Below are 56681 nucleotides of genomic sequence, written 5' to 3'. Positions count from 1 at the left end.
CTGGCCGCGCCCACGGGGCGAGGTCCGCCGGGCCCGGCTGGTGCGCCGCGGCCCGCTCGATGCCACCCCGGGCTGGCTGGTCCGGACGGCGACGGTCGCGACCGTGCTCGCCGTCGGCGTCCTCGGCATCGGCACCCTGCTGGCCGACGAGACCGGCCGGGGCATCACCCGCGTCTCGACGGCCGGCGGCGACCTGTCCTGGTCGGCGGCCGGCCCGTTCCCCGGCCCGTTCTACGGCCGGCCGGCAGCGATCGGCCTGGCCGTCCTCGCCGCGGTCACGATCACCGCGCTGTGGGTCGTCGCGAACCGGCCGGCGGTCGCGACCGACGACGACCGGATCGAGACCGCACTCCGCCGCGCGTCGGCGCACCGGGTGCTCCGGGCCGCCGTCGCGGCCACGCTGGAAGTGGCCGGCGGGTTGATGTCGGTCGGCGGGATGGCGATGGCGAACGTCGGCCTCGTCCCGGGGTCCGGCCTGGTCGGCGCCGTCCCGGGGCTGCTGACCATGCTCGCCGGCCTGGTCGTCCTGTGCGTACGGGCACCCGGCGTCCCGGCGGACCAGCCGGCGTCCGTCTGATCCGGTGGCCCTGGACATCGCGGTCGACGTCACCAGCCCGACGCCGCCGTTCGAGCAGATCCGCAGCCAGATCGCCCGGCACGTGGACAGCGGGCTGCTCACCGAGGGGGCCCGGCTGCCCACGATCCGGGCGCTGGCGGCCGACCTGGGCGTGGCCCCGGGCACCGTCGCCCGGGCCTACACCGAGCTGGAGGCCGCGGGACTGGTGGCCAGCCGCCGGCGCACCGGCACCGTGGTCACCGGCGGTCGCGCAGCGCGAGAGCCCGCGGAGACGAGGGTCCAGGAGGCCGCCGGGCACCTCGCCCGAGAGGCGCGGGAGGCCGGCATGGAGACCGAGACCGTCCTGGCCATCGTCCGGTCCGCGCTGGGCACTGTGCGCTGAGGGCAGGTCCCACCAGCGGAACGGGCCTCCGCCGCACAGTGCCCGGGGGACGACTCCTCGGGACGACTCATTGGGACGACGACGCCCCGAGTCATTGGGACGACGACGCCCCGAGACGACGACGGCCGCCGTCCCCGGTGGGGACGGCGGCCGGCGTGGCCCTGCTGGACGTCAGCTGGGGATGTAGTTGAACTCGTCGGGGTTCGGGCCGTTGCGGCCGTCCTCGCGGTCCAGGCCGTCGATCTCACGCATGTCGTCGTCGCTGAGCGCGAAGTCGAACAGGTCGAAGTTCTGCTCGACCCGGGCGCGGGTGACCGACTTCGGGAAGATGATGTCCCCGCGCTGGACAGCCCAGCGGAGCGCAGCCTGGGCCGGGCTCTTGCCGTGCCGCTCGCCGACCCGGATCAGAGTCGGGTCGTCCAGCACCTTGCCCTGCGCGATCGGCGCCCAGGCCTCGGTGAAGATCTCGTGGTCGGCGTTGAACGCCCGCAGGTCGTTCTGCGCGAAGTAGGGGTGCACCTCGATCTGGTTCACCACCGGGCGCACCTCCGTCTCGGCGAACAGCCGGCGCAGGTGGTGGGCGTTGAAGTTCGAGACACCGATGGCCTTGACCCGGCCGGAGCGGTAGATCTCCTCCATCGCCTTCCAGGTCTCGACGTAGTCGACGTCGATGCCCGGCAGCGGCCAGTGCACGAGGAAGAGGTCGAGGTAATCGAACTTCAGCGCGTCCATCGTGCCGTCGAAGGCGCGCAGGGCGTCCTCGCGGGCGTGGAAGCCGTTGTTCAGCTTGGAGGTCACGAAGACCTCCTCGCGCGGCACGCCGGACTGGCGCACGGCCTCGCCGACCTCGGCCTCGTTGCCGTACATCTCGGCGGTGTCGATGTGCCGGTAGCCGACCTCGAGGGCCGTGCGGGTGGCCTCGACGGTGTCCTCGGGCTTGATCTGGAAGACGCCGAAGCCCAGCTGCGGGATCTGCACGCCGTTGTTCAGGGTGATCGTGGGCACGGTGGCCATGGGGGTCCTCCAAGCGTCGGACGGTGTGGGTGGCGGCGCGCGACCTCATGGGGCGCGACCGGCCTCGTCCGTCCTTACCCGTGCTCACGGTCGCTACCCGCGACAGATCTCACCGATGAGCCGGGAATGCGGCTCACACCACGGTGCGGGCGGCCCACAGGTCGGGGAAGACCACCCGGGCGGCGCTGCGCTCCAGCCAGGCGAGCCCGGCCGAGCCGCCGCTGCCGGGCTTGGCGCCCATCGCGCGGCGGACGGCGGTGACGTGCCGCTGCCGCCACGTGGTGAACACCTCGGCGACGTCGGTGAGCGCCTCGCCCAGGGTGAACAGCTCGTTGCCCGGCCGCGGGTCGGTGTAGACCTCGGCCCACAGCGCCGTCACGGCCGGGTCGGGCTCGTGGGTCACCGTGCGGTCCCGCTCCAGGACGGCGGCCGGCACCGGCAGCCCGCGGCGGGCCAGGTACGCCAGGACGTCGTCCTCCAGGGACGGCGCGGCCAGCGCGCGCTGCAGGTCGGCGTGCACCACCGGCAGCCCGCGGTGCGGCCGGACGACGGACTCCGCCTTGAGCCCGAGCAGGAACTCCACGTGCCGGTACTCGTAGGACTGGAAGCCCGACGCCTCCCCCAGCTGGTCGCGGAACCGGTTGAACTCCGCCGGGGTGAGCCACAGCAGCGAGCCCCAGCTGGCGTCCAGCGAGCGCAGGTGGTGCACCGACCGGCGGATCGAGCCGATCGCGCCGTCCAGGTCGTCGGCGCGCAGCTGCCGCTGGGCCAGCTCCCACTCCCGGCGCAGCAGCGTGAACCACAGCTCCATCACCTGGGTGACCACGAGGAACGCGGGCTCGGCCGGGTGGTCGGTGACCGGGCGCACCAGCGCCTGCAGCTGCCGGACGCCGACGTACTGCTCGTACGGGGTCGCCTCGGCGAACTCCACGGTGGGCAGGCCGGCGTTGCCGGCGGCCCGGGCCGCGCGGGTCTCGGCGTCCAGCGGCGAGGGCGCGGCGGCCCGGGGATCGGCGGGGAGCCCGGCCCGGGCGGCCGGGAGGCGGCGGGTGGTCACCGCCGCATGCTGCCCCATCCCAGGGCCACAGCGGCCCGGACCCGCCCCGGGGCGGGTCCGGGCCGGGGGGATCAGCCGTTGTAGGGCGGCAACACGTCCAGCACCCAGGTCACGCCGAAGCGGTCGGTCACCATGCCGTACAGCGGCGCCCAGCCCGCCGGCGCGAGCTCCGCCCGCACCGTGCCGCCGACGACCAGCGCCTGCCAGCAGCGGGTGAGCTCCTCGGGATCGGTCCCGCGCACCGACACGTAGACCGCGTCGGTGCCGGCGTCGTGCGCCCGCGCCGGCGGCACGTCGAAGGCCATGACCGCGAAGCCGTTCGGCGCCTGCACGCCGCCCCACTTGAGCTGATCGGGCACCGCGCCGTCGGCGGTGTCCCGCTCGTCCCCACCCTGGGCGAAGGTGAAGGCCATGACCTCGCCGCCGAACACGGACGCGTAGAAGTCCAGGGCCTCCCGGGCCTGGCCGCGGAAGTTCAGGTGCGTGGTGGTCGTGATGCTCACGTCGTGCTCCTCGATGTGCTGCGCTGCCCGGACGGCGGCGACGCGGAGCACTCTCGCGGGCCGTGAGGACAGGTTCTGTCCTCTACTTCCGGCAGCGTGCTCACCGTGATCGAGAAGAACGGCACGTCGTCCCGGCTGCTGACCCTGCTGTCCCTGCTGCAGGCCCGGCGGGACTGGCCGGGCGCTGCCCTGGCCGACCGGCTGGGCGTCACGTCGCGGACCGTGCGCCGGGACGTCGACCGGCTCCGCGAGCTCGGCTACCCGGTGCGGGCGGTCAAGGGGCCCGACGGGGGCTACCGGCTCGACGCCGGTGCCCAGCTGCCTCCGCTGCTGTTCGACGACGACCAGGCCGTCGCCCTCGCCGTGGCCCTGCAGCTCGCGGCGGCCAGCGGCGTCGACGTCGGCGAGGCCGCGGCGCGGGCGCTGACCACCGTCCGCCAGGTGTTGCCCGCCCGGCTGCGGCACCGCGTCGACGCCGTCCGGGTGACCCCGGTCCGCACCGGGCCCACCACGGACGTCGACCCCGCCGTCCTCGTCGCGCTGACCGCGGCCATCCGGGCCCGGGAGGTCCTGCGCTTCGATCACACGCCGGCGTCCGGCGCCGCGCCCGAGCCGTTCGTCCCACCCCGGCGGGTCGAGCCGCACCACCTAGTCACCCGGGGTGGGCGGTGGTACCTGGTCGGCTGGGACCTCGACCGCGGCGACTGGCGCACGTTCCGCGCCGACCGGATCACCCCGCGCACCCCGACCGGGCCCCGCTTCACCCTGCGGGAGGTGCCGGGCGGCGACCCCGCCGCCTTCCTCTCCGCCACAGCCCGGGGCTCGACCGACGGCACGGGCCGCTGGCCGTGCACCGGAGTCGTCGAGCTGGGGCTGCCCGCCGCCCGGGTCGCCCCGTTCGCGCACGACGGGGTGGTGGAGGACCTCGGCCCGCAGCGCTGCCGGCTGACCCTCGGCTCGTGGTCCTGGGTCGGCATCGCCGCGGCCGTGGCCCGCTACGACACCGAGGTGCTCGCCGTCGGCCCGCCCGCCCTCGCCGAGGCGTTCGGCACGCTGGCCGGCCGGTTCGCCGCAGCCGCCCGGACCGCGCCCCCGACCTGACCGGACGAGGGGTCAGCTCAGCTGGGCGGCCACCATCGGCTCCAGCGTGAGCTCCGGGCTGCGCTGCTGCAGCGAGCGCAGGTCCCACTTGTCCATGAACAGCGCCAGCAGCTCGCCGTCCTCGCGCTCGAACACCTCGACACCGCGGGCGGCGGCCACAGCGGGGGCGGAGGCGGCGTCGGTGCGGACGGCGACCTGGTAGGGCAGGTGGTCCAGCTCGACCGGTGCGCCGAACTCCTGGGCCATCCGGTGCGCGGCCACCTCGAACTGCATGGGGCCGACGACGGCGAGCACGGGTGCCTGGTCGCCGCGGCGGTCCGAGCGCAGCACCTGGGCCACGCCCTCGGAGCCGAGCTGGCCGACGCCGCGGCGGAACTGCTTGAACTTGGCGGTGTCCTTGCCGCGCATCACCGCGAAGTGCTCGGGCGCGAAGGTGGTCAGCGGCGGGAAGGTGACCTTGGTGCCGGCGTAGAGGGTGTCGCCGACGTGCAGGGCGTTGGCGTTGACCAGGCCGACGACGTCGCCGGGGTACGCGGTGTCGACGCTCTCCCGTTCCCGGCCGAACACGTGCTGGGCGTACTTGGTGGCGAACGGCCGGCCGGTGGTCGCGTGGGTGACGACCATGCCGCGCTCGAACACCCCGGAGGCGATCCGGATGTAGGCCAGCCGGTCGCGGTGGGCGGCGTCCATGCCGGACTGCACCTTGAACACGAACGCGCTGAACGACGCCTCGACCGGCCGCAGGTCACCCTCGGCGTCCGGCCGCGGGGCGGGCGCCGGGGCCAGGTCGACCAGGACGTCCAGCAGCGCGCCGACGCCGAAGTTGGAGACCGCGGAGGCGAAGATGACCGGCGTCGTCTCGCCGTCCAGGAACCGCTGCTGGTCGTGGTCGGCCTCGGTGGCGTCCAGGAGCTCGTTCTCCTCGACCGCGCGGGTCCAGTCGATGCCCTCGCGGGCCTCGGCGGCCTCGGGGGTGAGTGTCTCCTCGGGGGCGATGGTGGCGCCGCCGGCGGTGCGGGTGAACCGGCGGTAGGTGCCGTCGCGGCGGTCCAGCACGCCGCGGAAGTCCCCGGAGATGCCCACCGGCCAGGTCAGCGGGGTGGGGGTCAGCCCGGTGCGCTCGGCGACCTCGTCCATCAGCTCCAGGGCGTCCTTGCCCGGCCGGTCCCACTTGTTGACCACGGTGATCACCGGGATGCCGCGGTGCCGGCAGACGGCGAACAGCTTCATCGTCTGGGCCTCCAGGCCCTTGGCGGCGTCGATGAGCATCACCGCGGCGTCCACGGCGGTGAGCACCCGGTAGGTGTCCTCGGAGAAGTCCGCGTGCCCGGGGGTGTCCAGCAGGTTGACCACCGCATCCCGGTACTCGAACTGCAGGGCCGCGGAGGTGATGGAGATGCCGCGGGCCTTCTCCATGTCCATCCAGTCCGACACCGTGCCCCGCCGCCCGGCCTTGCCGTGCACCGCACCGGCCTGCCCGATCACCCGCGCGTGCAGCGCCAGGGCCTCGGTCAACGTCGACTTCCCCGCGTCGGGGTGGCTGATCACCGCGAACGTCCGCCGCCGGGCGGCCTGGGCCAGCACCTCGGTGGTGCTGGCGTCGGGACGGAGCTCCGTGCTCGGGACGGTGCTCATCGTGGTGCCGGGTCTCCTCGGGTGGCGCGGACGGTCCCCCCAATGTACGGCCGCGGCCCGGGGCCGCGCCCCGGGCCGGTCAGTGCGCGGCGGGGGCGACCTCGGCGACCTGGCCGGTCGGCCGGCGGAGCACCGCCCAGGCGGCCACCCCGAGCAGTCCGGTGAGCGCCGCCCCCAGCGCCGGGACGGCGAAGGCCGATTCCGCGCCCCACCGGTCGACCGCCGTCCCGGCCAGCGCCGAGCCCGCGGTGACCCCGACGGTGAGGCCGGTCGACGTCCAGGTCAGGCTCTCGGTGAGCGAGGCTCGCGGCACCCGGGACTCCACCAGCGACATCCCGGCGACCAGCACCGGCGCGATCGTCAGGCCGGCCAGGAAGGCCAGCCCGATGAGCAGCCGCAGCGAGCTGACCAGGTAGAGCGTCTGCGCGGCGACGGCGAACAGCAGCGCGCAGCCGAGGAACCGGGTGACCAGCGTGCCGGGCAGCCGGACGACGCCGTAGGCGAGGCCGGCGACCAGGCTGCCCGCGGCGTAGGCCGACAGCGCCAGCCCGGCGACGGCCGGCCGGCCCTCCGCGTCGGCGAAGCCCACCACGACGACGTCCATCGCCCCGAAGACCAGGCCCATGGCCAGGTAGGTGACCGCGACGGCGACCAGCCCCGCGGTGAGCACCCGGATCCGCACGTGCGGCTGCCCGGCCACCCGGGGGGTGACCGGCGGCGCGGTCGTCTCCAGCCGGGACATCACCAGGCCGCCGACGACCCCGACCAGCAGCCCGGTCAGGAACCCGGCGGGCGGGGAGACCAGCGCGGCCAGGAAGGTCACCAGTGGCGGCGCGGTGACGAAGACGACCTCGTCGGCGACCGACTCGAAGGCGAAGGCGGTCTGCCGCTGGGCCGGGTCCTCCAGCGCGTGCGCCCAGCGGCTGCGGACCACCGAGCCGATGCTGGTGCCGCTCGCCCCGGACAGCACGGCCAGCGCGAACCACGTCCAGACCGGGGCACCGGACACCACCACCGCGACGAACGACAGCCCCAGCACGAGGTAGGCCAGCGCCGTCCAGCGCAGCACCGGGCTCTGCCCGTACCGGTCCATCACCCGGGCCCACTGCGGGCTGGCGACGGCGAAAGCGAGCGACAGGGTGCCGGCGATGGCCCCCGCGAGGGCGTAGCTGCCCGACTCGGCCTGGACGAGGAGCACCGACCCCAGGCCCACGGTGGCCATCGGGACCCGGGCGAACCAGCCGGCGAGGGAGAAGGCCCGGGCACCGGGGACGGTGAACAGCCGGGCGTAGGGGGTGAAGACGGCGTGGGCTGGCACAGCTTCTTCTCGCGCTTCCTGGCCACAGGCGAGTGCGGGGATGCCCGCCGGACCCTCGGGTGGCCCCGCGAACGTAGCAGCCGGCCACCCGGCCCGACGGCGTGCGCCGCGACCGCGCCCACCCGCCGATCCGGCACTACATTCGGGCCGTGACGTCTCCCAGCCCCCTCCCCGACCCGCGGGTGCGCCCGACGGTGACCCCGGGCAGCGGCGGGCTCGTCGACCGGCACGGGCGCACCGCGACCGACCTGCGGGTCTCGCTGACCGACCGGTGCAACCTGCGCTGCACCTACTGCATGCCGCCCGAGGGCCTCCAGTGGCTGCCCAAGGTCGAGCAGCTCACCGACGACGAGGTCGTCCGGCTGGTGCGGATCGGCGTCGAGCACCTGGGCATCCGGGAGGTGCGCTTCACCGGCGGCGAGCCGCTGCTGCGCCCCGGGCTGCCCGGCATCGTCGCGGCGACGACGGCGCTGCGCCCCCGCCCGGAGGTCAGCCTGACCACCAACGCGATCGGGCTGTCCCGGATGGCGCCGGCCCTGGCCGCCGCCGGCCTGGACCGGATCAACGTCAGCCTGGACACCCTGGACCGCGAGCGGTTCAAGCAGATCACCCACCGGGACCGGCTGCCCGACGTCCTCGCCGGCATGGCGGCGGCCCGGGACGCCGGCCTCACGCCGGTGAAGGTCAACGCCGTCCTGATGCGCGGCATCAACGAGGACGACGCCGTCCCGCTGCTTGAGTACTGCCTGGAGCACGGCTACGAGCTGCGCTTCATCGAGCAGATGCCGCTGGACGCCCACCACGCCTGGACCCGCGGGGAGATGGTGACCGCCGAGGACATCCTGGCCCGGCTCACCGCCACGCACACGCTGACGCCGGACGTCGAGGAGCGCGGCGCCGCCCCGGCCGAGCGCTGGCTGGTCGACGACACCGGGCTGACCGTCGGCGTCATCGCCTCGGTGACCCGGTCGTTCTGCGGCGCCTGCGACCGGACCCGGCTCACCGCCGACGGGCAGATCCGCAACTGCCTGTTCGCCCGCGAGGAGTCCGACCTCCGCACCGCGCTGCGCAGCGGCGCCGACGACGCCGAGCTCGCCGACCGCTGGCGGATCGCGACGCTGTCCAAGCTGCCCGGGCACGGCATCGACGACCCGAGCTTCCTGCAGCCGTCCCGCCCGATGTCCGCGATCGGGGGCTGACCGTGCCGGTCACCGTGCGCTACTTCGCCGGCGCCCGCGCCGTGGTCGGCGTGGACACCGAGACCCGGGAGGCCGGCACCCTCGCCGAGCTCGTCGGCCAGCTCGCCGACGACCACGGCGAGCGGCTGGAGCGGGTGCTGACCGCCTGTTCCTTCCTGGTCGACGGAACCACCACCCGGGATCGCGCGTTGGTGCTGGCGCCCGGCTCGGTGGTGGACGTGCTGCCCCCGTTCGCCGGAGGCTGACCCAGGCGTGTCAGCCGACCAGACAGCACGGCGGATGAGGAGGCCCTGATGAGCGTGTTCGACAAGGCCAAGGCGAAGGCCGAGGAGCTGCTGGGCCGCGCCGAGCAGGTCTACGGCGAGTCCCACGGCGACGCCGCGGCCACCATCGACGGTGAGGCCCGCCGGCTGGACGCCGAGGCCGAGGAGGAGCGGGCCGCGCGGGACGAGGCCCGGCGGCACGGCCGGGACGACGACGGACTGGCCGGCGCCGGCGCGCACTGACGCGACCGGCCGCCGGGCCCGGCGCTCAGCCGTGCAGGCGGATGGCGACCAGGGCGACGTCGTCCTCGGGCTGGCCGTGCACGAGCCGGTCGAGCAGCTCGTCGCAGAGCTCGTCCAGTGACCTGCCGGCCAGCTCCGCGGCGGCGCCCCGCAACCGGGCCATCCCCTGGTCCAGGTCGCCGCCGCGGCTCTCGATCAGCCCGTCGGTGAACAGCAGCACCGTCGTCCCGCCGTCGAGGGTGACCACCGACTCCCCGCGGGTGGTCTCGGCGTCCACGCCGAGCAGCAGCTCGCCCCGCCAGTCGGCCAGCGCGGCCAGGGTGCCGTCGGGGTTGATCACCAGCGGTGGCAGGTGCCCGGCGTTGCACCACCGCATGCGGGTCACGCCGCGGGCCATCTCGTCGGGGGTCTGCTCGAAGCGCGCCACCGCCGCCGTGGCGTAGGTGCCGACGTCCAGCTGGGCCATCGACGCGTCCAGGCCGCGCAGCACCTCACCCGGCCCGGCGTCGCTGTAGGTCGCGATGCCCCGCAGCAGCGAGCGCAGCTGCCCCATCGCCGCGGCGGCCGCGGTGTCGTGGCCGACGACGTCGCCGATGACCAGCATGGTGGCCCCGCAGGGCTGGCGGAAGGCGTCGTACCAGTCGCCACCGACCCGGGCCGCCTCGGCGGCCGGGGTGTACCGGACGACGACCTCGGCCCGGTCGTCGGTGAAGGCACCGGTGAGCAGGCTGCGCTGCAGCTCCTCGGCCAGCTGCCGCTGCTGGGAGAACAGCCGCACGTTGTCCAGCGCCAGGCCGGCCCGGTCGGCGACCTCCTGGGCGGTGGCCAGGTCGGAGTCCTCGACGGTGCGCTCGCCGTCGAAGTACAGCGTGAGGGCACCCAGCGTCCGCCCCCGCCCGCGCAGCGGCAGGGTCACCCCGGAGTGCGGCCCGAGCAGCCCCAGCAGGTCCCGGGCCTGACCCTCGGGCATCAGCTCGGCCACGTCGCCGGCGGCGGCGACCACGGTCTCGCCGAGCAGGGCGCGCACCACCGGCGAGGTGACCGGCATCGAGCTCAGCCGGACGGCGGTGTACCGCTCCACCAGGGGACGCCGGGCCGGGTCGACGTGCCACCAGCCGACGTCGCGCGGGCGTCCGTCGTCGTCCAGCACGGTCAGCACGCACCAGTCGCCCAGCACCGGGACGATCAGCCGCGGGATGCGGGTGGCCGCGGAGTCGACGTCCAGGGTGCCGGCCAGCTCCGCGCTCACCCGGGCGAGCATCGCCAGCCGCTCCCGGCTCGCCCGGCGGTCGGTGACGTCGGAGAAGTAGCACAGCAGGCCGCCGTCGGCCGGGATCGCCTGGACCTCGAACCAGCGGTTCAGCGGATGCGGGTAGAAGCTCTCCACGCTGACCGGTTCACCGGTGGCGACCGCCCGCCGGTACGCCCGGCCGAACTCGTTGTCCCGGTTGGCCGGGAAGGCCTCCCAGAAGTCCGCGCCGACCAGGTGCTCACGCGGCACGCCGACGATCGCCACCCCGGCCTGGTTCACGTAGGTGATCCGCCAGTCGGCGTCCAGGGCCATGAAGCCCGAGGGCATCGCCTCGACGACGATCTCGCCCGTCCGCCAGGGCACTCTGGGACCTCCCGGTCAGTCCGCCACCCGCGGTACACCGGAGGAGCACCCGCCCCGTGGTCTGGAGTCGAGTCGGTCAGTTATGCCATGCGCGCGGCCGGGCAGGCAAGGAGCATCGTCACAGGTTGCCCACCCGTCACGGGCAGGCGACCCACTCCTCGTCGCCGTCGGAGAAGACCTGCCGCTTCCAGATCGGCAGCCGGGCCTTCACCTCGTCGACGAGCTCCGCGCAGGCGGCGAACGCCTGACCGCGGTGCGCGGCGCTCACCGCGCAGGCCAGCGCGACGTCGCCGATGCCCAGCAGGCCGATCCGGTGGGAGACGGCGACGGCCTGCACCTCCGGGCGGGCGGCGAACTCGGCGGCGATCTCGGCGATCAGCTCGGGCGCGGTCGGGTGCCCGGTGTACTCGAGCTCGGTGACCGAGCGGCCGCCGTCGTGGTCGCGGACCACACCGACGAAGGAGACCACCGCACCCGCCCGCTTGTCAGCGACGGCCGCCTCGTGCTCGGCGACCGACAGCGGCTCCTCGGTCACCCGGGCCAGGATCGTCTCCACGGCGGCGAAGGTACTCGCGCTCACGCCGTCGGCGGGACGTCCAGGTCCGTGGGGTCGGCCAGGCCGGTGCAGTCCACCTCGACGACCTCGTGCGCGGCCAGGTAGGCGCGGGCGCCCTCGTCGCCGGTCGCCGTCGCGGCCACGCCGGCCCAGTGCTCGCGGCCCAGCAGCACCGGGTGGCCGCGGACGCCGTCGTAGCTCGCGACGGCCAGGGCGTCGGGGGCGGCGTGCTCGGCCAGCCGGGCCAGCGCCGCCGGCGTCATCCCCGGCATGTCCACGAGCTGCACCAGCACGGCGTCGACCCGGCCGGGCCAGCCGCGCAGCCCGTCGAGCCCGGTGCGCAGGCTGGAGGCCATCCCGCTCTCCCAGTCGCGGTTGGCCAGCACGGTGGCGCCGGTCAGGTCGGCGGTGCGCCAGACGTCGACCGCCTGGGCGCCGAGCACGACGAGCACCGGGTCGCAGACGGCGGCCGCCGTCCGGACCGCCCGTTCGACCAGCAGGCTGCCCTCGTACTCGACCAGGGCCTTCGGCATGCCGTACCGGCGGCCGCCGCCGGCGGCGAGCACCAGGCCGGCCACGGGTGCATCCGACGTCATGCCCTCACTCTCTCAGCGGGGGTAGACGGCGACCTCGGAGGCCTTGACCGAGGCCCAGACCTCGGCGCCGGGCGCCAGCCCCAGCTCGGCGAAGGAGGTGGCGGTGACGTCGGCGGTCAGCGCCACCTCCCCGACCAGGTCGCAGCGCACCACCGGGCCGTGCGGGGTCGCCGCGGCCAGGCGGAGCGGCCACACGTTGCGCGGGCTGCCCGCCGGGCGCTGCAGGTACAGCGCCACCGACTCCGGCCGGACGGCGGCGAACACCGGCCCGCGCGCCTCGGCGGCCACCGCGACCGTCCCGCCGCCGTCCAGCTCGACCGTCGTCCCGGCCCCGGTGCCGGCCAGCAGGACCAGCCCCACCAGCCGGGCGACGTAGTCGGTGCGGGGCCGGCGGGCGACCTCGGCCGGGGTGCCGGCCTGGACGACCCGGCCGTCCTCGATGACCACGATCCGGTCGGCCAGCGCCATCGCGTCGACCGGGTCGTGGGTCACCAGCACCGCGCTGCCGGCGTAGTCGCTGAGGTGCCGGTGCAGCTCGGCCCGGACGGCGAGCCGGGTCCGCGCGTCCAGCGCCGACAGCGGCTCGTCCAGCAGCAGGACCCGCGGGTCGCCGACCAGCGCCCGGGCGAGCGCGGCCCGCTGCGCCTGCCCGCCGGAGAGCTGCCCGGGACGCCGCGCCCCCAGGTCCGCCAGCCCCACCCGCTCCAGCCAGGCGGCGGCCGCGGCCCGGGCCGCCGCCTTGCCGACGCCCCGGGTGCGCAGGCCGAACGCCACGTTCTCGGTGACGCTCAGGTGCGGGAACAGCAGGTGGTCCTGGAACACCATGCCCAGCGGACGGCGGTGCGCGGGCAGGTGCACGTCGTCGCCGTCCCAGACGTCGTCGCCGACGCTCACCCGGCCACCGTCGGGGGCCAGCAGCCCGGCCAGCACCCGCAGCACGGTGGACTTCCCGGCGCCGTTGGGCCCGAGCACCGCCAGCACCTCGCCGTCGGCCACGGCCAGCTCGACGTCGACCAGCAACGGTCCCCGCCGGACGACGACGTGGGCGCGCAGGCTCACGAGACCCCCGCCCCGGACCGGCCCAGCCAGCGGTCCCGCAGCAGCAGGAGGGTGGCCAGGGAGACGAACAGCAGCACAAGCGAGAGCACGATCGCGCCCTCCGGGTCCGACTGCAGCGCCAGGTACACCGCCAGGGGCATGGTCTGCGTCGTCCCCGGGAAGTTGCCGGCGAAGGTGATCGTGGCGCCGAATTCGCCCAGCGCCCGGGCCCAGCAGAGCACCGCCCCGGCGGCCACCCCCGGCGCCACCAGCGGCAGGGTGACCCGGCGGAACGTCGTCCACCGGTCGGCCCCCAGCGTGGCCGCGGCGTCCTCGAAGCGGGCGTCGGCCGCCCGCAGCGCGCCCTCGACGCTGATCACCAGGAACGGCATGGCCACGAACGTCTCCGCGATGACGACCGCGGTGGTGGTGAACGGGATCGTGTAGTCGAACTGCTCGTAGAGGACGCGGCCGACGATGCCCTGCCGGCCGAGCACCAGGAACAGCGCGACGCCGCCCACCACCGGCGGCAGCACCAGCGGCACGGTGACCAGCGCCCGGAGCACCGAGCGGCCGGGGAGCGTCGAGCGGGCCAGCACCCACGCGATCGGCACGCCGAGCAACAGCGACACCAGCGTGGCCAGCGTCGCCGAGACCAGCGACAGCCGCAGCGCCTGGCCGACCTGGGGCTGGGTCAGCTGCGACCACAGGTCCGACCACGGCGCCCGGACCAGCAGCCCGACCAGCGGCAGCACCAGGAAGGCGACGCCGATCAGCGCCGGGACCAGCAGTGGTGCGGGCACGCCACCGTCGCGGGGTCGCCGGCGCCGCCTGGGCGGGCGGGGACCCACGTCCCGTGCGGGGGTCGCGGCGCTCAGGGGGAGGGGCTCCGGAACCCGGCGGCGGTGAGGGCCTGCCGGCCCTCGGCGGACCCGAGCAGGTCGAGGAAGGCCTGCGCCGCCGCCGGGTCGCCCGCCCCGGCGAGCTGCACGATCGGGTACTCGTTGACCGCTGCCTCGGCCTGCGGGACCTCGATGCCCTCGACCCCGTCCCCGGCCGCCCGGACGTCGGAGGCGTAGACCAGCGCGGCGTCGACCTCACCGAGCTCGACCTTGGTCAGCGCCGCGCGCACGTCCTCCTCCAGGGTGTCGGGCTGGGCGGTGACGCCGGCGGCCCGGAACACCTCCTCCGCGGCGGCGCCGCAGGGCACGTCGACCGCGCAGACGGCCAGGGTCAGCTCCGGGTCGCCGAAGTCCGACAGCCCGGTGACGCCGCCCGGGTTGCCCGGAGGCACGGCGATCTCCAGCACGTTCTCGGCGAACACGGTCGGGTCGCCGGCGCCCAGCCCGGCCTCGGTGACCACGGCCATCTGGTCCGGGTTGGCGCTGGCGAACACGTCGGCCGGCGCGCCCTGGGTGATCTGGGTGGCCAGCGCGGAGCTGCCGGCGAAGTTGAAGGTGACCGTCAGGCCGGGGTGGTCGGCCCTCAGCCGGTCGCCGAGGTCGGTGAAGACGTCGGTCAGCGAGGCGGCGGCGAAGACGGTGAGCGTGCCGGCCCCCTCGTCGTCCGCCCCGGTCGCCGCCGCGTCCGCGTCGGCCCCGCACCCGGCGAGGGCGACCGCAGCCAGGACTGCGACGACCGGGAAGCGTGCGCGATGGCCACTCACGGCACGTCCACGCTGACCTGGGTGGCCTTCACCGTGGCCACCGCCCGGACGCCGGGCTCCAGGCCCAGCTCGTCGGCGGCCTCGCGGGACATCAGCGAGACCAGCCGGAACGGCCCGGCCTGGATCTCCACCTGCGCCATCACGGTGTCCCGCACCACCCGGGTGACGATGCCGGTCAGCCGGTTGCGCGCCGAGGACGAACGGGTGGCGCCGGGCTGCGGCGTCTCGTGCAGCTCGGCGGCGACCCGGGCCAGCTCCGCTCCGTCGACCTGCGCCGGGCCCCCGTCACGGGTCGCGGACAGCCGGTCGCCGTCGATCCAGCGGCGGACGGTGTCGTCACTGACCCCGAGCAGCGCCGCGGCCTCGGCGATCCGGTACGAGGTGGACACCCGAGCACCGTACGTCCGCAACTGCGGACGGACAACCAACGCCTCCTCCGCATCTGCGGAGGAGTCGAGCAGTCAGGCGGCGACCCGGTGGACCAGTCGCTCGCCACCCGTGCTCGCCGGGCGGACCGCAGGCGCGGGCCGGCGGGAGCTCAGCGACCAGGCCGTGACCCGGACCAGCGCCTCACGGATGATCCGCGAGCTCATCTTGCTGGCGCCGAACTCCCGGTTCACGAACAGGATCGGCACCTCCACCAACCGCAGCCCCCGGCTCCACACCTGGCGGGCCATGTCGATCTGGAAGCAGTAGCCCTGGCTCTGCACGGCGTCGAGGTCCAGCCGCTCCAGCGTGTGCCGGCGGAACGCCCGGAACCCCCCGGTGGCATCACCCACCGGGAGCCGCAGTGCGGCCCGGACGTACCGGTTGGCACCGCGGCTGAGCAGCTCCCGACTGCGCGGCCAGTCGGCGACGGCGCCGCCGGGCACCCAGCGGGAGCCCAGCACGGCGTCCGCCCGGGCGAGCCCGGCCAGCAGCCGCGGCAGGTCCTCGGGGCGGTGCGACCCGTCGGCGTCCATCTGCGCCACCACGTCGAAGCCCTGGGCGAGGGCCCAGCGGAAGCCGGCGATGTAGGCCGGCCCCAGCCCTGCCTTCCCCGGGCGGTGCAGCACGTGGACCCGCGGGTCCTCGGCGGCCAGCCGGTCGGCGAGCTCGCCAGTGCCGTCGGGGCTGTTGTCGTCGATCACCAGCACGTGGGCGTCCGGGACGGCGCGCAGCACGCCGTCCAGCGTGCGCGGCAGGCTCTCCCGCTCCTCGTAGGTGGGGATGCAGACGCACGTGGCCGGAGGATTCACGATCCCGCCATTACCAGCGCCCACCCGGTGGACACGCACTTCTTCAACATCATTTCCGCGACACCTGCGTTATCGGATCGTTGTGCAATTCATGTGCGACAGAAACGTTCATGCGCTGTGACCCGATCGTTATGCACCCCGGGTGTGTGAGGGCGGGGATATGCGGTCATGCCTTTGAGCGACCGCTTCCCCCGAACTCAGGAGCACCCCATGAACAAGCTCGTCCGCGGCGTCTCCGCCGCCACCTTCTCCGGCCTCCTCGTCTTCGGCGTCTCCGCGTGCAGCGGTGAGAACGCGGACGACGACGGCACGGTGGAGGTCACCGAGACCGAGGAGCTCACCGAGACCGAGGAGCTCGAGACCGAGGTCACCGAGACCCTCGAGCCGACCGAGACCGAGACCGAGACCGAGGAAGAGGTCGTCGAGACCGAGACCGAGGTCGACACCGAGACCGAGACCGAGTTCGACGTCGACGTCACGGAGACCGAGGGCTGAGTCCTCGACCGATCGCTGGGGCACCAGACCAGTGAGCGCGACCGCATCCTCGGTCGTGCAACAGGAGACGGGCGGCACCTCCGGGCGCCGCCCGTCTTCTGTGCGTCGCCCGCCGCCCGGCGTCCTGCGGTGGGCGGTGCCCCTGGCGCTGCTCGCCCTGGCCGCCGCCATCCGGTTGTGGGACCTCGGCGACCCGGTCCGCCTCTACTTCGACGAGAAGTACTACGCCGTCGACGCCTCCGACTACCTGACCCGGGGCGTCGAGGAGGGCCGCCCGGCCCATCCGCCCCTGGGCAAGTGGGTGATCGCGGCCGGCATCGAGCTGTTCGGCGCCACCCCGTTCGGCTGGCGCATCGGCGTGGCCACCGCCGGCTCGCTGACCGTGCTGCTCACCTACCTCAGCGGGCTCCGGCTCTTCCGCCGGATGGCCCCGGCGGCGCTGGCCGCCGTCCTCGTCGCCCTGGACGGCCTCGCGGTGACGTCCAGCCGGATCGCGATGCTCGATGCGGTCCTCGCCCTCTTCGTGCTGGCCGCGTTCTGGCTCGTGCTCCTCGACCGGGACGCCCGCCGCCGCACCCGGACCGCCGGGGAGTCACTCCGCCGGTCCTTCGTCGGCTCCCGCTACCGCTGGCTGGCCGGGCTCGCGCTCGGGCTCGCGGTGGCCACCAAGTGGTCCGGCCTGCTCGCCGTCGGCCTGGTCGGCCTGCTGGTGCTGGGCACCGAGCTCAGCGGCCGCGGCGAGACGGCCCGCCGGGCGACCCGCCGCGCGCTGGCGGTCACCGGCGGGGCCGTGCTGAGCCTGCTGCTGGTCCCCGCCGCCGTCTACGTCGCCAGCTTCGCGGGCTGGTTCGCCAACTACCCCGAGAGCTACGCCGCCCAGCAGGCCTGCGAGGCCGGCGACTGCGGCACCTCGGTGGGCGACCGGCTGGGGAGCTGGGCGCAGAGCCAGGTCGACCTGGTCGACTACCACGTGGGCCTGGAGGCGACCCACCCCTACCGCTCGAGCCCGCTCGGGTGGCCCTGGCTGGAACGGCCGGTGCTGGTCTACGCCGAGAGCTGCACCACCGCGCAGCAGGAGGACGGCGAGTGCGAGGTGCCGCCGGACACCCGGGCCCGCATCGTCATGCTCGGCAACCCCGGCCTGTGGTGGCCGGCCCTGCTGGCCTACCCGGTGCTGATCTGGCGGGCGGTCGCCCGCCGGGACGGCGTAGCGGCCACCATCCTGGTCCCGCTGGCCCTGCTGTGGGCTCCCTGGCTGGCCGAGAACAAGCCCGGCTACTTCTTCTACATGGTGCCGGTGGTGCCCTTCATCGCCCTGGCCCTGGTCCGTGCGGTGCAGGCGACCCGGCGGCCACGGCTGGCCGGTGCGGTGGCGCTCGCCCTCTCCGTGGCCGGGTTCGCCTTCTTCGCCCCCGTCTGGCTGGGCATCCCCCTGACGTCCGACGCCCTGGACCTGCGGTTCTGGCTCGACTCCTGGAGGTGAGGACGGCCCCGGGGACGGGGCCGGAGACGGGGCCGACGCCGACCCACCGGGGTGCTGCCACCTAGGGTCGCCTCGACCGACGTGCCGTCCCGGCGCAGCGACCGTCCTCGCCCGTCCGACCGCCGGAGGCCCTCGGTGCCCGCCAACCCCCCATCCGGTCCCGACGCGGACCGGTCCGGGCTCTCCCGTCCGGATCCACCCTCCCGGGCGGAGAGCGCCGGGGAACGGCTGCTCGGTTCGCTCATCGACCGGGCCCACGTGCTGCCCCCGCGACTGGTGGCGCCGCTCGTGGCGCAGGAACTGGCCGCGGTCGGCGGCCGGGACATCGCCATCTGGCTGCAGGACTTCGACCAGAAGACCCTGCTGCCGCTGGAGGGCGAGGGGTTGCAGGACAACGAGCCGGTCGCCATCGACGGCAGCCCGCCCGGACGCGCCTTCGCCACCGACTCGACCGTCGAGCTCGTCCAGCCGGACGGCAGCGTCCGCCTCCACCTGCCGATGCTCGACGGCTCGGACCGGGTCGGGGTGCTGTCCTTCACCCTCTCCGAGGTCGACGACGACGACCGCCGGCTGGCCCGGCGGCTGGCCGGCCTGGTGGCCGACATGCTGATCACCAAGGGCAAGTACACCGACGCGTTCTTCAACGGCCGCCGCGGGCGCGAGATGAGCCTGACCGCCCAGATCCAGTGGCAGCTGCTGCCGCCGCTGAGCATGGTGACCCCGCGGGTCACCCTGGCCGGCATCCTGGAGCCCGCCTACGACGTCGGGGGCGACAGCTTCGACTACGCGCTGAACGAGCACGCCCTCCAGCTGTGCATCATCGACGCGATGGGCCACGGGCTCGATGCCGCGACGATGGCCACGGTGGCCGTGGCCGCCTACCGGCACGCCCGCCGGGCTGGCATCGGGCTGGTCGACCTCTACGCCGAGATGGACGCCGCCATCGCCACGCAGTTCCCCGGCCGGTTCGCCACGGCGCAGATGGGCGAGCTGGACACCGTCAGCGGCGAGCTGACCTGGGTGAACGCCGGGCACCCCGCCCCGCTGCTGCTCCGCGGCCGGCGGGTGGTGCGCGAGCTGACCGGGCCGACCACCCGGCCGGTCGGGTTCGGCGGCGGCACGCCGCGGGTGCAGTCCGTCCAGCTCGAGCCCGGCGACCGGGTGCTGTTCTTCACCGACGGGGTGGTGGAGGAGCGGCTGCCCGGCGGCCTGCAGTTCGGGGAGGACCGGCTGCACGACCTGGTGGCCCGGGCCGGTGCCGACCAGCTGAACGTGGTGGAGACCGTGCGCCAGCTCTCCCACGCCCTGATGGCCGGTCGCGGCGGCATGACCAGCGACGACGCCACCCTCCTGCTGGTCGAGTGGTCCGGCCCCAGCGGTGACGAGGAGCTCCGCGCGGACGCCGCCGCGAGCGTGCGGGACGTCGACGCCGCGGATCGCTGACCTCGCCGGCGTCCGGCGGGTCCGGCCGCTGACCTCGGTGGCGTTTGTCGATCTCGCGCCCCGGGGACGCCGAGCCGGTGACGAGCACCGCCCAGCGCCCTGCCGACCCGAAGACCGTCGCCGGGGGCTCCGCCTCCGTGCGCACCCGGCGCATCCGGGAGACCGCCCGGGAGGTGCTCGGCTTCGACGGGTTCCGCCCCGGCCAGGAGGACGCCATGAAGGCGGTCGCCGCCGGCCGGGACACCCTGGCCGTGCTGCCGTCGGGGGCCGGCAAGTCCGCGGTCTACACCGTCGCCGGGCTGCTGCTGGACGGCCCGGTCGTCATCGTCTCCCCGCTCATCGCCCTGCAGCGTGACCAGGTGCAGCGCCTGGAGGAGCTCGGCGAGGAGCGGGTCGGCCGGGCCGCGGTGCTCAACTCCGGGCTGTCCGCGCTCGAGCACCAGGCCGTGCTGGACGGCGTCCGTGACGGAACGGTCCGCTACTGCTTCCTCGCCCCGGAGCAGCTGGCCAAGCAGGAGGTGGTTCAGGCGCTCCGGACGTCCGCGCCGGCGCTGTTCGTCGTCGACGAGGCGCACTGCGTCTCCGCCTGGGGCCACGACTTCCGCCCCGACTACCTGCGCCTGGGCGGGGTCGTCCAGCAGCTGGGCCACCCGACGGTGCTCGCGCTGACCGCGACCGCCGCACCGCCGGTGCGGGCCGAGATCGTCGAGCGGCTGGAGATGACCGACCCGGAGGTCGTGGTCGCCGGCTTCGACCGCCCGGAGATCCGGCTGGAGGTCGAGCAGCGGGCCGACGGCCACGCCAAGCACACCGCCGTGCTCGACCGGGTGACCGCGCTGACCGAGCAGGGCAGCGGGATCCTCTACAGCGCCACCCGTCGCAGCACCGAGGAGCTCGCCGACGCCCTCACCGAGCGGGGCCTGCGCGCCCGGGCGTACCACGCGGGGCTGAAGAAGAGCGACCGCGAGGAGGTCCAGCGCCAGTTCATGGCCGACGAGCTGGACGTCGTCGTCGCCACCACGGCCTTCGGCATGGGCATCGACAAGCCGGAGACCCGGTTCGTCGTGCACGCCGAGCCGGCCGACTCGGTCGACAGCTACTACCAGGAGATCGGCCGGGCCGGCCGCGACGGCGAGCCGGCGGTGGCCGTGCTGGTGTACCGCCAGGAGGACCTGGGGCTGCGCAAGTTCTTCGCCGCCGGCGCCCCGGCCGAGGAGGAGCTGCAGCAGGTCGCCGGGCTGGTGCAGGCCGGGGCGGCCGCCGGGCTGGACGGCGTCGACGTGCACGGGCTGCGGGAGGAGACCGGCCGGCCGGCGACCCCGCTGGTCCGCGACCTGAACCTGCTGGAGCAGGCCGGGGCCGTCGTCCTGGACGACGAGGGGACGGCGTCCCCCGCTCCCGACGCACCGCCCCCCGGCGAGGCGGCGGCCGCCGCCCGGGAGCTCGCCGAGCACCACGTCCGGGTCGACGAGAGCCGGATCGAGATGATGCGCGGCTACGCCGAGACGACCGGCTGCCGGCGGCAGTTCCTGCTCGGCTACTTCGGCGAGCAGCTGGACTCCCCGTGCGGCAACTGCGACAACTGCAGCGCCGGGCTCTCCCAGGAGCAGCACACCGCCGACGCCGACCACCCCTTCCCGGTGGACCTGGCCGTCGAGCACACCGAGTGGGGCCCCGGCGTCGTCATGCGGCACGAGGACGACCGGATCGTCGTCCTGTTCGAGGAGGTCGGCTACAAGACCCTCGCCCTGAAGACGGTGCTGGACAACGACCTGCTGCGGCGACGGGCCGGGTGACCGCGGCTCACGCGGCCAGGGCGGCGCGTGCCCGGGCGGCGAGGCCGGCGGGGTCGTCCGCGGCCAGCCGGACGGCGGTGACCCGCTGCGGGCCGGCGGGCAGCGGGAGCACCAGCGGCTCGCGCAGCACCACGTCCACCGTCGTCTGACTCCCGACCACCACGTTCAGGACGACGCCGTCCGGCCCCTCGTCCAGCTGGACCGCCCGGGACCCCTCGCGGCTGCGACGGTGCACCGCCACGGCGGCCACGGCCTCCCAGGGGACGAACACGTCCAGCGACACGCCGTGGCGGACCCGCAGCCCGGTGGCGTCCAGCAGGTGCGGCCTGACGGTCTGACTTGCGGTGAACCCGAGCATCCAGAGCACGCCCCAGATCCCGAGGACGTCCAGCACCAGCCGCACGGTCGGCCACGGGACGAGCACGTGCACGACCACCACCTCGATCGAGGACACGACGATGAAGGCCCACAGGACCGGGAGGACGGCGCCGACGTACCGGAAGGGCACCGTGCCGGGCGGGGCGTCGGGTCGGCGGAGCACCCACCGCGGCAGGGTCCGGTAGGAGCGCAGCTCGGCGGCGAGCAGCCGCCTGGCCGACGACCACCACCGGCTCATCGCGGCTGCTCCGCGCTCCCGGTCAGCGCGTCCCGCAGCCGGACGAGCACGACGTCCAGGCCGTCGACCAGACCGGCGAACACCTGGTCGGGGAGGTCGGCGAACAGCAGGTCGGCCAGCTGCTGCCGGCCCTGCACGAGGTCGGTCGCCACCTGGGCGCCGTGCGCGGTCAGGGTGACCAGACTGGCGCGCCGATCGGTCGGGTGCGGCTGCCGGGTGACGAACCCGCCGGCCACCAGGCCGTCGACGAGGCCGGTGACCGCACGAGGGCTGACCCCCAGGGCATCGGACAGCGTCCGCTGGGTGCTGGGGCCCCGCCGGTGGGCCTCCCAGAGGAGGTGGGTGCGCGCCGTGGAGAGGCCTCGCGCGGCGAGGTCCCGCTCCATGTCGGCGCCGAGCAGGACCGTCAGTTCCAGCACCCGGTCGAGCGCGCCCCCTCGGTCGGACGACGACGTCGGTGTCGCAGACATGTGGTGAAGCTACTTCACCATGTAGACACGTACCAACTGCGCGTCCGTCACCTCGACCGAGCCGGGGCCTCGCCGGGGGTCGTCTCCGCCAGCAACCGGCGGAAGTCCGCGAGCCGCACCGGCTTGGTGAGGAAGCCCTCCACCCCTGCCGCGGCGAACGCGGCCCGCTGGTCCTCACCCGTGCTGGCGGTCAGCGCCACCAGCCGGGTCGCACCGGCCGGGCCGGGCAGCGCCCGGATGGCCGCGGCCGCCTCCACGCCGGACATCCGCGGCATCTGGTTGTCCAGCAGGACCAGGTCGAAGTGCTCCCGCTGCACGGCCGCGACGGCCTCGTCCCCGTCCTCGACGGTGACCACCTCGGCGCCGGCACTGCCCAACAGGGCCGCGGCGACCATGAGGTTGACCTCGCTGTCGTCGGCGATCAGCACCCTGGGCGGTCGCCGTCCACCGGGCGGCGCCGCGTCGACCGGGGCCGGCGCCGGGTCGGCCGGCTCCGCGCCCGCCGCCGGGACGGGCACCGTCCGGGCGCGGGGCAGGTCCACCTCGACGACGAACACCGACCCGCTGCCCGGCGCGCTCTGCACGTCGACCCGGCCGCCCATCAGCTCGACCAGCTGCTGGCTCAGCGCCAGCCCCAGCCCGGTGCCGCCGTAGCGCTGCCCCTGGGCACCCTGGGAGAACGGCTGGAACAACCCGGCCAGCTCCTCGGCGCACATGCCCGCCCCGGTGTCGCGCACGGAGATGCGGAGCCGCACGAGCCCCGCCCCCGCCGCGGTGAGGCCGACCGAGACGGCGACCTGCCCCTGGGCGGTGAACTTGACCGCGTTCCCGACCAGGTTCATCAGCACCTGACGCAACCGGCCCGGGTCGCCCACGAGGAGCTGGTCGGCGGGTGCGTCCAGCACGACCGACAGCCCCTTGCGGGCGGCCACCGGGGTCATCGCCGCGGTGACGTCGCGGGCCACGGCGGTGGGGCTGAAGTCCTCGCTGGCCAGGTCGACGACGGTGGTCTCGGCCTTCGACAGGTCCAGCACGTCGTTGAGCAGCCGCAACAGCGCCTCGCCGGAGCGGCGGGCCACGGCCACGTACTCGGCCTGGCGTGCGGTCAGCCGCTCGAGCTCGAGCAGCTCCAGGGTGCCCAGCACGCCGTTGAGCGGGGTGCGGATCTCGTGGCTCGCGGCGGCGAGGAACGCGGTCTTCGCCCGCGTGCTGGCCAGTGCCTGGTCGCGCGCCTCGGTCAGCGCCGCCTCGGCCGCGACCCGGTCGGTGACGTCCCGCAGGAAGGCGTTGTACCGCCAGCCGTCCCGCCCGCGGCTGCGCCACAGCGTCAGCTCCAGCGGCAGCCGGCTGCCGTCCCGGCGCTGGCCGGTCACCTGCACCTGCTGGCCGAGGATCCGGGCCTCCCCGCCCGCCCGGAGCCGGGCCACGCCGGCCCGGTGCTGCGGTCGCAGCTCGGCCGGGACGATGAGCTCGGACAGGTCCCGCCCGACCGCCTCCTCGCGCGACCAGCCGAAGGTCTCCGCGGCCGCGGGGTTCCAGTCGACGACGACGTCGTCCTCGTCGACGGAGACGAGCGCGTCGGCGCAGGTCTCCACGAGGCCGGCGGCCTGTTCGGCGGCCTGGGCGAGGTCCTGGGCGGCGCGCACCCGCTCGGTGACGTCCCGCGCGGCAGAGTGCAGCTCCAGCACCCGGCCGTGCTCGTCCCGGATCGGGGCCAGCCGGGCCTCCAGCCAGCGCACCGACCGGTCGGCGTGCCCGGCCCGGAAGAGCACGGAGGCGCTGCGCCCCCCGGTGAGCACCCGCCGTGCGGCGTCCTGCACGTCCGCCAGGTCGTCGGGCTCGATCCGCAGCAGGTCCTCGACCCGGCCGCCGGTGACCGGTTCGTGGCCGAGCACGTTGCGCAGCGACGGGGACACGTAGCGGACGGTGCCGTCCGGCGCGTGCCGGGACAGCACGTCGGCCGAGCCCTCGGCCACGAGCCGGAAGAGCGCCGCCTGTCCGGCCGACTCCCTCGCCTGCTGGGCCTGCTCGATGAGGACGGCGGCCTGCCGGGCGAGGTCGGCCAGCGCCTCGAGCCGGGCGGGGACCAGCCGCCCCGGCTCCTCGGCGAACACGCAGAGCGACCCGATGACCCCGCCCCCGGCGAGCACGATCGGCGCCGAGGCGTAGAAGCGCACGCGCGCGGTCCGCCCGTCGACCCACGGGTTCCCGGCGAAGGCCGGCTCCAGGGCGGCGTCCGGCACGTGGCGCAGGTCCGGGCGGTCCAGGGCGAGGGCGCACATCGAGTCGGACACGTCGGTGGAGCCGCCGGTGAAGCCGACCTCCCCCACCTGGTGCTGGAAGCTCTCGTCGAGCAGGTTCACCACGGCCGTACGGGTGCCGCACAGCGCTGCGGCCACCCGGGTGAGGGCCTGCAGCTGCTCGACCGGGGCGTGCTCGGGCAGGCCGTGGGCCGTCAGCAGGTCTGCGCCACCGGGGACGGGCGGAGCCGGGAGGACCGGGGAGAGGGGCACCCCGTCCCATCGGCCCGACCGGGACGTTCCTGGAGTCCCGTCTCGCGGACCGGCGTCAGCTCAGAGCAGGCCGCGACGGCGCTGCTCGCGCAGCTCGGCGAAGACCAGCGCCCGGATCCGGTCCTCCTGCCGCTCGCCGAGCCCGATGAACCGCAGCGAGAGCTGCACCCGCTCCCCGGCGAGCGGCAGCGCCCGCACGACCTCGGCCTCGGTCCGGATCCGCTCCCCGTCCAGCTGCAGGGCCACCGGCACCACGGTGCCCACCTCGGCCCGCACGCCGGGGCGCGCCTCGACGGCGCAGCGGCAGCCGCCCTCGCTGAGGTCGAGGGTCGCGCCGGCGAGGTCCCCTCCGGGGAGGGTCACGCACACCGGGACGACCAGGGCGGACCGCACCGCGTCGCGGCGCTGGGCCCGCACGGTCGGCCCGGTCGGCCGGACCTCCCACAGCGGCTCCGGGCCGCCCAGGCGGACCGCGACGAACTCCACCGGCAGCGCCCGGAGCCCGTCGGCTCCCTTCCAGACGACGGTCAGCGCCTCGTCCGCGGCCAGCCGCACGGGTCGCCGCTCGTCGTCCTGACCGGCGACCAGCACCAGCTGGTCCGGACCCGCCTCGCGGACCCAGCTGAGGAGGGCCGTCGCCTGCTCCGCCAGCTCCAGGTCCACGACCGTGTTCACCTCGGGGCGGTCGTCCCCCGCACTCCCTGCTGCCATCGCCCGCTCCTCGGAGCTCCGGAGACCGGCTGCTCCAGTCCTGGTCAGCACATCGGCAGCCGCCGCCGCGCACCGGACCCCGCGCGGGGAGCGGGTCCCCCGTCGGCGGGTGATCCGTGCCGCTCACCGTGCGACTCCCGACCTCCGGCGTGATCATGAACGGGGACCGGGCCGATGGAGCCCGGCCGGGAGGAGTGCACGTGAAGGTGCTGGGCATCAACGCGATCTACCACGACCCCTCGGCGGCGCTGGTCGTCGACGGGGAGGTCGTCGCCGCGGCGGAGGAGGAGCGGTTCAGCCGGCGCAAGCACGGCAAGCGCCCGCTGCCCTGGAGCGCCTGGGAACTGCCCGAGCTGTCCGCGGCCTGGTGCCTGCGGCAGGCCGGCATCCGCCCCGAGGAGCTGGACGCGGTCGCCTACTCCTTCGACCCGGCACTGATGGGCACCCCGGAGGACTCGGGGCTGTTCGACGACGGCGACGTCATGCGCAAGAAGTACGCCGAGATGGCCCCGGACTTCCTGGCCCACGCCCTGCCCGGGCTGGACCCGGCGAAGGTCCGGTTCGTCAAGCACCACGTCGCGCACGCGGCGTCGGCCGGGCTGGCCGCCCCCCAGCGGGACAACGCGGTGCTGGTGCTCGACGGCCGCGGCGAGGCGCACAGCCACCTGGCCGGCCGCTACGTCGACGGGCAGCTGGAGGTGCTCGCCGGCCAGGCCCTGCCGCACTCCCTGGGCCTGATGTACGAAGAGCTCACCGACCACCTGGGCTTCCTGCGCAGCTCCGACGAGTTCAAGGTCATGGCGATGGCCAGCTACGGCAAGCCGCGCTTCGTCGGCGACCTCAGCGAGCTGATCCGGGCCACCGACGACGGCGGTTTCCGCACCGAGCGGATCGACTTCACCGAGTTCGCGCCCCGCCTGGGCAAGGGCGACCAGTGGACCTCCGACCACGCCGACCTCGCCGCCAGCGTCCAGCAGCGGCTGGAGGAGGTGCTGGTCGACCTGGCCCGCTGGGTGCACGAGCAGACCGGCGAGAAGACCCTCACCCTGGCCGGCGGCACCGCGCTCAACTGCGTGGCGAACACCCGGATCCTGGCCGAGAGCCCCTTCGAGCAGGTCTGGGTGCAGCCGGCCGCCGGCGACTCCGGGACGGCGCTGGGCGCGGCCCTGCACGTGGCCCGCGAGCTCGGCGAGGAGACCCAGCCGATGCCCGGTGCCGCGCTCGGCCGGGGCTGGTCCGACGACGAGATCGAGCAGGTGCTGATCACCGCGGCGATCGACTACGAGCGCCCGGACGACGTGGCCGAGGCCGTCGCCGAGGTGCTCGCCGACAACGGCATCGTCGCCTGGTTCCAGGGCCGCAGCGAGTACGGCCCGCGCGCGCTGGGCCACCGCTCGCTCATCGCCCACCCCGGCTTCGAGGCCAACCTCGAGCGGATGAACGACGTCAAGGGGCGGGAGCAGTTCCGCCCGGTGGCCCCGATGGTGCTGCTGGAGAAGGCGCCGGAGATCTTCAGCCGCGGCCCGATCCCCTCGCCGTACATGCTCTTCGTGCACGACGTGGCCCCCGAGTGGCGGGAGCGCATCCCCACGGTCACCCACGTCGACGGCACGGCCCGGATCCAGACCATCGACCCGGGGACGTCCCCGCTGGTGCACCGGATGATCTCGGCGTTCGAGCGGCGCACCGGGCTGCCGGTGGTGGTCAACACCAGCCTGAACACCGCCGGCCGGCCGATGGTCGACGACCCGCGGGACGCGCTGGAGTGCTTCGGCTCGGCGCCGGTCGACCTGCTGGCGATCGGCCCGTTCGTCGTCCGCCGACCGAAGGCGACCCCGCGCCCTTCGTGAGGTGACGATTCGGCAACGGCCACCACCCGATGGGGTGGTGGCCGTTTTCGTGCCGGTTGCCTGGGAATTCCCTGTGCGTGCCTGCCGAGCCACTGGCGGGCACGTGACCACACGGAGGCACCCATGTCCAACGCAGACCTGCCCGGCGCCGGCCACCGCGGGATGACCTGGCCGCAGATGCTCGCCATGGCGATCGGTGTCGTCTACACGCTCGTCGGCATCGTCGGCTTCTTCATCACCGGGTTCGACGACTTCGCCGAGCACACCGACGAGACGATCCTCGGGTTCGGCATCAACCCGCTGCACAACATCGTGCACCTGGTCATCGGCCTGGCCGGCATCGCGCTGGCCCGGAAGCTCAGCACCGCCCGCACCTACGGGTGGCTGCTCGCCGTCGGCTACGGGGCCGCCTTCGTCTACGGCCTGTTCGCCGCGGACGAAGAGGGCTCGCTCAACTTCCTGAGCATCAACTGGGCCGACAACTGGCTGCACCTGGCCAGCGTCATCGCCGGCCTGGCCATCGCGCTCGGCCCGGTGAAGACCGTGGACACCGCGCGCGGCTCGGACCACTCCCTGCGCCGCTGACCCCAGCGGCCGGGGGCGACTCCCGGCACACCGCTCCACCACGAGCGCCCGGACACCACCTGGTGTCCGGGCGCTCGTGCGTGTGGCACCGGGTGCCGACCCCGGTGCGTCCTGCGTCACGTCCGGCGCTAACGTCCGTCCATGGACTTCACCCTCTCCGCCAAGGCCGAGGACGTCAGTGGCCGGATGTGGGACTTCATGCGGGAACAGGTCTTCCCCGCTGAGCCCGTGTACGAGGAGTGGCGCGCCGCGCGCGGCCACGACGACCACGCCCATCCCCCGGTGCTGGAGGACCTCAAGGCCGAGGCGCGCAGGCGCGGCCTGTGGAACCTCTTCCACCACGAACTCGGCGGGATGACCAACCTCGAGTACGCCTCGATCGCCGAGATCATGGGCTGGTCGCCGGTGATCGCGCCGGAGGTGACCAACTGCGGGGCCCCGGACACCGGGAACATGGAGACCCTGATGCTCTTCGGCACGCCGGAGCAGAAGGAACGCTGGCTCACCCCGCTGCTGGAGGGCCAGATCCGGTCCGGGTTCGCGATGACCGAGCCGGACGTCGCCAGCTCCGACGCCCGCAACATCCAGACCTCGATCGTCCGGGACGGCGACGAGTACGTCATCAACGGGCGCAAGTGGTGGACCAGCGGTGCCGCCGACGAGCGCTGCGAGATCTTCATCCTGATGGGCAAGACCGACCCGGACGGCCCGCCGCACCGCCAGCAGTCGATGGTGCTGGTGCCGCGGGACACCCCGGGCCTGGAGATCGTCCGGCACCTGCCGGTGTTCGGCTACCAGGACCAGCACGGCCACTCGGAGCTGCGGTTCACCGACGTCCGGGTCCCGGTGTCGAACATCCTGTCCGGCGAGGGCGACGGGTTCATGATCGCCCAGGCGCGGCTGGGGCCGGGCCGGATCCACCACTGCATGCGCGCGATCGGGATGGCCGAGCGGGCGCTGGCGCTGATGGTCGAGCGGGCCAAGGCGCGCGTCGCCTTCGGCCGGCCGCTGGCCGAGCAGGGCACCGTGCGGGAGTCGATCGCGCTGTCCCGGATCGAGATCGACCAGGCCCGCCTCTACGTGCTGCAGACCGCCGACCTGATCGACCGCTTCGGCGCGAAGGGCGCCCGCACCGAGATCTCCGCGATCAAGGTGGCCGCGCCGCGGGTGGCGCTGGACGTCATCGACCGGGCCATCCAGCTGCACGGCGGCGCCGGGGTCAGCGGCGACACCGTGCTGGCCCGCTTCTACGCCAGCGCCCGCACGCTGCGGATCGTCGACGGCCCCGACGCGGTGCACATCCGCGGGGTCGCCAAGGAGGAACTGGCCCGCGAGCGCCCCTTCGCCGGCTGACGCCGGTGGGCCCGCCGCACGCCGGCGGGCCCACCGGTCACGGGGCCAGCGTGCCCCCGAACGCACCGCCGGCCAGCTTGGCCATCAACTGGGTGCGGTCGAGCCCGGCCGCGGCCAGCGCATCGCCGTCCCGGTCGGTGTCGATCTGCTCCGGCAGGTCCCCCTCCACCTTGTCCGCGGTGTCGTTGTCGCCCTCGGTGCGCAGCACCTGGACCAACTGCTCCCTGCTGATCTGCACGGCCACCTCCACTGCTCGACGTGTCGTCGGTCACACTGCCGCGTCGCCGGGCGATCCGCCAGAGGTCACGATCAGGTCACGGAGGCACCCCTGCGGGGCCGGTCACCGCGTCCTAGGGGGTGACGACGGGGGGAACCGGTGAGAGCCGAGCACGAGGCAGCGTTCGAGGCGTTCGTCGCCGCGCGCTCCGACGACCTGCTGCGGGTCGGCTTCCTGCTGACCGCCGACCGCGGCCACGCCGAGGACCTGCTGCAGACCGCGCTGCTCAAGGCCTACCGGCACTGGGGCCGGATCTCCGGCGCGGACGCCTACCCCTACGTGCGCAAGGTGCTGGTGACCAGCGCGGCGAGCTGGCGCCGCCGGCGCACCACCCAGGAGATCGTCTCCCTCCCGGCGCACGACGCCCCCGAACCCGACCAGACCGACGCGTTCGCCGAGCGCGACGCCATGGCGGCGGCGCTGGCCACCCTGCCGCCGCGGATGCGTGCGGTCCTGGTGCTCCGCTACGGCGAGGACCTCGGCGAGGCCGCCACCGCAGCGGCGCTGGGCTGCTCGGTCAACACCGTGAAGAGCCAGACCACCCGCGGACTCGCCCGGTTGCGCGCCGTCCTGCCCGCCCGTGCCCTCGAGGAGCGCTGAGATGGACCTGATCGACGTCGAGACCGAGCTGCGCACGCACCTCGCCACCCGCCCGGTGCCCCGCGCCCCGGAGGGCCTGGCCGAGCGCACCCGGGTGCGGCACCGCCGGCAGCGCCGTCAGCAGGCGGCGGTGGTCGGCGTGGGGCTGGCCGTGCTGCTGGTCTTCGGCTCGGTCCCGGTGCTGCGCGGCCTGCTGCCCGAGGTCGGCTCGTCCGACACCGCAGCGCCGTCGTCCAGCACGCCGCTGCCCAGCCTCTACGACCTGCCGACCCGCGGCACGCTCGCCGACGACGAGGACTGGCTCGCCGGCGTCGCCGCCCTGGACTGGGGGTCGGACGACCCGGCCTACGCGCCCACCCCGCCGACCGAGTCACACCGGGTGGCCTTCGCCGGGGACACGGCCACCGGGCGCGTCGCACTGGTGCTCGGCCAGGAGGACGCGCAGCTGTCCTCGGTCTGGTTCACCGGCCCGGCCGGAGCGCGACCGGAGGAGATGACGCCGGCCACCCAGCCGCAGGAGACCTTCCCGGACCAGCCGCAGCTGCTGCTCGACGTCACCGATCCAGCCGCCTCCCGCGGCGTGCTGATCGCCGTCAGCCGGCCCGGCGACGAGTTCGCGCACACCGCCGGGTCCTCGGTCGCCGCGGACGGCTCGGTGACGACCGAGTTCGCGTCGGTCGAGGCGGCCGACGGGGTGGCCACCGTCGACGTCCCCGCACCGACCGGCTGGCTCTTCGGTCAGCAGGTCCAGGTGGTCCGGGACGGCGTCACCGCCTACACGCTGCCGGTGGGGCTCAGCGACCGCGCCTCCGAAGCGGCCACTGCGCCGATCCCGGTCGCCGATCCGCGGGGCCTGCGGTCAGCAGCCAACGAGACCTGGCTGCAAGGGCTGCTCCAGCAGATGCTCGGCCACTACGGGGTCCGCCCGGAGGAGGTCGCACCCACGCTGCTGGCCGTCGGGTCCCCCACCGGCAGCGCAGCCGAGCAGATCATCATGGTCGGCCTCACGTTCCCCTCCGGGGCCACGGTGACCTGGACCGGCCGCTCCATCGCCGACACCCGCAGCAGCGACACCTGGACGGTCGCCGGCGCACCCGCTGCCGCGGGGCCCGAGCTGCTGGACCGGCTGTTCGCCCTGCCGATCTCGGGTGGTCACCTGGCCGTGAGCGGGCCGCTCACCGGCGTCACCGCCGAGGTCCTCGACCGGGACGGCGGGCTGCTCACCACCCTGCCCCTGGTGTCCGGCGGCGGTGCAGGAGCTGTTCCCCCGCCGGGGACGGCGGCGACGGTCAGGGTCCGCGATGCCGCGGGCACCGTGGTCGCCGAGGGGCCGCTGACCGAGCTGGGCCGATGACCGGGGAACCGGCGTCGGTCACCGCGATGCGGCAGCTGGCCGCCGAGGCGCGGGAACGGTCGGCGCCGCGGTGGAGGTCAGCTCGACTGCGCCCGGCGCACCAGGAGGCCGCCCACCGCCGCCACCACCAGGCCGACCACCACCTGGGCGATGCCGATCGCACCGCGGTCGCTGCCGAACCAGGTGACGCTGGAGACCAGCAGGACGGCGGCGACCGCCAGCAGGAACAGGCCGATCAGCCGCTCTCGGGGGGCCCGCGGCTCCGGTGACGTCATGCGGTCGACCCTCTCAGACCCGGCTGAGAACGGTTCCAGCGCACCGGGACCCCACACGCGGCCCCGCCGGTGACAGGCTGGGGCCGTGCACGGGGACGACCGACCGGCGGTGACGATCGAGCACGTGGCTCGCGCGGCAGGCGTCTCCCGGGCCACCGTCTCCCGGGTGCTCACCGGCTCCGGCCCGTCCTCCGCCGACGCCGGTCAGCGGGTGCGTGCCGCGGCCGAGCGGCTGGGCTACACCGCCGACCCGGTGGCCCGCGCCCTGGTCCACGGCCGCGGCACGCGCCTCGTGGTGGCGGTGACCAGCGCGTCCCCGACCGAGCTGGTCGACTGCCCCTACGTCTCCCGGGTGGTCGGCTCCACCGCGCAGCGCTGCGCCAGCGAGGGGCTCGGGGTGGCGCTCCAGTGGCTGCCCCTCGACGCGCCGGAGCCCACCCTCGACGCGCTCGCCCGGGACCGCTCGGTCGCCGGGGTGGTGCTGGTGAACACCACCCGCCGGGTGCTCGACGCCGTGCCGCCCCGGCTGGTCGGGCGGGTGGCCTCCATCGGCGCCGGCTCCCCCACCGTGCCCCTGGTCGACGTCGACACCAGCGCCGCCGCTGCGGCGCTCACCGCACACCTGCTCAGCACGGGTCGCCGGCGGATCGCGATGCTGGCAGGGCCGCCGTGGCTGCCCTGCGCCGAGCGCCCGGTCACCGCGCACCGGGCCGCCGTCCGCGCCGCGGGCCTGCCGGAACGGGTGCTGGCCGGGGACTTCACCGCCGAGAGCGGCCGGCGGGGCGCTGTCGAGGCGCTGCGCCGCTGGCCGGACACCGACGCCCTGTACGCGATCTGCGACGAGACCGCCCTGGGCGCGATCCAGGCGCTCCGGGCGCTGGGCCGCCGCGTACCCGAGGACGTCGCGGTGACCGGCTTCGACGACCTGCCGCTGGCCGCGTTCAGCGGGCCGGCGCTGACCACCGCGACCCACCCGGTCGAGCAGATCGCCGCCCGCGCGGCCGGGAGCCTGCTCGACCGGGACCGGACGACCGTCACCCTCTTCCCCTCCGAGCTGGTGGTCCGGCAGAGCGCCTGAGCGGGGCGCTCAGATCGCGGCGGGGTACCGCGAGTGCTCGGGGAAGTTGCCGTACAGCAGCTCGTTCTCCGCGCCCTGGCTCACGGCCTGGACCAGCAGCTCGCCGCCGACGAAGCAGCCCAGCCAGGACGCGCCCCGGCCACCGAACGGCTCGGCGCGGTCGCCGCGGGAACGGGGTGCGTTGATCCCGACCTTGAACGCCTGCACCTCCCGGGCCAGCCGGCGGGCCTTGTCCTCGTCGTCGCAGGCCAGGCTGGCGACCAGCGCGCCGTTGGAGGCGTTCATCTGGGCCAGCAGCTCCGCCTCGGAGTCGACCACGACGATGGTGTCCACCGGGCCGAACGGCTCGGCGTGCATCAGCGCGCTGGCCCCGGCGGGGGAGAGCAGCGCGGCCGGGGCGACGTAGGCGGAGGTGTCCTGACCGGTGATGAACCGGCCGTCGGCGACGCTGCCCCGGTACAGCGGGACCGCACCCCGGTGCATCGCGTCGTCCACCCGGCGGCCCAGCTCCTGGGCCTTGGCGGCGCTGATCACCGGGCCGAAGTCCAGGGTGGGGAGGTCGTCGCCGTCGGCCTCGACGGCCAGCGGGTGGCCGAACCGCAGCGACTGCACGACCGGCAGGTAGGTGGCCAGGAACTGGTCGACGAGCTTCCGCTGGACGACGTAGCGCGGGTAGGCGGTGCAGCGCTGCTTGCCGTACTCGAACCCCTTCTTCAGGTGCGCGGCCAGCCCGGCCCAGTCGGAGAACTCCCAGATCCCCCAGGCGTTGAGCCCCTCCTGCTCGAGCATGTGCCGCTTGCCGGTGTCCAGCAGGTCCGCGGCGACCTTGCCGCCGTTGGAGCGGCCGCCGACGAAGGCCAGCGCGCCGATCTCCGGGGAGCGCACCAGCACCGACGACAGCTCCGCGCCGCCGCCGGAGAGCAGGGTGACCGGCAGGCCCTCGCGGGCCATCAGCGCGTGCGCCAGCGTCAGGCAGGCCGCCCCGCCCTGGGACGGCGTCTTGGCCAACACCGCGTTGCCGGCCAGCAGCTGCACCAGCTCGGCGTGCACCAGCACCGACATCGGGTAGTTCCAGCTGGCGATGTTGGACACCGGGCCGGCCAGCGGGGCCCGGTCGCCGAGCATGGTGTCGATCTCCTCGACGTACCAGCGGACGCCGTCCAGCGCCCGGTCGACGTCGGCGCAGGCCAGCCGCCACGGCTTGCCGATCTCCCAGGCCAGCAGCAGCGCCAGCTCGTCGCGGGCGGCGGCCATCGCCTCGACGGCGGCGGTGACCCGGGCCTTGCGCTCGGCCAGCGGGGTCCGTGCCCACTCCCGGTGCGCGGCCGTGGCGGCCAGGACGGCGTGCTGTGCCTCGCCGGCGGACAGCCGGGGGAGCCCGATCAGCTTCGTCCCGTCGACCGGGGTGACCATCGGCTCGGGGCTGCCGACCGGCCGCCAGGCGCCGTCCACCAGGTTGTGCAGCCGGTCGGTGCCGAACGCCTCCGGGGCGAGCTCGGCGGCGCGGCCGAGGACGGCGGCCCACTCGGTGCCGGGCTTGACGTGCAGGGCGGGAGGAGTCGTCGCGGCTGCCATGGCGGCACTCTGCCAGTCGTCTCGGACGTCTGGTAGCCAACGTGATCCACTGCACAGCTCCGATCGTTGCTGGACCGTGATCCTGGGGCCGGGCGACCCCCGGCGCGGCAGGGCACAGTGAGCCAGGCCACTGACCCGAACCCCGACGGAGGAAACCGATGCAACGACGCCGGCTCACCGTTCCCGCACTCCTCGCCGCATCCGCACTCACCCTGGCCGGCTGCGGCGGCACGGAGGAGGAGCCCGCCACCGGCGGCGGTGGTGACGATGCCGCGGCGGCCGACTACCCGACCGACGACATCACCCTCTACGTGCCCTACGCCGCGGGCGGCCCGACCGACCTGGCCGCCCGGACGATCGGCGACTGCCTGTCCACGGAGTTCGGGCAGACCGTCGTGGTGGAGAACCGTCCCGGCGCCTCCGGCTCGCTCGGCATGCAGGCGATGCTGGCCGGCGGCAGCGACGGCTACAGCCTGTCCCTCATCGCCGTCCCGGCGACCGCGACCAACCCGCTGCAGCAGGACGTCGGCTACACCAACGAGGACTACGTCCCGATCGCGGCCGTCACCGAGATCCCCTCCGTCCTGGCGGTCGGGTCGGACTCCGAGTACGCCGACGCCGAGGCGTTCTTCGCCGCCGCCGAGGAGAACCCCGGCACGCTGAACGTCGGCGTCCCCGGGGCGACGACGTCCCAGGCGATGGAGCTGCAGCGGCTGGCCGAGGAGTACGACGTCCAGGTGACCGCGGTGCCGTTCACCGGCAACGCCGAGATGACCACCGCCCTGCTCGGCGGCAACGTGGACGCCGTCTTCATCAACGCCTCGGAGGACGTGCTGGCCAACATCGAGGCCGGCGAGTTCGTGCCACTCGCGGTGAGCTCGCCCGAGCAGGTCGACTACCTGGAGGGCATACCCACGCTCGCCGAGTCCGGCTACCCGGAGCTGACCAACAGCGTGTCGGTGTTCGGCCTCGCGGCCCCGGCCGACACCCCCGAGGACGTCGTCACCACCCTGGAGGAGACGGTGAACGGCTGCCTGGAGCAGCCCGAGGTGGTGGAGCAGCTCGGCGAGGAGTACGTGCCCGACGAGTTCATCGGCACCGACGCCTTCGCCGACCGGATCGACGAGATCGTCGAGACGTACGGCCCGATCCTGCAGGAGTGAGCCCGGGTGGCCGGCGCCGTCCACGCCCGGACGGCGCCGGTCACCGGTCGCCCGGTGCCGGGCTGGGCAGCACCTCCTCGGCGAAGGCCAGGAACCCGGCCAGCACCGGGGAGGGGTCCTCCCGCCGCCAGGCCAGCGCGATCGGCACCCGCACGTCGACGTCCCCGGCGATCGGCCGGAAGACGACGCCCTCCAGCTGCAGCCGCTCGGCCGAGGCGGGCATCAGCGTCACCCCGACCGCCGCGCCGACCAGGGCGACCACGGTGTGGGTGTCCGGGGCCTCCTGGACCACCCGGGGGGTGAACCCGGCCGAGAAGCAGGCGTGCACCGCCGCGTCCCGCAGCGCGGACCCGTGCCGCGAGGGGTAGGTGACGAAGCCGTCGCCGGACAGGTCGGCCAGGTCGACCGCGTCCTCCCCGGCGAGCGGGTGGTCCTCCGGCAGCACGGCCATCAGCGGCTCGTTGAGGATCACCCGGCTGACCAGCGGGCCGTCGGGGACGGGCGCGCGGAGGAACCCGACGTCGATCCGGCCGTCCAGCAGCGAGCTGACCTGGGCGCCGCTGAACACCGCCGGGTGCAGGTCCAGCCGCACCTGGGGGTGGCGCAGCCGGTAGGCGCGGGCCATCCGCGGGAGCAGCCGCCAGGTGATGGCACCGGTCACCCCGACCCGGATCTCCCCACGGGCCCCCCGCTCCGCCGCCAGCACCGACTCCCGCGCCCGGTCGACCTCGGCCAGCACCCGCCGGACGTGCTCCAGGAAGACGACGCCGGCCGCGGTCAGCCGCACCTGCCGGGTCGTGCGCTCCAGCAGCAGCGTGCCGAGGTCCTGCTCGAGGTGCTTGATCTGCTGGCTCAGGGCCGGCTGGGCCGTGTGCAGTCGCAGCGCCGCGCGGCCGAAGTGCAGCTCGTCGGCCACGGCGGCGAACGCGCGCAGGTGACGCAGCTCCATCAGGATCCCCACTCATGCACGGTCGCTCTGGATCGACTGGTCATTCCGTATTGGACCACTCTCAAAGCCCGCTTTAGTGTCCTGCCTCACACGCGGCGTCAACGAGGACGAGGTGAGCACGTGCACGGCTCGACATCGGCGTCCGGCGCCCCGGCCGAGGGGACGGCGGACCGGGGGCACCGGTGGGGGCAGCTGCACCGGGTCGCCCCGCTGCTGCTCCTGGTCCTGGGCGTGGTCGCGGTCATCGGCTCCCGCCGGCTGGGGCTGGGCGAGCTCACGGCCCCGGGGCCGGGGCTGTGGCCCTTCATCGTCTCGCTGCTGCTGACCGGGACCGCGGTCGCACTGCTCGTCCTCGACCCGGCGGAGGACTACGAGCCGTGGACCCGCGGCACGCTCCGGATCATCGCCGGGCTGGTCAGCCTCGGGGTCTTCATCCTGCTGTTCCAGGCCTTCGGCTTCGTCGTCTCGGCGTTCCTGATGCTGGTGCTCTGGCTGCGGGTCTTCGGCGGTGAGTCCTGGCGCTGGACGCTCGGGCTGGCCGCCGGCGGCACGGCCGTGATGTACCTGCTGTTCGTGGAGCTGCTCGGGGTGCCCTTCCCCGACGGCCTCGTCGACGCCGTGATCGGGGGCTGACGTGGAGAGCTGGGACGGCATCCTCCAGGGCTTCTCCGTCGCCCTGACCCCGACCAACCTGCTGTACGTCTTCCTCGGCGTGCTGATCGGCACCGTCATCGGCGTGCTGCCGGGCCTCGGGCCGACGGCGACGATCGCCCTGCTGCTGCCGATCACCTACACGGTCGAGCCGGTGACCGCGGTGATCCTGCTGGCCGGCATCTACTACGGCTCGATGTACGGCGGCACGATCACCTCGGTGCTGCTGCGGCTGCCCGGCGAGGCGGCCTCGGTGGTGACCACCTTCGACGGCTACCAGATGGCCCGGCAGGGCCGGGCCGGGCCGGCGCTGGGCATCGCCGCCGTCGGGTCCTACATCGGCGGCACGGTCTCGGTGATCGGGATGATCCTGCTGGCGCCGCCGCTGGCCCAGCTGGCGGTCTCCTTCGGACCGCCGGAGTACGTCGCGCTGACCGTGCTGGGCATCCTGCTGGTCACCTACCTGGGCACCGGCTCGGTGCTGAAGAGCATGTGCATGGCCGCCCTCGGGCTGCTGCTGGCCACGATCGGCCTGGACCCGATCACCGGCACCGCGCGCTTCACCTTCGGCGAGGTGGCGCTCTTCAACGGCCTGGACTTCGTCGCGGTGGCGATGGGCCTGTTCGGCGTCGGGGAGATCCTGCACAGCCTGGAGCGCACCGACAAGGTCCAGGCGGTCACCTCGAAGATCAAGGGCATCTGGCCGACCAAGAAGGACTTCCGCGACTCCTCCGGCGCGATCGGCCGCGGCTCGCTGCTCGGCTTCGCGATCGGCGTGCTGCCCGGCGGCGGCGGGGTGGTCTCCTCGCTGGCCTCCTACGCCATGGAGAAGCGCCGGGCCAAGGACCCCAGCCGCTTCGGCAAGGGCGCCATCGAGGGGGTCGCCGGCCCGGAGACGGCGAACAACGCCTCCTCCACCTCGGCGTTCATCCCGCTGCTCACCCTCGGCATCCCGCCCAACGTGGTGCTGGCGCTGATCTTCGGCGCCCTGCTGGTGAACGACATCACCCCGGGGCCGCAGCTGATCGAGCAGGAACCGGAGATCTTCTGGGGCGTCATCGCCTCGATGGTCATCGGCAACCTGATGCTGCTGGCGCTGAACATCCCGCTGGTCGGGTTCTTCGTCCAGATGCTCCGGGTGCGGGCCGGCATCCTCGCCGCCTTCGCCCTGCTCGTCACCATGGCCGGCGTCTTCTCGGTCAACAACAACGTGTTCGACATGTGGGTCGTGCTGGGCTTCGGCGTCATCGGCTGGCTGATGAAGAAGACCGGCTTCGAGCCCGGCCCGCTGGTGCTCGCCTTCGTGCTCGGGTCGATCCTCGAACGGGCCTTCCGGCAGTCGATGCTGCTCTCCGGCGGCAGCTTCGACATCTTCGTCACCCGCCCCATCTCCGGCGGCATGTTCGCCTTCATGGCACTGATCATCATCGTCAGCGCGATCACCAGCCGGCGGCGCAAGGCGGTCTTCGGCCGGGTCGACCCCGCCGACGTCGACGAGACCGACGAGACCGCCCCGGACGCCGACCGGCAGGTGGCCGCCGAGGGCAGCCCCGGCGCCGAGTCCACCACCGGGTCGGCTCCCGCCCCCGACGGCCCCTCCGGGTCCACCTCCACCACCACCCCAGGAGAACGATGACCGCCCGCCGCACCGTCGCCGTCCTGCTCGTCACCGCCACGGCACTGACCGGGTGCGGCGGCGGGGAGGAGACCTCCACCGAGGCCGCCGAGGACTACCCGACCGAGGACATCGAGCTGCTGGTGCCCTACACCGCCGGCGGCCCGACCGACATCGCCGCCCGGGCCCTCGCCGCGCACATGGAGAGCGAGCTGGACCAGCCCGTCGTCGTGACCAACGCGCCCGGCGCGTCCGGCGCCACCGCCTACCAGCAGCTGATCGCCGCCGACGCCGACGGCTACACGCTGTCGATGACGGCGCTGCCCACGGCGGTGCTCAACTACCTGTCCAACGAGGTCGGCTACACCCGGGAGGACTTCACGCCGATCGGCGTGGTCACCCAGGTGCCCTCGGGCATCCTCGTCCCGGCCGACTCCCCGTACCAGACGCTCGAGGACCTCTTCGACGCCGCACGGGAGGACCCCCAGGCGGTCACCGTCGGCACCCCCGGGGCGACGAACACCCACGCCGCGGAGACCCAGCGGATCACCGAGCTCTACGACGTCCCGCTCACCGTGGTGCCGTTCAACGGCAACGCCGAGGTGCAGACCGCGCTGCTGGGGGAGAACGTCAGCGCCGGCTTCGCCAACCTGTCCCAGGACATCCTGCCGGCGATCGAGTCCGGCGACCTGCGGGTGCTGGCCGTCGGCAGCCCGGAGCCGCTGCCCTACGTCGACGCCCCCACCTTCGTCGAGCTCGGCTACCCGGAGCTGGTGCAGAGCACCACGACCTTCGGCGTCATCGCCCCGGCCGGCACGCCGGAGGAGGTGGTGCAGACGCTGGAGGACACGCTGCGCAGCGCGGCGGAGGAGCCCGGCGTCGTCGAGACGCTGGACGAGCGCTACGTGCCCGAGGAGTTCATCGGCGCCGACGGCCTGGGCGACCTGTTCGTCGAGACCGAGGAGACGTTCGGCGATGTCCTCGGCAACTGAGGCAGCCCTCGTCGGAGCCGGGGCCGGCCGGCTGGGGCCGCGGTGATCGACAAGCGGGTGGCGTCCCTCGCCGACGCGGTCGCCGGGATCACCGACGGCGCCACCGTGCTGATCGGCGGCTTCGGCGACTCCGGCGTCCCGGTGGAGCTGGTGCACGCGCTGCTCGACCAGGGGGCCCGCGACCTGACCGTGGTGACCAACAACGCCGGGGCGGGGGAGAGCGACGTCGCGGCGCTGATCCGGGAGCGGCGGGTGCGGACCGTCGTCTGCTCCTACCCCCGGTCGATGGGCTCGATCTGGTTCGAGGAGCTGTGGCGGGCCGGGGAGATCGGCCTGGAGCTGGTGCCGCAGGGGACGCTGAGCGAGCGGATGCGCGCCGCCGGCGCCGGGCTGGGCGGGTTCTTCACCCCGACCGGCGCGGACACCCTGCTGGCCGAGGGCAAGGAGGTGCGCACCATCGGCGGCCGGCCGCACGTGTTCGAGCACCCGCTGCCCGGCGACGTCGCGCTGGTCAAGGCCCACCGGGCCGACCGCTGGGGCAACCTCGTCTACCGCAAGGCGGCCCGGAACTACGGCCCCACGATGGCCACCGCGGCCGCGCTCACGGTGGTGCAGGTAGAGGAGTTCGTCGAGCTCGGCGAGCTGGACCCCGAGACGGTGGTGACGCCCGGGATCTTCGTCGACCGGGTGGTCGAGGTGGCGGCGTCGTGATCAGCCCGCTGAGCGACGTGGCCGTGGCCCGGCGGGTGGCCCGGGACATCCCGGACGGCGCCTACGTCAACCTCGGCATCGGCATGCCGATCCTGGTCGGCGACGTGGTGGGGCCGGACAAGGAGGTCGTCTACCACAGCGAGAACGGGATCCTGGGGATGGGACCGGCCCCGGCGCCCGGCGAGGAGGACCGGGAGCTGATCAACGCCGGCAAGCAGCCGGTGACCCTGCTGCCCGGGGGCTCGTACTTCCACCACACCGACGCCTTCGTGATGATGCGCGGCGGGCACATCGACATCTCCGTGCTCGGCGCCTTCCAGGTCTCCGAGACCGGCGACCTGGCCAACTGGATCACCGACCTGGCCACCATGCCGCCCGCCGTCGGCGGGGCGATGGACCTGGCCGTGGGCGCCAAGCGGGTGCTGGTGATGACCACGCACACCACCCGGGACGGCCGCCCCAAGCTGCTGCCCCGGTGCAGCTACCCGCTCACCGCCGCCGGCGTGGTCGACCGGGTCTACACCGACCTCGCCGTCCTCGACGTCGGCCCCGCGGGGCTGGTCGTGCGGGAGATGGCCCCGGGGCTCACCCGCACGGAGCTGCAGTCGGTCACCGCCGCCCGGCTCACCTTCGCCGACGACGTCGGCGAGCTCGACCCGCACTGACCCGTCCCGCCCCACCACCGGAGGCAACGATGCCCCTGTCCCGCACCGCCCGCGCCCTGGCTGCCTGCACCGCTCTCGGCCTGCTCACCGCATGCGGCGGGGAGGAGGCGGCCGACCCGGCCGACTCCGCCGACGCGGCCGCGGAGTACCCGACCGAGGAGATCCGGCTGCTGGTGCCCTACGGCGCCGGCGGGCCCACGGACCTGGCCGCCCGCGCCTACGGCGCATCCCTGGAGGAGCAGCTGGGACAGACCGTGGTGGTGGAGAACCTGCCCGGTGGCTCGGGGGCGCTCGCGACCCAGGAGCTGATCGGCGCCGACCCCGACGGCCACACGCTCTCCCTGGCCACCGCCGGCACGCTGGTGGTCACGCCGCTGGCCAACGAGGTCGGCTACACCAAGGACGACGTGACGCCGATCGGGGTCATGACCGAGGTGCCATCGGTGCTCGCGGTGGGCGCGGACTCCCCGTACGCCACCGCCGAGGAGTTCTTCGCCGCTGCGCAAGGGCAGCCCGGCACGCTGAACGTGGGCACCCCGGGCGCCTCCACCCCGCAGGCGATCGAGCTGCAGCGGCTGGCCGACGAGTACGACGTCGAGGTCACCGCGGTGCCGTTCAACGGCAACGCGGAGATGACCACCGCCCTGCTCGGCGGCAACGTCGACGCGGTGCTGATCAACGCCTCCTCCGACGTCACCGCCAACATCGACGCCGGCCAGTTCCGCCCGCTGGCGGTCTCCTCCGCCGAGCCGCTGCCCTGGCTGCCGGACACCCCCACCCTGGCCGACTCCGGGTTCCCGGAGCTGACGCTGTCCGGGTCGACGTTCGGCCTGATCGGGCCCGGCGAGCTGCCCGAGGAGATCGTCACCGAGCTGGAGGACGCGCTGCGGACGGCGTCGGAGGACCCGGCGGTCGTCGAGCAGATCGGCGAGGACTACCTGCCCGGGGAGTTCCAGGGCGCGGAGGAGTTCCAGCAGCTGCTCGACCGCACCCAGGAGGTGTACGAGCCGATCCTCGGCGGCTGAGCCGCGCGCAGGACCCCGGTCGCGTGGCGGCCTCGTCGCCGCCGGTGATGATCGACAAGCCCGCCGCTTTCGATTGGCAGCGCTGCGACCTTCGTTACCTTTTCGTGCTTTGTCCCTCCCTTGCCGTTCCGCTTAGGTCCGAGACGTGGGTCACAGGATGACCCACCTCATCTGACACAGCGGTCGGCGGAGGGCAGGGCCCGATGGACGAGATCACCCGCTCCGAGGCCATCCTGTCCCGGCTCGAGTCCGACGGCCGGGTCCTCGTCCGGACCCTCGCCAGCCAGCTCGGGGTCTCCACCGTCACGATCCGCAAGGACCTCGAGTCGCTCGAGCAGCGCTCGGCGCTGCGGCGGGTCCGCGGCGGTGCCGTCGCCACCCGGCCGGCCGACGAGGGCACCTTCGACACCCGGCTCCGGCACCACCGGGCGGAGAAGGAGGCGATCGCCTACGCCGTCGCCCCGCTGGTCCGCGACGGCGACGTCATCGCCCTGGACTCCTCGACCACCTGCCACTACCTGGCCAACCAGCTGCTGGACCGGCGCGGCCTGGTCGTGGTGACCAACAGCCTGCCGATCGCCACCCTGCTGTGCGAGCGCACCGACGCCAACGTGCTCCTGCCCGGCGGGGTGGTGCGGCGGTCCGCGCGCTCCCTGGTCGGGCTGGTGGGCGACGTGCTCGTCGGCCGCGGCCCGATCGACCGCGGGTTCCTCGGTGCGCACAGCATCACCGCGCACCACGGGCTGCTGGACCTGGCCGGGGAGGAGGCGCAGGCGAAGAAGTACCTGGCCAACGCCTGCCGTGAGGTCTACGGCCTCATCGACTCGTCGAAGTTCGGCAGCTTCTCCATCCACCCCTGCGTCCCCATCGAGCGGCTCACCGCCGTCTACACCGACTCCGGGGTGGACCCGGCGGCCGTCGCGTCGATCACCGCCGCCGGCACCCGGGTGCACGTCGTCGGACTGGACGACGCCTCGTGAGCCGACCGATCCCGGCGACCGGGCGGCCACCGGCCGGCCCGTCCCGTCCCGGCACTGCCCGGAACCCGTCCCCGAACCCGGGGACGGTCCACCGCGGGTACGCCCGCCGCACCAAGGAGTGAGCATGAGAGCACACCGGTACACGACCCTCGCGGCCGGAATCGCCGCGGCATCGCTGGTGCTCGCCGGCTGCGGGGAGGGCAGTGGTGGCTCCGCCACCAGCGACAGCGGCGGCGGGGACAGCGGTGGCGGCAGCGACCAGCCGACGATCGCCTTCGTGCCGAAGCTGCAGGGCATCCCCTACTTCGAGGCCATGAACACCGGCGGGCAGGAGGCCTGCGAGGAGCTCGGCTGCGAGTGGCTCTACCAGGGCCCGGTCGAGGCCGACGCCGCGGCCCAGGCCGACATCGTCCGCTCCTACATCCAGCAGGGCGTCGACGTGCTGTTCGTGGCCCCCAACGACCCCGACTCGATGGCCCCGCTGCTCCAGCAGGCCGCCGACGCGGGGATCGCCGTGGCCACCACCGACACCGACGCCCCCGACTCCGTCCGCGAGGTCTTCGTCAACCAGGCCTCCACCGAGGGGATCGGCCAGACCCTGACCGACCAGCTCATGGAGGCCATGGGCGGCTCGGGTCGCTACGCGATCGTCTCCTGCGGGGAGACGGCGGAGAACCTCAACTCCTGGATCGAGGTGCAGCGGGAGTACACCGCCTCCCAGTACCCCGACGCGGAGATCACCGACGTCGTCTACGCCGGTGAGGACCAGACCGTGGCCACCCAGATGGCGACCGACCTGATGAACTCCGACCCGTCGCTGACCGGTCTGGTCGGGGAGTGCACCTCGTCGGCGCCCGGTGTCGCCCAGGCGGTCCGGGACGCCGGGAAGATCGGCCAGGTCCAGACCGTCGGGCTGGGGACGCCGAACTCGATGGCGCCCTACCTGGAGGACGGCTCGGCCGCGGCCAGCGTGCTCTGGGACGTCGAGGCCCTCGGTGGGCTGACCGCCTGGGCAGGCACCCAGCTCGCCGCCGGCGAGGAGATCGCGGCGTCGCCGGAGGTCCCCGGCATCGAGGGCGTCACCTACGACGAGGAGAGCGGCGTGCTGCTGCTCGGTGACCCGCTCGTGCTGACCGCCGACAACGTCGGCGAGTACGACTACTGATCCCTCCGGGCTCAGTGCGGGGGACGGGCCGGCCCGGTCCGCCCGTCCCCCGCACCCCGGTCACCCCGACCACGGAGGTCCCCAGGTCATGACCGAACAGAGTGCGACCCCGCCGCGGCTGGCGGTCCAGGGCATCGCCAAGCGGTTCGGCGCCGTCCACGCCATCGAGCACGCCGACATGGTCGTCCGGCCGGGCACCGTGCACGCCCTGGTCGGGGAGAACGGCGCCGGGAAGTCGACGCTGATCAAGATCCTCGCGGGCGCCGAGCGCCCCGACGCCGGGACCATCGAGTTCGACGGGGAGCAGGTGTCGATCACCTCGACCACCGACGCGATGGCCCTGGGCATCGCCACCGTCTACCAGGAACCCCAGCTCTTCGACGAGCTCACCGTCGCCGAGAACGTCTTCCTGGGCCGGGAGATCACCCGGGGCGGGCGGGTGGACTGGGCGGCGCAGAACGCCCGGGTCACCGAGCTGCTGGAGCTGATCGGCCTGCCCGCCGAGCACGCGACCACCGCCGTCGGCACGCACTCCATCGCCCAGAAGCAGCAGGTCTACATCGCCAAGGCGCTGGCCGGCGAGGCGCGGGTGCTGATCCTGGACGAGCCCTCGGCGATCCTGACCGACCGCGAGGTCGAGGTGCTGTTCGGGGTGATCCGCCGGCTCACCGAGGCCGGCGTCGCGATCATCTACATCTCCCACCGGCTCGACGAGCTGTTCCGGATCGCCGACGAGGTCACGGTGATGCGGGACGGCCGCACCATCGGGACCCACCCGATCGGCGACCTCTCGGTCCGGCAGATCGTGGAGATGATGGTGGGCGGGGCCATCGAGGACGAGCGGCCCGAGCGCGACGTCCCCACCGGCGACCCCCGCCTGGAGCTGCGCGGCCTGGGGCTCACCGGCCGCTTCCACGACGTCGACGTCCAGGTCCGGGCGGGGGAGATCGTCGCCCTCTACGGGCTGGTCGGCTCCGGCGTCGCCGAGATCGGCGCGACGGTCTACGGCATGGACCGGGCCACCGAGGGCGCGATCCTGGTCGAGGGCACCGAGGTGCACCCGCGTTCGCCGCGGGGGGCGAAGCAGCTGGGCATCGCGCTGCTGCCGGCCAACCGCAAGGAGCAGGGGCTGTTCTCCTTCCAGCCCATCTCCTTCAACATCTCCGCCGGCCACCTGGGCCTGCTGTCCCGCTTCGGGGTCTGGCTGGACCGCCGCCGGGAGACCACCGTCGCCCGGTCGATGATCGACCGGCTCGCGGTGAAGACGCCCAGTGAGCGGACGCCGGTCGCGGCGCTCTCCGGCGGCAACGCCCAGAAGGTCGTGCTGGCCCGTCAGCTGGTCGACAAGCCCCAGGTCCTGGTGCTCGCCGAGCCGACCCAGGGGGTCGACGTCGGGGCCAAGGAGGAGATCCACCGGCTGATCACCCAGCTCGCCGACGACGGCGTGGCCGTCCTGATCGTCACCTCCGACCTGCTGGAGGCCATCCGGATCGCCGACCGCATCCAGGTGGTCCGCGCCGGCACCACCACGGTGGAGTTCGGTCCCAACGCCGACCAGGTCGACGTGCTGACCGCCGCCGCCGGCGACGAACCCGGGCCCGCGACCGCGTCCCGGCCCGACCAGACGGGAGTCCCCGCATGAGCAACTCGACGCTCACCCCGCCCGGCGGAGCCGGGAGCACCGCGGCCTCCGGCGGGGGCGGAGCCGGCCGGGCGCGCGGCCGGGTGCTGCCGCCGCCGGTCACCAGCCAGGAGACGGTGCTCATCGTCGTCATCGCGCTGCTGTGGCTGGTGCTGAGCCTGACGACGCCGGCGTTCTTCACCGCCGGCTCGATCGTCCCGCTGCTGGTGGCGACCACCCCGATCGCGCTGATCGGCGTCGGCATGACGATCGTGATCATCACCGGCGGGATCGACGTCTCCGTCGGCAGCATCGTCATGGTCGCCTCGGTGATCACCGCCCAGACCATGGTGGACAGCGGCCTGCCGCTGGTGCTGGCGGTCCCGCTGTCCATCGCGGTCGGCGGGGTCCTCGGCCTGGTCAACGGCGTGCTGATCGCCTACGGCCGGGTGCACGCGATCATCATCACCTTCGGCACGCTGAACCTGTTCCGGTTCATCGGGCTGCAGATCTTCGGCTCCTCGACCGTCGAGGGCATCCCCCGCACCCTGGCCTTCTTCGGCCGCGGGGACGCCGGGCGCACCCTCGGCGTCCCGCACGCCTTCCTGATCACCATCGTGATCGCCGCGCTGGCCTGGTGGTACCTGCGGCACACCGCGGGTGGCCGGCACTTCTACGCCGTCGGCGGCGACGCGAACGCCGCCCGGCTGGCCGGTGTGGCGGTCCGCGCCCGGGTGCTGTCGGCCTACGTGGTCACCGGCCTGCTCGCCGGGCTGGCGGCCTGCTTCGTGCTCGCCCAGGGCACCTCGAGCCTGGCCGCGAACGTCGGGTCCGGCCTGGAGCTGGCGGTGATCGCCGCGGTCGTGATCGGCGGGACGTCGATCACCGGGGGCCGCGGCTCCGTGCTGGGCACGGTGCTCGGCGCGCTGCTCGTCCAGACCGTGGCCACCGGGGTCACCCAGCTCGGCTGGCCCACGCAGCTGTCCTCCCTGTTCGTCGGTGTGTTCATCATCGTCGCCGTCGGGGCCGACCTCCTCCGGGAGCGCACCAGGAGCGCCTCATGACCACCTCGACCACCCCTCCCCCGGCTCCGGCACCGGAGAAGCAGCAGCCCGGCGCCGCCACCGACCGGCCGGAGGGCCTGCCCGCCCGGCTGCTGCGGATCCTGCTGACCCAGCGCATCGCGCTGCTGGTCGTCCTGCTCGTGGCCGTGCTGATCACGATGACGACGCTGAGCGGCAACAACTACCTCAGCGCGCCCTACGACAGCTCCTACCTGGCCGCGACGCTGATCAACGCCGTGCCGCTGGTGCTGCTCGGGCTGGCCGAGCTGCTGGTGATCACCTCCGGCCGGGGCGGCATCGACCTGTCGGTCGGCGCGATCGTCTCGCTGACCGGGATGGTCTTCGGCTTCGCCTACGGCGAGTGGGGCTGGTCGCTGTTCCCGTCCCTGGTGCTGGCCGTGGCGTTCGGCGCGCTGTGCGGCGCGCTCAACGGCGTCCTCGTCGCCTACCTGCGCTTCCCGGCGCTGATCACCACCCTGGCGACCTACTACGCGTTCAGCTCGCTGGCCCTGGTGATCAACGACCAGCAGCCGATCAACGCCCGCCCCATCCAGGAGCTGTACTCCACCGCGCGGGCGGTGGAGGTCCCGTTCCTGCCCGACGCCGTGCCGGCGGTCCCGCTCGGGGTGTTCACCTACCTGGTCCCGGCGGTGGTCGTGATCTGGCTGGTGATGGCCCGCACCACCTACGGCCGCCGGCTCTACGCGATCGGCACCAACGACGTCGCGGCCGAGTGGACCGGGATCGACGTCCGCCGCACCCGCTTCCTGGCCTACGTCGGGGCCGGCGCGCTGTCCGGGCTGGTCGCCGTCTACACCGTGGCCCAGTTCGCCTCCGCCCGGCCGGACGCCGGCGTGGCCGGCAACGGGATGGCCCTGCCGGCGATCACCATCGCCGTCCTCGGCGGGGTGGCGATCACCGGCGGCATCGGCCGGGTCGCCGGGGTGGTGCTGGCCACGCTGCTGATCGTGTGGCTCAACGCCGGGATCCTGCTCGCCGTCCCGGGCAACGCCGGCACCCAGTTCCAGCTCTTCGCGCTGGGCTTCGTGCTCGTCTTCGCCGCCCTGCTCAACGGGTTCGCCAACCGGCGCTACGGCGGGACGTCCTAGCTCCGCAGCCCCCACCGCCTGACAGTGCCCCGGGACCGGGGCACGGAGAGAGGACCCCATGACCGTCACCCACGGTGTGCACGCCCTGGTCTGGACCGGCAGCTGGACGCCGGAGGAGGCGCGCCGCGCCATCGCCGCCACCGCCGAGGCCGGCTACGACCTGATCGAGATCGCCCCGATCGACCCCAGCGGGTTCGACGCGGACATGACCGCCGGGCTGCTGCAGGAGCACGGGCTGCGGGTGAGCGCCTCGCTGGGCCTGAGCGCGGACACCGACGTGTCCAGCGAGGACCCGGCGGTGGTGGCCCGCGGCCGGGAGCGGCTGGCCGCCGCGCTGGGCGTCCTGCGCGACAGCGGCGGCACCACCCTGTGCGGGGTGCTGTACTCCAAGCTCGGCAAGTACGACGCCCCGGCGACCGAACGGGGCCGCGCCAACTCCCAGGAGACGATCGCCTGGCTGGCGGACAAGGCGGCCGAGTCGGGCATCACCGTCGCCCTGGAGTTCTGCAACCGGTACGAGACCAACATCATCAACACCACCCAGGAGACGCTGGACTTCATCGCCGTGGTCGACCGGCCCAACGTGATGGCGCACCTGGACACGTACCACATGAACATCGAGGAGCACTCGTTCACCGAGGCGGTGCGGGCGGCCTCGGCGGCCGGGCGGCTCGGCTACGTCCACATCGGGGAGTCCCACCGCGGCGCGCTGGGCACCGGCTCCATCCCGTGGCCGGAGTTCTTCGGCGCCCTCGACGAGGTCGGCTACGAGGGGATCGCCACCTTCGAGTCGTTCTCCTCCGAGGTCGTGCACCGGACGCTCTCCAACGACCTGGCGATCTGGCGCAACCTGTGGACCGACAACCACGCCCTGGCCCGGGACGCGCTGGCGTTCACCAAGGCCGGGCTGGCCGAGGCGGCGGCCCGGCGGGGCGGGGCACAGGGCTGACGCGGGCCTGAGCCCCGCCCTCGGGGCGGGGCTCAGCGCCCCGGGACGTACCGGACCAGCTCCGCCGTCTTCGCCACCAGCGCCCGCAGGTCCTCCAGCCCACCGGTGACCGTGCCGGCGGCCCGGGCCTGGACCAGCACGTTGCCCAGCGCGGTCGCCTCCACCGGGCCGGCCAGCACCGGCCGCCCGCAGGCGTCGGCGGTGAGCTGGCACAGCAGGGCGTTCTGCGCTCCACCGCCGACGACGTGGACCACGTCGACGTCCCGGCCGGACAGCCGCACCGCGTCCTCGACCGCCCGCGCGAACGCGCCGGCCAGGCTGTCCAGCACGCACCGGACCACGGCCGGCCGCTCGGTCGGCACCGGCTGCCCGGCGGCCTCGCAGGCCCGCTGCACCCGGCTGACCATCGGTCCCGGGTGCAGGAACACCGGGTCGTCCACGTCGATGACCGGCCCACCGGCCGGCAGGTCGCCGGCCGCGGCGAGCAGCGGCGGGAGGCCCGTGCTGTCCAGGCCCCAGTCGGCCAGGCAGCCCTGCAGGACCCACAGCCCCATCACGTTGTGCAGGTAACGGATCCGCCCGTCGACGCCCCGCTCGTTGGTGAACCCCGAGGCCAGGCTCGCCTCGGTGAGCACGGGCTCCTCCAGCTCCACCCCGACCAGCGACCAGGTGCCGCACACGACGTAGGCGAACCGCTCGTCGGCGGCCGGCACCCCGACGACCGCGGACGCCGTGTCGTGGCTGCCCACGGCCACCAGCCGGGCGCCGTCCAGGCCGGTGCTCTCCTCGACCTCGGGCCGCAGCCCGGCCAGGACGACGCCCGGGTCGTGCTCCGGGGCCAGCAGGGCCGGGTCGATCCCGGCCAGCTCGACCAGGTCCGGCGCCCAGCGGCCGGTGTGCACGTCGGCCAGCCCGGTGGTGGAGACGTTGGTCGACTCCGCCCCCCGGTGCCCGGACAGCCACCAGCCGACCAGGTCCGGCAGCAGCAGCAGGCTCCGCGCCGAGGCCAGCAACGACTCCTCCTGCTCGGCCAGGAGCTGGTAGACCGTGGTGAACGGCAGGTGCTGCAGGCCGTTGCGGCGGTAGAGCTCCGCGGCCGGCACCCGCTGGTGCAGCCGCTCGGCGACGCCGTCGGTCCGGGCGTCACGGTAGGACCGGGGCGCGGCGAGCAGCGTGCCGTCGCCGTCCAGGAGCCCGTAGTCCACCGCCCACGTCGCGACCCCCACGCTCGCCACCGGCTCCCCCGCGGCCCGGGCCAGCTCGGCGACCCGCTGCAGCCCGGTCAGGGACTCCCGCCACAGGCCCACCATGTCCCAGTACAGGGCGGCACCACGTTCCCGCGGCACCAGGACCGCCCCGTTCCGGAAGCGGGCGGCCTCGGTGAGCTCCAGATGGTCGGTGCCGACGGCGCCGAGCATGACCCGGCCGCTGGAGGCGCCGAAGTCGACGGCGGCGTGCAGGCTCATCGCAGGAACGCGGCGGCCACGCCGGAGTCGACCGGGACGTGCAGGCCCGTCGTCCGGGTGAGGTCCCCGCCGGTCAGCGCGAACACGGCGTCGGCGACGTGGTCGGGCAGCACCTCGCGCTTGAGCAGGGTGCGCTGGGCGTAGAACTGGCCCAGCTCCTCCTCCGGCACGCCGTAGACCGCGGCCCGCTTGGCACCCCAGCCGCCGGCGAAGATCCCCGACCCGCGGACGACGCCGTCGGGGTTGATCCCGTTGACCCGGATCTGGTGCTCACCGAGCTCGGCGGCCAGCAGCCGCACCTGGTGGGCCTGGTCGGCCTTGGTCGAGGAGTAGGCGATGTTGCTCGGGCCGGCGAAGACGGAGTTCTTGCTGGAGATGTAGACGACGTCGCCGCCCATCCCCTGCTCGATCATGATCCGGGCCGCCTCGCGGGAGACCAGGAACGAGCCCTTGGCCATCACGTCGTGCTGCAGGTCCCAGTCCTGCTCGGTGGTCTCCAGCAGCGGCTTGGAGATCGACAGCCCGGCGTTGTTGACCACCAGGTCGACCCCGCCGAAGGCGAGCACGGCCGCCCGGAACGCCGCGGCCACCGCCTCCGCGTCGCTCACGTCGGCGGCCACGCCCACCGCGACGTCGGCCGAGCCGATCTCCGCGGCGGCCTCGGTGGCCTTGGCCAGGTCGAGGTCGGCGACGACGACGCAGGCGCCCTCGGCGGCCAGCCGCTGGGCGATGGCCTTGCCGATCCCGCTGGCCGCGCCGGTGACCAGCGCGACCCGGGTGGCCAGCGGCTTGGGCTTCGGCATCCGGGCGAGCTTGGCCTCCTCCAGCGCCCAGTACTCGATCCGGAACTTCTCGCTCTCGTCGATCGGGGCGTAGGTCGACACCGCCTCGGCGCCGCGCATCACGTTGATCGCGTTGACGTAGAACTCACCGGCGACCCGGGCGGTCTGCTTGTTGGCGCCGAAGCTGAACATCCCGACGCCGGGCACCAGCACGATCGCCGGGTCCGCGCCGCGCATCGGCGGGGAGTCCGGGCTCGCGTGCCGGTCGTAGTAGGCCGCGTAGTCGGCGCGGTAGGCCTCGTGCAGCTCCTCGAGCCGGGCGACGACGTCCTCGACCGGGGCGGACGCCGGCAGGTCGACCACCAGCGGACGCACCTTGGTGCGCAGGAAGTGGTCGGGGCAGGAGGTGCCCAGCGCGGCCAGCCGCGGGTGCTCGCTCGACGCCAGGAAGTCCAGCACCACGTCGGTGTCGGTGTAGTGCCCGACCTGCGGCTTGTCGGTGCTGGCCAGCCCACGGACGACGGGCAGCAGCGCCGCCGCCCGTGCCCGGCGCTCGGCCTCCGGCAGCGCCTCGTACCCGGGCAGCGGGGCGCCGAAGGGCTGCGGACGGCCGCGGTCGGTGAGGAACTGCTCCGCCGTCCGGATGATCTCCAGGCTGTTGGCCTCGCACTGCTCGCTGGTGTCGGCCCAGGCGGTGATCCCGTGCCCGCCCAGGACGGCGCCGATGGCCTGCGGGTTCTTCTCGGCGATGGCGGCGATGTCCAGGCCGAGCTGGAAGCCGGGACGGCGCCACGGCACCCAGACCACCCGGTCGCCGAAGCACTCCCGGGTCAGCGCCTCGCCGTCGGCCGCGGTGGCCAGGGCGATGCCGGAGTCGGGGTGCAGGTGGTCGACGTGCGCGGCGCGGACCAGCCCGTGCATCGCGGTGTCGATCGAGGGCGCGGCCCCGCCGCGGCCGAACGCGCAGTGGTCGAAGGCGGCGACCATCTCGTCCTCCCGGTCGACGCCGGGGTAGACGTCGACCAGCGAGCGCAGCCGGTCCAGCCGCAGCACCGCCAGGCCGGGCTCGGTGAGCGTGCCGAGGTCGCCGCCGGAGCCCTTCACCCAGAGCAGCTCGACCGGCTGCCCGGTGACCGGGTCGGTGTCGGTGCCGGCGGCGGAGGTGTTGCCGCCGGCGTAGTTGGTGTTCCGCGGGTCCGCGCCGAGGCGGTTGCTGCGGGCGAGCAGGTCACTGACCACGGGGTTCGTCATCTCGTCGTCCTCCAGTTGTTCAGGCGCCCCAGGAGGCCTGCTGGCCCCCGACGCGCTCGGTGGCGATCTGCTCCTGGTGCCCGGAGGCGGCGTAGGCCCGGTAGGGGTCGCCGGCCAGGCCCTTCGACTCGCGCAGCTCGGCGAGCAGCGGGCGGACGTCGGTGTTGTAGGCGTCCATCAGCACACCGTTGGCGCCGAGCACGTCACCGGACTGCTGGGCGGCCCGCAGCGCCTCGCGGTCGACCAGCAGCGCCTTCGCGGTGGCCTCCTGGACGTTCATCACCGACCGGATCTGGCCGGGGATCTTCTCCTCGATGTTGTGGCACTGGTCGAGCATGAAGTTGACGCCGGAGTCCGGCCGGAGCGCGTCGGCCCGGACGATCTCGTTCATGATCCGGAACAGCTGGAACGGGTCGGCCGCGCCGACGATCAGGTCGTCGTCCCCGTAGAAGCGGGAGTTGAAGTCGAAGGCACCGAGCCGGCCGACCCGCAGCAGCTGGGCGACGATGAACTCGATGTTGGTGTTCGGCGCGTGGTGGCCGGTGTCCAGCACGACCTTCGCCTGCTCGCCCAGGGCCAGGCAGTGCAGCAGCGAGGTGCCCCAGTCGGGGATGTCCATCGTGTAGAAGTACGGCTCGTAGAACTTGTACTCCAGGATCAGCCGGTGCCCGGGGTCGAGCTCGGCGTAGATCTGCTGCAGTGACTCCGCGAGCCGCTCCTGGCGGTCGCGGATGTCGTCCTGACCGGGGTAGTTGGTGCCGTCGGGCAGCCAGATCTTCAGGTCGGTGGAGCCGGTGGCCCGCATGACGTCGATGCACTGCACGTGGTGGGCCACGGCCTTGGCCCGCACGGCCGGGTCGGCGTGGGTCAGCGAGCCGAGCTTGTACTCGTCGGCCTGGAACAGGTTCGAGTTGATCGCACCGATCGACACGCCCTCCTCGGCGGCGTGCTGGGCGAGCTTGCCGAAGTCGTCGACCAGGTCCCACGGGATGTGCAGCGAGACCCGCGGGGCGGCCCCGGTGTAGCGGTGGACGACGGCGGCGTCGCTGATCTTCTCGAACGGGTCGCGGGGGACGCCGGGGGTGCTGAAGACCTTGAACCGGGTGCCGGCGTTTCCGAACGCCCAGGAGGGCAGCTCGATCGTCTGCTGGGCCAGCGCCTCGAGGGCGCGGGCGCGGAGTTCTCGGGCGCGGGGGTCGGTCACGGGGTCTCTCCGTTCGTGGTGGTGTGCTCCCCGGCGGCCCGCAGCTGGGCGTCGAGGTCGAAGACGAGGTCGAGGGAGGACTTGCCGCGGCCGTCCCCGGTCTCGAAGAAGGGCGCCATCTCCGCCTCCCAGCGGGCGCTCACCCCGGCGGCGTCCACGGCGGCCTGCGCGGCGTCGAGGTCCTCGGTCACGACCGTGCCGACGAGCAGGCCGTCGTCACGGAGGAAGAGCTGGTAGTCGCGCCAGCCGGCGTCCCGGAGGGCGCGGAGCATCTCCGGCCAGACGGCGGCGTGCCGCTCGCGGTACTCCGCGAGCCGGTCGGGTCGGACCTGGAGGGTGAAGCAGACGCGGGGCACGGACCCTCCTCGGCTGAAACGATTCACAGGTGCTGTGGGCCACAGTAGGATGCTGGGTGCGAGCGGTCAACGGGCCGGCCGGGAACCGAGGGGGCAGCGCTGACCGCCAGCATCCGGGACGTCGCCGTCCACGCCGGCGTCTCGGTCGGCACGGTCAGCAACGTCCTCAACCGACCCGACTCGGTCAGCCCGGCCACCCGGGAGCGGGTGCTGAGCGCGATCACCGCGCTGGGCTTCGTGCGCAACGAGTCCGCCCGCCACCTCCGGGCCGGCCGCAGCCGCACGATCGGGCTGGTCGTCCTCGACATCGCCAACCCGTTCTTCACCGACGTCGCCCGCGGGGTGGAGGAGGCGGCCAACGCGCAGGGCCTGTCGGTGGTGCTGTGCAACTCCGACGGTCAGCCGGCCAGGGAGGCCGCCCACCTGGAGGTGCTCACCGAGCAGCGGGTGCGGGGCGTCGTGCTCGCCCCGACCGCGGAGCTGTCCCCGCAGATCGAGACGCTCCGGCAGCGCGGTGTGCCGGTGGTGCTGCTGGACCGCCGCGCGCCCGGTCCCGACCAGTGCGCCGTGGCCGTGGACGACGTCCTCGGTGGCCGGCTGGCCGCCGACCACCTGCTCGAACGCGGGCACCGCCGGATCGCGTTCATCGGCGGCCCGGGCGGCCTGCCCCAGCTGCAGGAGCGCTACCGGGGGGTCGTCGCCGCCGTCCGCGAGGGCACCGGCTCCGACGACGCCCTCACCGTGGTCACCCCGGAGACGCTCACCGTGGCCGGCGGCCGCGAGGCGGCGGCCCGTCTCCTCGGGCTCCCCGCCGGGCTGCGCCCCACCGCCGCGGTCTGCGCCAACGACCTGCTGGCGATGGGCGTGCTCCAGGAGATGGTGCGCCACCGCGTCCGGGTCCCTGACGACCTCGCCATCGTCGGCTACGACGACATCGACTACGCCGCAGCCGCCGCCGTCCCGCTGACCTCGGTCCGCAAGCCCCGCCAGGAACTGGGCCGCCGAGCGGCGGAGCTGCTGCTGGACGAGGCTGCAGCCGAGGGCCACCAGCACGACCAACCCGTCTTCGAGCCGACGCTCGTCGTCCGCGAGTCCAGCATGGTCCGGCGACTCCGCCCGACCGTCGCGAGCTGAGAGGAGGAGCCGCCCGTGAAGGTCGCGCTCTTCGCCACCTGCCTGGTGGACACCCTGACCCCCTCGGTGGCCCGGGCCACCGCCACGCTGCTGCAACGGCTGGGGCACGAGGTCGTCGTGCCGCCGGGGCAGTCCTGCTGCGGGCAGATGCACGTCAACACCGGCTACCGCCGGGAGGCGGTGCCGATCGTCGCCAACCACGTGCGGGCCTTCGCCGGCGCGGAGGCGATCGTGGCGCCGTCCGGGTCGTGCGTGGCCTCCATCCACCACCAGCAGGCCGCCGTCGCCCGCCGGGCCGGGGAGCACCGGCTGGCCGAGGAGGCGGAGGAGCTGGCCGGGCGCACCTACGAGCTGTCCCAGTTCCTGGTCGACGTGCTGGGGGTGACCGACGTCGGCGCCTACTACCCGCACCGGGTCACCTACCACCCGACCTGCCACTCGCTGCGGCTGCTGAAGGTGGGCGAGGCGCCGCTGCATCTGCTGCGCGCGGTGCGCGGGCTGGAGCTGGTGGAGCTGCCCGGCGCCGAGCAGTGCTGCGGCTTCGGCGGCACCTTCGCGGTGAAGAACGCCGACACCTCGACCGCGATGCTCACCGACAAGATGGCCAACGTCCTCGGCACGCACGCCGAGGTCTGCACCGCCGGCGACGCCTCCTGCCTGATGCACATCGGCGGCGGCCTCTCCCGGCTCCGGGCCGGCACCCGCACGGTGCACCTGGCCGAGATCCTCGCCTCGACGGAGGAAGCCGTGACCCCCGACCAGACGACGAAGCCGGCGGTGTCGGCATGACCGCCACCGTGCCCCCGAAGGCGCCCACGTTCCTCGGCCTCCCCACCGCCCCCCGCGGCGTGGGCCACCTGCGCGGCGACCAGTCCTTCCCGGACGCCGCCCGCGGGGCCCTGCGCGACGGTCAGCTGCGGGCCAACCTCGGGCACGCCACCAGCACCATCCGCGGCAAGCGGGCCAAGGTCGTCGGCGAGCTGCCGGACTGGGCGCAGCTGCGCGAGGCCGGCCGGGCGCTGAAGGCCGCCACGATGGCCCGCCTCGACGAGCACCTGGAGGAGCTCGAACGCCAGGTCACCGCCCGCGGCGGCGTCGTCCACTGGGCCCGGGACGCGAACGAGGCCAACGAGATCGTCACCCGGCTGGTGCAGGCGACCGGCACGTCCGAGGTGGTCAAGGTCAAGTCGATGGCCACCCAGGAGATCGGCCTGAACGAGGCGCTGGAGGCCGCCGGCCTCGACGTCTTCGAGACCGACCTCGCCGAGCTGATCGTGCAGCTGGGGGAGGACAGCCCGTCGCACATCCTGGTGCCGGCGATCCACAAGAACCGGGCCGAGATCCGGGAGATCTT

The 56681-nt window shown here is 74.1% G+C and carries 57 protein-coding genes and 1 pseudogene (2 of these 58 only partly in view); 32 read left to right on the top strand and 26 right to left on the bottom strand.

Annotated elements, in window-relative coordinates; genetic code table 11:
* Both FB380_RS07255 and FB380_RS07250 read left to right on the top strand, forming a co-directional pair.
* A protein-coding gene (locus FB380_RS07255; protein WP_166754483.1) for a hypothetical protein crosses the window boundary here: on the top strand, positions 1 to 577 show its 3' portion. The gene continues 302 nt to the left of window position 1, outside the view; the window shows 577 of its 879 coding nt (coding positions 303-879); its start codon lies off the left edge, out of view; its stop codon occupies positions 575 to 577.
* A gap of 4 nt (positions 578 to 581) precedes the next feature.
* Positions 582 to 959, top strand: a complete 378-nt coding sequence (locus FB380_RS07250) for a GntR family transcriptional regulator (protein WP_166754482.1) — start codon at positions 582 to 584, stop codon at positions 957 to 959.
* A gap of 171 nt (positions 960 to 1130) precedes the next feature.
* Here the strand turns inward: FB380_RS07250 and FB380_RS07245 are convergent, their stop codons facing one another.
* The 3 genes from FB380_RS07245 to FB380_RS07235 form a co-directional block, all read right to left on the bottom strand.
* Complete coding sequence (locus FB380_RS07245; RefSeq protein WP_166754481.1) at positions 1131 to 1973, bottom strand: aldo/keto reductase; 843 nt, start codon at positions 1971 to 1973, stop codon at positions 1131 to 1133.
* 133 nt (positions 1974 to 2106) lie between these two features.
* Positions 2107 to 3030 carry a tryptophan 2,3-dioxygenase gene (locus FB380_RS07240; protein ID WP_188959489.1) on the bottom strand — a complete coding sequence of 308 codons (924 nt, stop codon included), beginning with the start codon at positions 3028 to 3030 and terminating at the stop codon, positions 2107 to 2109.
* A gap of 71 nt (positions 3031 to 3101) precedes the next feature.
* On the bottom strand, positions 3102 to 3533 hold the full coding sequence (locus tag FB380_RS07235; RefSeq protein ID WP_166754480.1) for a VOC family protein: 432 nt from the start codon (positions 3531 to 3533) through the stop codon (positions 3102 to 3104).
* Between the two features lie 105 nt (positions 3534 to 3638).
* On the opposite strand from FB380_RS07235, the gene FB380_RS07230 reads away from it, so the two are divergent.
* Positions 3639 to 4634, top strand: coding sequence for a helix-turn-helix transcriptional regulator (locus tag FB380_RS07230; protein WP_249522316.1), 996 nt, complete (start codon positions 3639 to 3641; stop codon positions 4632 to 4634).
* Between the two features lie 12 nt (positions 4635 to 4646).
* On the opposite strand, the gene FB380_RS07225 is transcribed toward FB380_RS07230, so the two are convergent.
* The gene (locus FB380_RS07225; RefSeq protein ID WP_166754478.1) at positions 4647 to 6269 is read right to left on the bottom strand and encodes a peptide chain release factor 3; all 1623 of its coding nucleotides are present in this window, start codon (positions 6267 to 6269) and stop codon (positions 4647 to 4649) included.
* A gap of 79 nt (positions 6270 to 6348) precedes the next feature.
* Positions 6349 to 7587 (bottom strand): MFS transporter, encoded by a 1239-nt coding sequence (locus tag FB380_RS07220; RefSeq protein WP_229681787.1) that lies wholly within the window; start codon positions 7585 to 7587, stop codon positions 6349 to 6351.
* Between the two features lie 149 nt (positions 7588 to 7736).
* On the opposite strand from FB380_RS07220, the gene moaA reads away from it, so the two are divergent.
* Genes moaA through FB380_RS07205 form a run of 3 tightly spaced genes read left to right on the top strand, consistent with a single transcriptional unit; the run spans position 7737 to position 9292 of the window.
* Positions 7737 to 8786, top strand: a complete 1050-nt coding sequence (gene moaA, locus FB380_RS07215) for a GTP 3',8-cyclase MoaA (RefSeq protein ID WP_229681786.1) — start codon at positions 7737 to 7739, stop codon at positions 8784 to 8786.
* A 2-nt stretch (positions 8787 to 8788) separates the two neighbouring features.
* A complete protein-coding gene (locus tag FB380_RS07210; RefSeq protein ID WP_229681785.1) occupies positions 8789 to 9031 on the top strand; it encodes a MoaD/ThiS family protein in 243 nt (80 codons plus the stop codon).
* A 48-nt stretch (positions 9032 to 9079) separates the two neighbouring features.
* The gene (locus FB380_RS07205; RefSeq protein WP_166754477.1) at positions 9080 to 9292 is read left to right on the top strand and encodes a hypothetical protein; all 213 of its coding nucleotides are present in this window, start codon (positions 9080 to 9082) and stop codon (positions 9290 to 9292) included.
* A gap of 25 nt (positions 9293 to 9317) precedes the next feature.
* On the opposite strand, the gene FB380_RS07200 is transcribed toward FB380_RS07205, so the two are convergent.
* The 9 genes and pseudogenes from FB380_RS07200 to FB380_RS07165 all read right to left on the bottom strand — a co-directional run bounded on the left by FB380_RS07200 (position 9318) and on the right by FB380_RS07165 (position 16001).
* The gene (locus FB380_RS07200; protein WP_229681784.1) at positions 9318 to 10907 is read right to left on the bottom strand and encodes a SpoIIE family protein phosphatase; all 1590 of its coding nucleotides are present in this window, start codon (positions 10905 to 10907) and stop codon (positions 9318 to 9320) included.
* A 136-nt stretch (positions 10908 to 11043) separates the two neighbouring features.
* Positions 11044 to 11487: a molybdenum cofactor biosynthesis protein MoaE gene (locus FB380_RS07195; protein ID WP_229681783.1), complete on the bottom strand. Its 444-nt coding sequence runs from the start codon at positions 11485 to 11487 to the stop codon at positions 11044 to 11046.
* Positions 11484 to 12059: a nucleotidyltransferase family protein gene (locus tag FB380_RS07190; protein ID WP_166754476.1), complete on the bottom strand. Its 576-nt coding sequence runs from the start codon at positions 12057 to 12059 to the stop codon at positions 11484 to 11486. The genes FB380_RS07195 and FB380_RS07190 overlap by 4 nt, the downstream gene beginning before the upstream one ends.
* A 12-nt stretch (positions 12060 to 12071) precedes the next feature.
* Positions 12072 to 12527 (bottom strand): TOBE domain-containing protein, encoded by a 456-nt coding sequence (locus FB380_RS26215; RefSeq protein ID WP_424991931.1) that lies wholly within the window; start codon positions 12525 to 12527, stop codon positions 12072 to 12074.
* A gap of 120 nt (positions 12528 to 12647) precedes the next feature.
* Positions 12648 to 13085, bottom strand: a pseudogene (locus FB380_RS26210) (ATP-binding cassette domain-containing protein); the annotation flags it as partial.
* A gap of 29 nt (positions 13086 to 13114) precedes the next feature.
* On the bottom strand, positions 13115 to 13900 hold the full coding sequence (locus FB380_RS07180) for an ABC transporter permease (RefSeq protein WP_188959488.1): 786 nt from the start codon (positions 13898 to 13900) through the stop codon (positions 13115 to 13117).
* A gap of 71 nt (positions 13901 to 13971) precedes the next feature.
* Positions 13972 to 14763, bottom strand: a complete 792-nt coding sequence (modA, locus tag FB380_RS07175) for a molybdate ABC transporter substrate-binding protein (protein ID WP_166754474.1) — start codon at positions 14761 to 14763, stop codon at positions 13972 to 13974.
* A complete protein-coding gene (locus tag FB380_RS07170) occupies positions 14760 to 15152 on the bottom strand; it encodes a TOBE domain-containing protein (RefSeq protein ID WP_166754473.1) in 393 nt (130 codons plus the stop codon). The genes modA and FB380_RS07170 overlap by 4 nt, the downstream gene beginning before the upstream one ends.
* Positions 15153 to 15224: 72 nt before the next feature.
* Positions 15225 to 16001: a polyprenol monophosphomannose synthase gene (locus FB380_RS07165; protein WP_229681782.1), complete on the bottom strand. Its 777-nt coding sequence runs from the start codon at positions 15999 to 16001 to the stop codon at positions 15225 to 15227.
* A 210-nt stretch (positions 16002 to 16211) separates the two neighbouring features.
* Between FB380_RS07165 and FB380_RS07160 the strand changes: the two genes are divergently transcribed.
* The 4 genes from FB380_RS07160 (at position 16212) to FB380_RS07145 (ending at position 21218) form a co-directional block, all read left to right on the top strand.
* Positions 16212 to 16496 carry a hypothetical protein gene (locus tag FB380_RS07160; protein ID WP_166754471.1) on the top strand — a complete coding sequence of 95 codons (285 nt, stop codon included), beginning with the start codon at positions 16212 to 16214 and terminating at the stop codon, positions 16494 to 16496.
* Positions 16497 to 16632: 136 nt separating this feature from the next.
* Positions 16633 to 17979 carry a phospholipid carrier-dependent glycosyltransferase gene (locus FB380_RS07155; protein ID WP_166754470.1) on the top strand — a complete coding sequence of 449 codons (1347 nt, stop codon included), beginning with the start codon at positions 16633 to 16635 and terminating at the stop codon, positions 17977 to 17979.
* 135 nt (positions 17980 to 18114) lie between these two features.
* A complete protein-coding gene (locus FB380_RS25880) occupies positions 18115 to 19422 on the top strand; it encodes a PP2C family protein-serine/threonine phosphatase (protein ID WP_166754469.1) in 1308 nt (435 codons plus the stop codon).
* Between the two features lie 77 nt (positions 19423 to 19499).
* Entirely contained in the window at positions 19500 to 21218 is a 1719-nt protein-coding gene (locus tag FB380_RS07145; RefSeq protein WP_229681781.1) for a RecQ family ATP-dependent DNA helicase, read from the top strand.
* 7 nt (positions 21219 to 21225) lie between these two features.
* Here the strand turns inward: FB380_RS07145 and FB380_RS07140 are convergent, their stop codons facing one another.
* From FB380_RS07140 to FB380_RS07125, 4 genes are read right to left on the bottom strand one after another with little or no spacing between them, the layout of a single operon-like run.
* Entirely contained in the window at positions 21226 to 21834 is a 609-nt protein-coding gene (locus FB380_RS07140; protein ID WP_166754468.1) for a hypothetical protein, read from the bottom strand.
* On the bottom strand, positions 21831 to 22304 hold the full coding sequence (locus tag FB380_RS07135) for a MarR family winged helix-turn-helix transcriptional regulator (protein WP_166754467.1): 474 nt from the start codon (positions 22302 to 22304) through the stop codon (positions 21831 to 21833). The genes FB380_RS07140 and FB380_RS07135 overlap by 4 nt, the downstream gene beginning before the upstream one ends.
* A 47-nt stretch (positions 22305 to 22351) precedes the next feature.
* Entirely contained in the window at positions 22352 to 24817 is a 2466-nt protein-coding gene (locus tag FB380_RS07130; protein WP_166754466.1) for a PAS domain S-box protein, read from the bottom strand.
* A gap of 60 nt (positions 24818 to 24877) precedes the next feature.
* Positions 24878 to 25528 (bottom strand): flagellar brake protein, encoded by a 651-nt coding sequence (locus FB380_RS07125; protein WP_166754465.1) that lies wholly within the window; start codon positions 25526 to 25528, stop codon positions 24878 to 24880.
* A 200-nt stretch (positions 25529 to 25728) separates the two neighbouring features.
* Here FB380_RS07125 and FB380_RS07120 point away from each other — a divergent pair, with 200 nt between their 5' ends.
* The 3 genes from FB380_RS07120 (at position 25729) to FB380_RS07110 (ending at position 29316) form a co-directional block, all read left to right on the top strand.
* Entirely contained in the window at positions 25729 to 27378 is a 1650-nt protein-coding gene (locus FB380_RS07120) for a carbamoyltransferase family protein (protein WP_166754464.1), read from the top strand.
* A 123-nt stretch (positions 27379 to 27501) separates the two neighbouring features.
* Positions 27502 to 27963 carry a DUF4383 domain-containing protein gene (locus FB380_RS07115; protein WP_166754463.1) on the top strand — a complete coding sequence of 154 codons (462 nt, stop codon included), beginning with the start codon at positions 27502 to 27504 and terminating at the stop codon, positions 27961 to 27963.
* Positions 27964 to 28104: 141 nt separating this feature from the next.
* Positions 28105 to 29316, top strand: coding sequence for an acyl-CoA dehydrogenase family protein (locus tag FB380_RS07110; protein ID WP_166754462.1), 1212 nt, complete (start codon positions 28105 to 28107; stop codon positions 29314 to 29316).
* Positions 29317 to 29353: 37 nt separating this feature from the next.
* Here the strand turns inward: FB380_RS07110 and FB380_RS07105 are convergent, their stop codons facing one another.
* A complete protein-coding gene (locus tag FB380_RS07105; RefSeq protein WP_166754461.1) occupies positions 29354 to 29554 on the bottom strand; it encodes a hypothetical protein in 201 nt (66 codons plus the stop codon).
* A 138-nt stretch (positions 29555 to 29692) separates the two neighbouring features.
* Between FB380_RS07105 and FB380_RS07100 the strand changes: the two genes are divergently transcribed.
* A complete protein-coding gene (locus tag FB380_RS07100; protein ID WP_166754460.1) occupies positions 29693 to 30193 on the top strand; it encodes a SigE family RNA polymerase sigma factor in 501 nt (166 codons plus the stop codon).
* Between the two features lies 1 nt (position 30194).
* Positions 30195 to 31547, top strand: coding sequence for a hypothetical protein (locus tag FB380_RS07095; RefSeq protein ID WP_166754459.1), 1353 nt, complete (start codon positions 30195 to 30197; stop codon positions 31545 to 31547).
* A gap of 77 nt (positions 31548 to 31624) precedes the next feature.
* Here the strand turns inward: FB380_RS07095 and FB380_RS07090 are convergent, their stop codons facing one another.
* A complete protein-coding gene (locus tag FB380_RS07090; protein WP_166754458.1) occupies positions 31625 to 31822 on the bottom strand; it encodes a hypothetical protein in 198 nt (65 codons plus the stop codon).
* A gap of 124 nt (positions 31823 to 31946) precedes the next feature.
* On the opposite strand from FB380_RS07090, the gene FB380_RS25875 reads away from it, so the two are divergent.
* Entirely contained in the window at positions 31947 to 32900 is a 954-nt protein-coding gene (locus FB380_RS25875; protein WP_166754457.1) for a LacI family DNA-binding transcriptional regulator, read from the top strand.
* A 9-nt stretch (positions 32901 to 32909) separates the two neighbouring features.
* Here FB380_RS25875 and FB380_RS07080 read toward each other — a convergent pair whose 3' ends face one another.
* Positions 32910 to 34475 carry an aldehyde dehydrogenase family protein gene (locus tag FB380_RS07080; protein WP_166754456.1) on the bottom strand — a complete coding sequence of 522 codons (1566 nt, stop codon included), beginning with the start codon at positions 34473 to 34475 and terminating at the stop codon, positions 32910 to 32912.
* Between the two features lie 158 nt (positions 34476 to 34633).
* Between FB380_RS07080 and FB380_RS07075 the strand changes: the two genes are divergently transcribed.
* A complete protein-coding gene (locus FB380_RS07075; RefSeq protein WP_166754455.1) occupies positions 34634 to 35638 on the top strand; it encodes a tripartite tricarboxylate transporter substrate binding protein in 1005 nt (334 codons plus the stop codon).
* Between the two features lie 40 nt (positions 35639 to 35678).
* On the opposite strand, the gene FB380_RS07070 is transcribed toward FB380_RS07075, so the two are convergent.
* Positions 35679 to 36599: a LysR substrate-binding domain-containing protein gene (locus tag FB380_RS07070; protein WP_208382781.1), complete on the bottom strand. Its 921-nt coding sequence runs from the start codon at positions 36597 to 36599 to the stop codon at positions 35679 to 35681.
* A 108-nt stretch (positions 36600 to 36707) separates the two neighbouring features.
* On the opposite strand from FB380_RS07070, the gene FB380_RS07065 reads away from it, so the two are divergent.
* The 12 genes from FB380_RS07065 to FB380_RS07010 all read left to right on the top strand — a co-directional run bounded on the left by FB380_RS07065 (position 36708) and on the right by FB380_RS07010 (position 49134).
* Positions 36708 to 37220 carry a tripartite tricarboxylate transporter TctB family protein gene (locus FB380_RS07065; RefSeq protein WP_166754454.1) on the top strand — a complete coding sequence of 171 codons (513 nt, stop codon included), beginning with the start codon at positions 36708 to 36710 and terminating at the stop codon, positions 37218 to 37220.
* Position 37221: 1 nt separating this feature from the next.
* On the top strand, positions 37222 to 38874 hold the full coding sequence (locus FB380_RS07060) for a tripartite tricarboxylate transporter permease (RefSeq protein WP_166754453.1): 1653 nt from the start codon (positions 37222 to 37224) through the stop codon (positions 38872 to 38874).
* Entirely contained in the window at positions 38871 to 39845 is a 975-nt protein-coding gene (locus FB380_RS07055; protein WP_166754452.1) for a Bug family tripartite tricarboxylate transporter substrate binding protein, read from the top strand. Before FB380_RS07060 ends, FB380_RS07055 begins: the two co-directional genes overlap by 4 nt.
* A 42-nt stretch (positions 39846 to 39887) precedes the next feature.
* Positions 39888 to 40556 carry a 3-oxoacid CoA-transferase subunit A gene (locus tag FB380_RS07050; RefSeq protein ID WP_166754451.1) on the top strand — a complete coding sequence of 223 codons (669 nt, stop codon included), beginning with the start codon at positions 39888 to 39890 and terminating at the stop codon, positions 40554 to 40556.
* Positions 40553 to 41221 carry a 3-oxoacid CoA-transferase subunit B gene (locus FB380_RS07045; RefSeq protein ID WP_229681780.1) on the top strand — a complete coding sequence of 223 codons (669 nt, stop codon included), beginning with the start codon at positions 40553 to 40555 and terminating at the stop codon, positions 41219 to 41221. Before FB380_RS07050 ends, FB380_RS07045 begins: the two co-directional genes overlap by 4 nt.
* 29 nt (positions 41222 to 41250) lie before the next feature.
* Positions 41251 to 42246, top strand: coding sequence for a tripartite tricarboxylate transporter substrate binding protein (locus FB380_RS07040; RefSeq protein WP_166754450.1), 996 nt, complete (start codon positions 41251 to 41253; stop codon positions 42244 to 42246).
* A gap of 203 nt (positions 42247 to 42449) precedes the next feature.
* Positions 42450 to 43226, top strand: a complete 777-nt coding sequence (locus FB380_RS07035) for a DeoR/GlpR family DNA-binding transcription regulator (RefSeq protein WP_166754449.1) — start codon at positions 42450 to 42452, stop codon at positions 43224 to 43226.
* A gap of 124 nt (positions 43227 to 43350) precedes the next feature.
* Positions 43351 to 44391: an autoinducer 2 ABC transporter substrate-binding protein gene (locus FB380_RS07030; RefSeq protein WP_166754448.1), complete on the top strand. Its 1041-nt coding sequence runs from the start codon at positions 43351 to 43353 to the stop codon at positions 44389 to 44391.
* 88 nt (positions 44392 to 44479) lie between these two features.
* The gene (locus FB380_RS07025; RefSeq protein ID WP_166754447.1) at positions 44480 to 46033 is read left to right on the top strand and encodes a sugar ABC transporter ATP-binding protein; all 1554 of its coding nucleotides are present in this window, start codon (positions 44480 to 44482) and stop codon (positions 46031 to 46033) included.
* Entirely contained in the window at positions 46030 to 47076 is a 1047-nt protein-coding gene (locus FB380_RS07020) for an ABC transporter permease (RefSeq protein ID WP_166754446.1), read from the top strand. The genes FB380_RS07025 and FB380_RS07020 overlap by 4 nt, the downstream gene beginning before the upstream one ends.
* Entirely contained in the window at positions 47073 to 48185 is a 1113-nt protein-coding gene (locus tag FB380_RS07015) for an ABC transporter permease (RefSeq protein WP_166754445.1), read from the top strand. Before FB380_RS07020 ends, FB380_RS07015 begins: the two co-directional genes overlap by 4 nt.
* Before the next feature lie 58 nt (positions 48186 to 48243).
* Positions 48244 to 49134 carry a sugar phosphate isomerase/epimerase family protein gene (locus FB380_RS07010; RefSeq protein ID WP_166754444.1) on the top strand — a complete coding sequence of 297 codons (891 nt, stop codon included), beginning with the start codon at positions 48244 to 48246 and terminating at the stop codon, positions 49132 to 49134.
* A gap of 32 nt (positions 49135 to 49166) precedes the next feature.
* Here the strand turns inward: FB380_RS07010 and FB380_RS07005 are convergent, their stop codons facing one another.
* From FB380_RS07005 to FB380_RS06990, 4 genes are read right to left on the bottom strand one after another with little or no spacing between them, the layout of a single operon-like run.
* Entirely contained in the window at positions 49167 to 50600 is a 1434-nt protein-coding gene (locus FB380_RS07005) for a rhamnulokinase (RefSeq protein WP_166754443.1), read from the bottom strand.
* Complete coding sequence (locus tag FB380_RS07000; protein WP_166754442.1) at positions 50597 to 52633, bottom strand: bifunctional aldolase/short-chain dehydrogenase; 2037 nt, start codon at positions 52631 to 52633, stop codon at positions 50597 to 50599. Before FB380_RS07000 ends, FB380_RS07005 begins: the two co-directional genes overlap by 4 nt.
* Positions 52634 to 52652: 19 nt before the next feature.
* The gene (gene rhaI, locus FB380_RS06995; protein ID WP_229681779.1) at positions 52653 to 53837 is read right to left on the bottom strand and encodes an L-rhamnose isomerase; all 1185 of its coding nucleotides are present in this window, start codon (positions 53835 to 53837) and stop codon (positions 52653 to 52655) included.
* Positions 53834 to 54193: an L-rhamnose mutarotase gene (locus FB380_RS06990; protein ID WP_166754441.1), complete on the bottom strand. Its 360-nt coding sequence runs from the start codon at positions 54191 to 54193 to the stop codon at positions 53834 to 53836. Before FB380_RS06990 ends, rhaI begins: the two co-directional genes overlap by 4 nt.
* A gap of 99 nt (positions 54194 to 54292) precedes the next feature.
* Between FB380_RS06990 and FB380_RS06985 the strand changes: the two genes are divergently transcribed.
* The 3 genes in view from FB380_RS06985 to FB380_RS06975 are tightly spaced (at most 15 nt apart) and all read left to right on the top strand, a layout consistent with a single transcriptional unit that may run on beyond the window.
* Positions 54293 to 55327, top strand: coding sequence for a LacI family DNA-binding transcriptional regulator (locus FB380_RS06985; RefSeq protein WP_166756104.1), 1035 nt, complete (start codon positions 54293 to 54295; stop codon positions 55325 to 55327).
* Positions 55328 to 55342: 15 nt separating this feature from the next.
* Positions 55343 to 56116 (top strand): (Fe-S)-binding protein, encoded by a 774-nt coding sequence (locus tag FB380_RS25870; protein ID WP_166754440.1) that lies wholly within the window; start codon positions 55343 to 55345, stop codon positions 56114 to 56116.
* Positions 56113 to 56681 carry the 5' end (the start) of a LutB/LldF family L-lactate oxidation iron-sulfur protein gene (locus FB380_RS06975; RefSeq protein WP_166754439.1) on the top strand. It continues 913 nt past the right edge of the window, so only the first 569 of its 1482 coding nucleotides appear in the window; it begins with the start codon at positions 56113 to 56115; the stop codon falls past the right edge of the window. The genes FB380_RS25870 and FB380_RS06975 overlap by 4 nt, the downstream gene beginning before the upstream one ends.

Origin of the sequence: Modestobacter marinus (assembly GCF_011758655.1) — a bacterium.
Taxonomy (GTDB): Bacteria; Actinomycetota; Actinomycetes; order Mycobacteriales; family Geodermatophilaceae; genus Modestobacter; species Modestobacter marinus.
The sequence above is the reverse complement of the archived record's forward strand: the minus strand, read 5'-3'. Positions and strand labels throughout refer to the sequence as shown.

Coding starts and splice junctions, on each gene's coding strand:
- FB380_RS07245 (WP_166754481.1), bottom strand. CDS start 1,973: ATGGCCACCGTGCCCACGATCACCCTGAACAACGGCGTGCAGATCCCG.
- FB380_RS07225 (WP_166754478.1), bottom strand. CDS start 6,269: ATGAGCACCGTCCCGAGCACGGAGCTCCGTCCCGACGCCAGCACCACC.
- FB380_RS07205 (WP_166754477.1), top strand. CDS start 9,080: ATGAGCGTGTTCGACAAGGCCAAGGCGAAGGCCGAGGAGCTGCTGGGC.
- FB380_RS07190 (WP_166754476.1), bottom strand. CDS start 12,059: ATGACGTCGGATGCACCCGTGGCCGGCCTGGTGCTCGCCGCCGGCGGC.
- FB380_RS26215 (WP_424991931.1), bottom strand. CDS start 12,527: ATGGCGCTGGCCGACCGGATCGTGGTCATCGAGGACGGCCGGGTCGTC.
- FB380_RS07160 (WP_166754471.1), top strand. CDS start 16,212: ATGAACAAGCTCGTCCGCGGCGTCTCCGCCGCCACCTTCTCCGGCCTC.
- FB380_RS07140 (WP_166754468.1), bottom strand. CDS start 21,834: ATGAGCCGGTGGTGGTCGTCGGCCAGGCGGCTGCTCGCCGCCGAGCTG.
- FB380_RS07135 (WP_166754467.1), bottom strand. CDS start 22,304: ATGTCTGCGACACCGACGTCGTCGTCCGACCGAGGGGGCGCGCTCGAC.
- FB380_RS07125 (WP_166754465.1), bottom strand. CDS start 25,528: ATGGCAGCAGGGAGTGCGGGGGACGACCGCCCCGAGGTGAACACGGTC.
- FB380_RS07115 (WP_166754463.1), top strand. CDS start 27,502: ATGTCCAACGCAGACCTGCCCGGCGCCGGCCACCGCGGGATGACCTGG.
- FB380_RS07110 (WP_166754462.1), top strand. CDS start 28,105: ATGGACTTCACCCTCTCCGCCAAGGCCGAGGACGTCAGTGGCCGGATG.
- FB380_RS07095 (WP_166754459.1), top strand. CDS start 30,195: ATGGACCTGATCGACGTCGAGACCGAGCTGCGCACGCACCTCGCCACC.
- FB380_RS07090 (WP_166754458.1), bottom strand. CDS start 31,822: ATGACGTCACCGGAGCCGCGGGCCCCCCGAGAGCGGCTGATCGGCCTG.
- FB380_RS07080 (WP_166754456.1), bottom strand. CDS start 34,475: ATGGCAGCCGCGACGACTCCTCCCGCCCTGCACGTCAAGCCCGGCACC.
- FB380_RS07075 (WP_166754455.1), top strand. CDS start 34,634: ATGCAACGACGCCGGCTCACCGTTCCCGCACTCCTCGCCGCATCCGCA.
- FB380_RS07055 (WP_166754452.1), top strand. CDS start 38,871: ATGACCGCCCGCCGCACCGTCGCCGTCCTGCTCGTCACCGCCACGGCA.
- FB380_RS07040 (WP_166754450.1), top strand. CDS start 41,251: ATGCCCCTGTCCCGCACCGCCCGCGCCCTGGCTGCCTGCACCGCTCTC.
- FB380_RS07035 (WP_166754449.1), top strand. CDS start 42,450: ATGGACGAGATCACCCGCTCCGAGGCCATCCTGTCCCGGCTCGAGTCC.
- FB380_RS07030 (WP_166754448.1), top strand. CDS start 43,351: ATGAGAGCACACCGGTACACGACCCTCGCGGCCGGAATCGCCGCGGCA.
- FB380_RS07025 (WP_166754447.1), top strand. CDS start 44,480: ATGACCGAACAGAGTGCGACCCCGCCGCGGCTGGCGGTCCAGGGCATC.
- FB380_RS07020 (WP_166754446.1), top strand. CDS start 46,030: ATGAGCAACTCGACGCTCACCCCGCCCGGCGGAGCCGGGAGCACCGCG.
- FB380_RS07015 (WP_166754445.1), top strand. CDS start 47,073: ATGACCACCTCGACCACCCCTCCCCCGGCTCCGGCACCGGAGAAGCAG.
- FB380_RS07010 (WP_166754444.1), top strand. CDS start 48,244: ATGACCGTCACCCACGGTGTGCACGCCCTGGTCTGGACCGGCAGCTGG.
- FB380_RS07005 (WP_166754443.1), bottom strand. CDS start 50,600: ATGAGCCTGCACGCCGCCGTCGACTTCGGCGCCTCCAGCGGCCGGGTC.
- FB380_RS07000 (WP_166754442.1), bottom strand. CDS start 52,633: ATGACGAACCCCGTGGTCAGTGACCTGCTCGCCCGCAGCAACCGCCTC.